46 protein-coding genes and 1 pseudogene (2 of these 47 running past the window's edge) are annotated in these 57,671 nt (G+C 72.5%); 17 read left to right on the top strand and 30 right to left on the bottom strand.

What is annotated here, in order from left to right; all coding sequences use genetic code 11:
- The 9 genes from ACFW3D_RS05270 to ACFW3D_RS05310 form a co-directional block, all read right to left on the bottom strand.
- Window positions 1-919: the 5' portion of a sugar ABC transporter permease gene (locus ACFW3D_RS05270; protein WP_500501475.1), read on the bottom strand. The gene continues 380 nt to the left of window position 1, outside the view; the window shows 919 of its 1,299 coding nt (coding positions 1-919); it begins with the start codon at window positions 917-919; its stop codon lies off the left edge, out of view.
- Window positions 916-1,704 (bottom strand): ATP-binding cassette domain-containing protein, encoded by a 789-nt coding sequence (locus ACFW3D_RS05275; RefSeq protein ID WP_500501686.1) that lies wholly within the window; start codon window positions 1,702-1,704, stop codon window positions 916-918. Before ACFW3D_RS05275 ends, ACFW3D_RS05270 begins: the two co-directional genes overlap by 4 nt.
- A 187-nt stretch (window positions 1,705-1,891) precedes the next feature.
- Window positions 1,892-2,995 carry a sugar ABC transporter substrate-binding protein gene (locus ACFW3D_RS05280; RefSeq protein ID WP_500501476.1) on the bottom strand — a complete coding sequence of 368 codons (1,104 nt, stop codon included), beginning with the start codon at window positions 2,993-2,995 and terminating at the stop codon, window positions 1,892-1,894.
- A gap of 146 nt (window positions 2,996-3,141) precedes the next feature.
- Complete coding sequence (locus tag ACFW3D_RS05285) at window positions 3,142-4,338, bottom strand: ROK family transcriptional regulator (protein ID WP_500501479.1); 1,197 nt, start codon at window positions 4,336-4,338, stop codon at window positions 3,142-3,144.
- Window positions 4,339-4,564: 226 nt separating this feature from the next.
- Window positions 4,565-5,500 (bottom strand): carbohydrate ABC transporter permease, encoded by a 936-nt coding sequence (locus ACFW3D_RS05290; protein ID WP_500501482.1) that lies wholly within the window; start codon window positions 5,498-5,500, stop codon window positions 4,565-4,567.
- Between the two features lie 16 nt (window positions 5,501-5,516).
- The gene (locus ACFW3D_RS05295; protein WP_500501484.1) at window positions 5,517-6,449 is read right to left on the bottom strand and encodes a carbohydrate ABC transporter permease; all 933 of its coding nucleotides are present in this window, start codon (window positions 6,447-6,449) and stop codon (window positions 5,517-5,519) included.
- Window positions 6,450-6,551: 102 nt separating this feature from the next.
- Window positions 6,552-7,946, bottom strand: a complete 1,395-nt coding sequence (gene ngcE / locus ACFW3D_RS05300) for an N-acetylglucosamine/diacetylchitobiose ABC transporter substrate-binding protein (RefSeq protein ID WP_500501487.1) — start codon at window positions 7,944-7,946, stop codon at window positions 6,552-6,554.
- A 267-nt stretch (window positions 7,947-8,213) separates the two neighbouring features.
- Window positions 8,214-10,928 carry an aconitate hydratase AcnA gene (acnA, locus tag ACFW3D_RS05305; protein ID WP_500501489.1) on the bottom strand — a complete coding sequence of 905 codons (2,715 nt, stop codon included), beginning with the start codon at window positions 10,926-10,928 and terminating at the stop codon, window positions 8,214-8,216.
- Window positions 10,929-11,243: 315 nt separating this feature from the next.
- A complete protein-coding gene (locus tag ACFW3D_RS05310; protein ID WP_500501491.1) occupies window positions 11,244-12,071 on the bottom strand; it encodes an isocitrate lyase/PEP mutase family protein in 828 nt (275 codons plus the stop codon).
- A gap of 134 nt (window positions 12,072-12,205) precedes the next feature.
- Between ACFW3D_RS05310 and ACFW3D_RS05315 the strand changes: the two genes are divergently transcribed.
- The 8 genes from ACFW3D_RS05315 to ACFW3D_RS05350 all read left to right on the top strand — a co-directional run bounded on the left by ACFW3D_RS05315 (window position 12,206) and on the right by ACFW3D_RS05350 (window position 23,472).
- Window positions 12,206-13,696 carry an AlkA N-terminal domain-containing protein gene (locus ACFW3D_RS05315; protein ID WP_500501494.1) on the top strand — a complete coding sequence of 497 codons (1,491 nt, stop codon included), beginning with the start codon at window positions 12,206-12,208 and terminating at the stop codon, window positions 13,694-13,696.
- A gap of 9 nt (window positions 13,697-13,705) precedes the next feature.
- Entirely contained in the window at window positions 13,706-14,206 is a 501-nt protein-coding gene (locus ACFW3D_RS05320) for a methylated-DNA--[protein]-cysteine S-methyltransferase (protein ID WP_500501497.1), read from the top strand.
- A gap of 14 nt (window positions 14,207-14,220) precedes the next feature.
- Window positions 14,221-15,750 (top strand): helix-turn-helix domain-containing protein, encoded by a 1,530-nt coding sequence (locus tag ACFW3D_RS05325; protein WP_500501499.1) that lies wholly within the window; start codon window positions 14,221-14,223, stop codon window positions 15,748-15,750.
- 123 nt (window positions 15,751-15,873) lie between these two features.
- Window positions 15,874-16,896: a hypothetical protein gene (locus ACFW3D_RS05330; protein WP_500501501.1), complete on the top strand. Its 1,023-nt coding sequence runs from the start codon at window positions 15,874-15,876 to the stop codon at window positions 16,894-16,896.
- Between the two features lie 71 nt (window positions 16,897-16,967).
- Entirely contained in the window at window positions 16,968-18,812 is a 1,845-nt protein-coding gene (locus tag ACFW3D_RS05335; RefSeq protein WP_500501503.1) for an HSP90 family protein, read from the top strand.
- Window positions 18,812-21,730, top strand: coding sequence for a hypothetical protein (locus ACFW3D_RS05340; protein ID WP_500501505.1), 2,919 nt, complete (start codon window positions 18,812-18,814; stop codon window positions 21,728-21,730). Before ACFW3D_RS05335 ends, ACFW3D_RS05340 begins: the two co-directional genes overlap by 1 nt.
- Window positions 21,731-21,874: 144 nt before the next feature.
- Window positions 21,875-22,228, top strand: coding sequence for a YciI family protein (locus tag ACFW3D_RS05345; RefSeq protein WP_500501506.1), 354 nt, complete (start codon window positions 21,875-21,877; stop codon window positions 22,226-22,228).
- An 8-nt stretch (window positions 22,229-22,236) separates the two neighbouring features.
- Window positions 22,237-23,472: an RNA polymerase sigma factor gene (locus tag ACFW3D_RS05350; RefSeq protein WP_500501509.1), complete on the top strand. Its 1,236-nt coding sequence runs from the start codon at window positions 22,237-22,239 to the stop codon at window positions 23,470-23,472.
- Window positions 23,473-24,163: 691 nt separating this feature from the next.
- Here ACFW3D_RS05350 and ACFW3D_RS05355 read toward each other — a convergent pair.
- Entirely contained in the window at window positions 24,164-24,562 is a 399-nt protein-coding gene (locus ACFW3D_RS05355; protein ID WP_500501511.1) for a RidA family protein, read from the bottom strand.
- Window positions 24,559-25,665 (bottom strand): acyl-CoA dehydrogenase family protein, encoded by a 1,107-nt coding sequence (locus tag ACFW3D_RS05360; RefSeq protein ID WP_500501513.1) that lies wholly within the window; start codon window positions 25,663-25,665, stop codon window positions 24,559-24,561. The genes ACFW3D_RS05355 and ACFW3D_RS05360 overlap by 4 nt, the downstream gene beginning before the upstream one ends.
- Window positions 25,666-25,760: 95 nt before the next feature.
- Between ACFW3D_RS05360 and ACFW3D_RS05365 the strand changes: the two genes are divergently transcribed.
- The 4 genes and pseudogenes from ACFW3D_RS05365 to ACFW3D_RS05380 all read left to right on the top strand — a co-directional run bounded on the left by ACFW3D_RS05365 (window position 25,761) and on the right by ACFW3D_RS05380 (window position 28,810).
- Window positions 25,761-27,365, top strand: coding sequence for an AMP-binding protein (locus tag ACFW3D_RS05365; RefSeq protein ID WP_500501515.1), 1,605 nt, complete (start codon window positions 25,761-25,763; stop codon window positions 27,363-27,365).
- A gap of 4 nt (window positions 27,366-27,369) precedes the next feature.
- A complete protein-coding gene (locus ACFW3D_RS05370; protein ID WP_500501518.1) occupies window positions 27,370-28,194 on the top strand; it encodes a PaaX family transcriptional regulator in 825 nt (274 codons plus the stop codon).
- A gap of 63 nt (window positions 28,195-28,257) precedes the next feature.
- A pseudogene (locus ACFW3D_RS05375) lies at window positions 28,258-28,566 on the top strand (Uma2 family endonuclease); the annotation flags it as partial.
- 100 nt (window positions 28,567-28,666) lie between these two features.
- Window positions 28,667-28,810: a hypothetical protein gene (locus tag ACFW3D_RS05380; protein ID WP_500501702.1), complete on the top strand. Its 144-nt coding sequence runs from the start codon at window positions 28,667-28,669 to the stop codon at window positions 28,808-28,810.
- A 12-nt stretch (window positions 28,811-28,822) separates the two neighbouring features.
- On the opposite strand, the gene ACFW3D_RS05385 is transcribed toward ACFW3D_RS05380, so the two are convergent.
- From ACFW3D_RS05385 to ACFW3D_RS05435, 11 genes are all read right to left on the bottom strand, one after another.
- Complete coding sequence (locus ACFW3D_RS05385; RefSeq protein WP_500501520.1) at window positions 28,823-31,090, bottom strand: bifunctional salicylyl-CoA 5-hydroxylase/oxidoreductase; 2,268 nt, start codon at window positions 31,088-31,090, stop codon at window positions 28,823-28,825.
- A gap of 2 nt (window positions 31,091-31,092) precedes the next feature.
- Complete coding sequence (locus ACFW3D_RS05390; protein ID WP_500501522.1) at window positions 31,093-31,920, bottom strand: enoyl-CoA hydratase family protein; 828 nt, start codon at window positions 31,918-31,920, stop codon at window positions 31,093-31,095.
- 98 nt (window positions 31,921-32,018) lie between these two features.
- Window positions 32,019-33,023 carry an ornithine carbamoyltransferase gene (argF, locus tag ACFW3D_RS05395; RefSeq protein ID WP_500501524.1) on the bottom strand — a complete coding sequence of 335 codons (1,005 nt, stop codon included), beginning with the start codon at window positions 33,021-33,023 and terminating at the stop codon, window positions 32,019-32,021.
- 124 nt (window positions 33,024-33,147) lie between these two features.
- On the bottom strand, window positions 33,148-34,371 hold the full coding sequence (locus tag ACFW3D_RS05400; protein ID WP_500501526.1) for an arginine deiminase: 1,224 nt from the start codon (window positions 34,369-34,371) through the stop codon (window positions 33,148-33,150).
- Window positions 34,372-34,446: 75 nt separating this feature from the next.
- Window positions 34,447-36,993 carry a polynucleotide kinase-phosphatase gene (locus ACFW3D_RS05405; protein WP_500501529.1) on the bottom strand — a complete coding sequence of 849 codons (2,547 nt, stop codon included), beginning with the start codon at window positions 36,991-36,993 and terminating at the stop codon, window positions 34,447-34,449.
- Window positions 36,990-38,504 (bottom strand): 3' terminal RNA ribose 2'-O-methyltransferase Hen1, encoded by a 1,515-nt coding sequence (locus ACFW3D_RS05410; RefSeq protein ID WP_500501531.1) that lies wholly within the window; start codon window positions 38,502-38,504, stop codon window positions 36,990-36,992. The genes ACFW3D_RS05405 and ACFW3D_RS05410 overlap by 4 nt, the downstream gene beginning before the upstream one ends.
- Window positions 38,495-39,457 (bottom strand): homocysteine S-methyltransferase, encoded by a 963-nt coding sequence (gene mmuM / locus ACFW3D_RS05415; RefSeq protein ID WP_500501535.1) that lies wholly within the window; start codon window positions 39,455-39,457, stop codon window positions 38,495-38,497. Before mmuM ends, ACFW3D_RS05410 begins: the two co-directional genes overlap by 10 nt.
- Before the next feature lie 30 nt (window positions 39,458-39,487).
- Entirely contained in the window at window positions 39,488-40,411 is a 924-nt protein-coding gene (locus ACFW3D_RS05420; protein ID WP_500501538.1) for an LLM class F420-dependent oxidoreductase, read from the bottom strand.
- A 118-nt stretch (window positions 40,412-40,529) separates the two neighbouring features.
- A complete protein-coding gene (locus ACFW3D_RS05425) occupies window positions 40,530-40,985 on the bottom strand; it encodes a DUF6099 family protein (RefSeq protein WP_500501690.1) in 456 nt (151 codons plus the stop codon).
- 138 nt (window positions 40,986-41,123) lie between these two features.
- Complete coding sequence (locus ACFW3D_RS05430; protein WP_500501541.1) at window positions 41,124-41,456, bottom strand: nucleotide pyrophosphohydrolase; 333 nt, start codon at window positions 41,454-41,456, stop codon at window positions 41,124-41,126.
- A gap of 10 nt (window positions 41,457-41,466) precedes the next feature.
- A complete protein-coding gene (locus tag ACFW3D_RS05435; protein WP_500501545.1) occupies window positions 41,467-42,735 on the bottom strand; it encodes an AAA family ATPase in 1,269 nt (422 codons plus the stop codon).
- A 102-nt stretch (window positions 42,736-42,837) separates the two neighbouring features.
- Here ACFW3D_RS05435 and ACFW3D_RS05440 point away from each other — a divergent pair, with 102 nt between their 5' ends.
- Window positions 42,838-43,380 carry a DUF1697 domain-containing protein gene (locus tag ACFW3D_RS05440; protein WP_500501549.1) on the top strand — a complete coding sequence of 181 codons (543 nt, stop codon included), beginning with the start codon at window positions 42,838-42,840 and terminating at the stop codon, window positions 43,378-43,380.
- Between the two features lie 39 nt (window positions 43,381-43,419).
- Here the strand turns inward: ACFW3D_RS05440 and ACFW3D_RS05445 are convergent, their stop codons facing one another.
- Window positions 43,420-44,415 carry an extracellular catalytic domain type 1 short-chain-length polyhydroxyalkanoate depolymerase gene (locus tag ACFW3D_RS05445; RefSeq protein ID WP_500501551.1) on the bottom strand — a complete coding sequence of 332 codons (996 nt, stop codon included), beginning with the start codon at window positions 44,413-44,415 and terminating at the stop codon, window positions 43,420-43,422.
- Window positions 44,416-44,639: 224 nt separating this feature from the next.
- Window positions 44,640-45,653, bottom strand: coding sequence for an alcohol dehydrogenase (locus ACFW3D_RS05450; RefSeq protein WP_500501554.1), 1,014 nt, complete (start codon window positions 45,651-45,653; stop codon window positions 44,640-44,642).
- A gap of 146 nt (window positions 45,654-45,799) precedes the next feature.
- On the opposite strand from ACFW3D_RS05450, the gene ACFW3D_RS05455 reads away from it, so the two are divergent.
- Window positions 45,800-46,192 (top strand): PPOX class F420-dependent oxidoreductase, encoded by a 393-nt coding sequence (locus ACFW3D_RS05455; RefSeq protein WP_500501557.1) that lies wholly within the window; start codon window positions 45,800-45,802, stop codon window positions 46,190-46,192.
- Between the two features lie 46 nt (window positions 46,193-46,238).
- On the opposite strand, the gene ACFW3D_RS05460 is transcribed toward ACFW3D_RS05455, so the two are convergent.
- From ACFW3D_RS05460 to ACFW3D_RS05470, 3 genes are all read right to left on the bottom strand, one after another.
- The gene (locus ACFW3D_RS05460) at window positions 46,239-47,912 is read right to left on the bottom strand and encodes an acyl-CoA dehydrogenase family protein (RefSeq protein WP_500501561.1); all 1,674 of its coding nucleotides are present in this window, start codon (window positions 47,910-47,912) and stop codon (window positions 46,239-46,241) included.
- A gap of 24 nt (window positions 47,913-47,936) precedes the next feature.
- Window positions 47,937-48,551, bottom strand: a complete 615-nt coding sequence (locus tag ACFW3D_RS05465) for a TetR family transcriptional regulator (RefSeq protein ID WP_500501564.1) — start codon at window positions 48,549-48,551, stop codon at window positions 47,937-47,939.
- A gap of 288 nt (window positions 48,552-48,839) precedes the next feature.
- Window positions 48,840-50,333 (bottom strand): IMP dehydrogenase, encoded by a 1,494-nt coding sequence (locus ACFW3D_RS05470; protein WP_500501567.1) that lies wholly within the window; start codon window positions 50,331-50,333, stop codon window positions 48,840-48,842.
- A gap of 375 nt (window positions 50,334-50,708) precedes the next feature.
- Between ACFW3D_RS05470 and ACFW3D_RS05475 the strand changes: the two genes are divergently transcribed.
- Window positions 50,709-51,935 (top strand): DUF4241 domain-containing protein, encoded by a 1,227-nt coding sequence (locus ACFW3D_RS05475; RefSeq protein WP_500501570.1) that lies wholly within the window; start codon window positions 50,709-50,711, stop codon window positions 51,933-51,935.
- Window positions 51,936-51,969: 34 nt separating this feature from the next.
- Here the strand turns inward: ACFW3D_RS05475 and ACFW3D_RS05480 are convergent, their stop codons facing one another.
- Window positions 51,970-53,322, bottom strand: a complete 1,353-nt coding sequence (locus tag ACFW3D_RS05480; protein WP_500501573.1) for a class I SAM-dependent RNA methyltransferase — start codon at window positions 53,320-53,322, stop codon at window positions 51,970-51,972.
- Between the two features lie 88 nt (window positions 53,323-53,410).
- Entirely contained in the window at window positions 53,411-55,462 is a 2,052-nt protein-coding gene (locus ACFW3D_RS05485) for an APC family permease (protein ID WP_500501576.1), read from the bottom strand.
- Between the two features lie 138 nt (window positions 55,463-55,600).
- On the opposite strand from ACFW3D_RS05485, the gene ACFW3D_RS05490 reads away from it, so the two are divergent.
- Window positions 55,601-56,269 carry a potassium channel family protein gene (locus ACFW3D_RS05490; protein ID WP_326572008.1) on the top strand — a complete coding sequence of 223 codons (669 nt, stop codon included), beginning with the start codon at window positions 55,601-55,603 and terminating at the stop codon, window positions 56,267-56,269.
- Complete coding sequence (locus ACFW3D_RS05495) at window positions 56,266-56,943, top strand: potassium channel family protein (protein WP_500501580.1); 678 nt, start codon at window positions 56,266-56,268, stop codon at window positions 56,941-56,943. Before ACFW3D_RS05490 ends, ACFW3D_RS05495 begins: the two co-directional genes overlap by 4 nt.
- Before the next feature lie 193 nt (window positions 56,944-57,136).
- On the opposite strand, the gene ACFW3D_RS05500 is transcribed toward ACFW3D_RS05495, so the two are convergent.
- Window positions 57,137-57,671: the 3' portion of a DUF3159 domain-containing protein gene (locus tag ACFW3D_RS05500; protein WP_500501583.1), read on the bottom strand. Its footprint extends 224 nt past the window's final position; 535 of the gene's 759 nt are visible here — the last part of the coding sequence; its start codon lies beyond the right edge, outside the window; its stop codon occupies window positions 57,137-57,139.

Below are 57,671 nucleotides of genomic sequence, written 5' to 3' on the forward strand. Positions count from 1 at the left end.
TGCCGCCGCCGACCGCGAAGATCTTGCGTCCGTAGGAGGTGCGGCGGAGCACGAAGTCGGTGATGACCAGGGCCGCCAGGAAGATGACCAGCGCGTTGGGAACACCGCTCGCCTGGTTCAGCACGTAGGCGACGACGAAGGAGACCACCGCGAGGGCGCCGACACGGAGCGCGATCTCGCTGGTGGGCCGGAAGGGGACGCCGGCGGCACGACGGCGGCGCTGCTCGATGAGCGAACCGGCGAGCATGGCCACCGTGCCCAGGCCCGCCAGCAGGTAGGCGCCGGCGATGTCCTGGTCGAGGAAGAAGGACTGCTGACCCAGGATGTGCAGCGGGCCCGTGTCCTGGATGGAGAGGCTTCCGCTGTCGCCGAGCAGCTGCAGCATCAGGCCGTTCCAGCCGAGGAAGCCGGCGAGGGTGACGACGAACGCGGGGACGCCGATCTTGGCGAAGAACCAGCCGTGCAGGGCACCGATGACGATGCCGGTCAGGATCGTCAGGATCAGGGCGAGCCACGGGTTCATCCCGTGGGTGGTCGCCAGGATCGCGAAGAGCGAGGACGCCAGACCGCTGACCGAACCCACCGACAGGTCGATCTCGCCGAGCAGCAGCACGAAGACCAGGCCGATGGCGAGCATGCCGGTGGCCGCCAGGAAGAAGCCGATGTTGGCCAGGTTGCCGGCGGTAAGGAAGTTGCTGGACTGGGTCTGGAAGACGGTCCAGATGATGATCAGGCCGATGATGACCGGCAGCGAGCCGAGCTCACCGCCGCGCACCTTGCGCTTGAACTCCGTGATGTAGCCCTTGAAGCCCTCTTCACGGACGAGCAGGCGGGGGTCGACCACGGGCACCGCAGCCGAGGACGCGTCCTCGACCGCTGCCACCGCGTCCTGCTTTACGGTCTTCGACGTGTCGCTCACTTTGCATCCTCCGTGCGCCGCGCCTGACGGCGGGTCACGGCGTTGTCCGTGGCGCCCGTGATCGCGGAGATGATTTCTTCCTGGGACGTGCTCTTGACGTCGAACACACCGTTGTTGCGTCCGAGCCGCAGTACCGCCACCTTGTCCGCGACGGCCTTGACGTCCACCATGTTGTGGCTGATGAGGATGACGGCGAGGCCGCGCTGGCGCAGGCGCTCCACCAGGTCGAGCACCTGGGCCGTCTGCTCCACGCCGAGGGCGGCGGTGGGCTCGTCGAGGATGACCAGCTTGGGGTCGCCGATCAGGGCGCGGGCGATCGCGACGACCTGCCGCTGACCACCCGACAGGCTCGCGATCGGGATGCGGACGCTGGGGATGCGGATCGACAGGGTGCTCAGCAGCTCCCTGGACCGCGCCTCCATGGTGACCTCGTCGATCACGCTGGCGCGCTTGATCTCACGGCCGAGGTAGAGGTTGGCGACGACGTCGAGGTTGTCGCAGAGCGCGAGGTCCTGGTAGACCGTCGCGATTCCGAAGCCCTGGGCGTCGTGCGGCTTGTTGATGCTGACCGGATTGCCCTCCCACTCGATGACGCCTTCATCGATGGGGTGGACACCCGCGATCGTCTTGACCAGGGTCGACTTACCTGCGCCGTTGTCGCCGACGAGCGCGACGACCTCACCGGCGTGGACCTCCAGGTCGACATCGGTGAGTGCCTGGACCGCACCGAATCGCTTGGAGACTCCGCGCAACGCCAGCACGGGCGTAGCGGACACGTGAACCATCTCCTTCGCCGCCTGACCGGCGGGGATGCCGCGCTTGGAGGGGCGCGGAGTTTTGTGCAAACTGCACAGCTTTACATGAACGGGAGCGGACTGTCTGTCCGGCGCCCGCCCCGTCAGCGGGGTCTGTTGGACGGGGCGGGCACCGGACAGGTTCGCGTGGCGGCCTCCTCGGGGAGTGCCTGCCGTGTTACTGGATGCCGGCGGCCTTGCAGGCCTTGGCGAACTCGGCCGTGCAGATCTCCTCGACCGTGTACAGCTTGTCGGCGATGACCGTGTCCTTGACGTTGGCCTTGGTCACCGAGACCGGGGTCAGCAGCTGGGACGGGACCTTGTCACCGGAGCCGCTGGTCAGCGAGGTGGTGGCCAGGGAGGCGATGTCCTTGCCCTCGATCAGGTTCACCGCGAGCTGGGCGGCGGCGTCGGCCTCGGGCTTGAACGCCTTGTAGACGGTGCTCGACTGGGTGCCCGCGATGATCCGCTGGATGCCCGCGAGTTCGGCGTCCTGACCGGTCAGCGGGATGCCGCTGATGCCGGCGCCCTTGAGGGCGGTGGCGATGCCGCCGGCCATGCCGTCGTTGGCGGCGTAGACGCCCGCGATGTTCTTGGCCTTGAGCTGCGTGATGGCCGCCGTCATCTTCTGGTTGGCGACGGTGTCCTTCCACAGACCGCTCTGCTCGTAGGCGATCTTGACCTTGCCGTCGAGCACCTTGTGGGCACCCGCCTTGAACATCGCGGCGTTCGGGTCGGCGTCGTCACCGTTGATCATGACGACGTTCGCCGACGGCTTGGCCTTGGCGCCGAGCGAGTCGAGCAGCGCCTGGCCCTGCAGCTCGCCGACCTTCTCGTTGTCGAAGGAGACGTACGCGGAGACCGGGCCCTGGGCGAGGCGGTCGTAGGCGATGACCTTGATGCCCTTGTCGACGGCGGCCTGGACGGAGGTCTTGATGGCAGCGGCGTCCTGGGCGCTGATCACGATCACCTTGACACCCTTGGTGATCATGGTGGAGACCTGCTGGGCCTGCTTGCCGGAGTCACCCGCGGCGTTCGCGTACTGTACGTCGCAGTCGGCGCACAGCTCCTTGACCTTGGCCTCGAACAGCGGCTTGTCGAACTTGTCGTAGCGCGCGGTGACGCTGTCGGGGAGCAGCAGACCGATGGTCTTGCTCTTGCTGCCGGCGCTGCTGCTGCCGCCGTCCGCCTTGTCGTCGCCGGCCTTGCCGCACGCAGCAACGGAAAGGGCCATGGAGACGGCCGCGGTGCCGATCACGACGCGACGCATCATTGCGTTCATGTGGGGTTGCCTCCCTGACAGGGCCGCAAGAGACTGCGGCCGAGGTGAGCGTGAGTCAACTCGGCTACAGCCTTGACGTCAAGAAGTAAATACTTAACGAGATGGCAACGGTGCGTTTCGTTATCTAGATGAACGCAGAGTGATCTCTACGGCACAGCAATCGCTGCCGGAACATTAGCATCCAAAAGGGATGAATCGCCCACCTCGCTGAGGGCCAGCGCCAGCGCTCCCAGCACCTCCGCGCGGGCCCCCAGGCCCCCGGAGACGACCGAGAGGCGGCGGGCGGCGCTGGGGATCGCGTACCGCGCCACCGACTCCCTGATCGGCGCCAGGACCAGCTCACCGGCCTCCGCGAGGTCACCGCCGAGCACCACCCGGCTCGGGTTCAGGAGATTGGCGAGGCTGGCGACGCCCATGCCGATGTGCCGGCCGACGTCCGCGATGACCCGGCGGCAGCCCGGGTCGCCCTCGCGGCCCAGTTGCACCATGCGTGCCAGGGTGAGGTCGGGGCCGTGGCTGCCGCGCAGCAGATCCAGCACGTAGCGGGCGGCGGTGAAGGTCTCCAGGCAGCCGCGGTTGCCGCAGCGGCAGACCGGGCCGGACTCGTCCAGCGTGATGTGGCCGATCTCCCCCGCGGTGCCGCCGGGGCCGCGGTAGATGCGGCCGTCGATCACCAGCCCGGCGCCCACGCCGCTGGCCACCTTGATGTACGCCAGGTCCTTCACGCCGCGGCCGCCGCCCCAGACCAGCTCGCCGAGGGCCCCGAGGTTGGCGTCGTTGTCCACCTGGACCGGCATGCGCAGCCGCTCGGCGAGCTCCTGGCGCGGGTTGATGCCGCCCCACCCCGGCAGGATGGCGGTGGACCCCAGCGCGCCGCTCTCGACGTCGATCGGGCCCGGGACGCCGAGGCCGACGCCGATCACCTTGTCCGCGTCGATGCCGCTGGACTCGATCAGCCGCGCGACCAGTTGCTCGGCCCGGTCGAAGCCCTCGGAGGCCGAGGCGTCCACGTCGATCGGCTCGGACTGCTCGGCGAGCACCTGGTGGGCCAGGTTGCCGACCGCGACCCGCAGGTGGGAGTGCCCGAAGTCGACGCCCACGACGACGCCGGCGTCGCCGGACAGCGCCACCGCGCGGGCCCGCCGCCCTCCCGAGGAGGTGGGGGTGACCTGTACCGTCCCGTTGTCGCGCAGTTCGCGGACGATGTTGGAGACCGTCGCGGCGGACAGCCCCGTCGTACGGGCGATCTCCGCCTGCGTCAGCGAACCCGCAAGGCGTACGGCCCGGACCACCCGCTCGAGGTTGGCCCGGTGCAGCGACGACTGGGATCCCGGAGTCTCCACGACCATTCCACTCCTGCCGAACCGGACGGGAGCCACGCCGATGAGACCCCGTCGTCTACAACATGTGAACTCTAAGCAAGCCTTTAGGCTCGCTTCCCGTCAAGGGGCAGAACCAGACCGCTGACGTAATGCCCGAAAAATCCAGAAGCGGCCCCGCATACGGCGGGACCGCTTCCGCTCCGCCGTCCGGACGACCGGACGGCGGCCACGTGGAGTGATCGTCCGGTTACTTCAGGGTGCCGGCCGTCAGACCCGCCTGCACCTGCCGCTGGAAGGAGAGGTAGACGACGAGCACCGGCAGCATCGCGATCGTCATGCCCGCGAAGAGCGCCGGGTAGTCACCGGAGTACCCCTGCTGCTGTGCCAGGTTCACCAGGCCCTGGGCCAGCATCGAACGGTCCGGGTCGCTGCTGGACTGCTGCTGCATGAGGGTCATCGGCAGGATGTACTGGTTCCACTGGCCCAGCACGTTGAAGATGCCCACGCTGATCAGGCCCGGCTTCGCCATCGGCAGCATCACCTGGAAGAAGGCCCGGGAATGGGAGCAGCCGTCGATCATGGCCGCCTCGTGCACCGCCGTGGGCAGGGTCCTGAAGAAGGAATGCATGAAGAAGACGGTGAAGGGCAGCGAATAGGCGACGTAGACCAGGATCAGGCCCTGGTACGTGTTGAGCATGCCCAGGTTGCTGACCATGAAGAACAGCGGCACCAGGGCGAGGTACACCGGGAACATCGCCCCGCCGACGAACAGGTAGAAGATGATCCGGTTGCCGGGGAACTCGTAGCGCGCCAGCACGTACGCGGTCATCGAGCCCAGCAGCATGGTCAGCGGCACCGAGAACACCATCACGATCACGGTGTTGACGAAGAAATCGCCGATGCCCTTCTCCCAGGCCCGGGAGAACGCGTCGAAGGACCACTGCGAGGGCCAGGACCAGGCGCTCGCGCCGATCTCCGAATTGTTCTTGAAGGAGCCGAGGACGATCCACGCCAGTGGCAGGAGGATCATCACGCCCCACAGGACGAGGAAGCCGTGCGAGAAGACGTTGAGCTTCGCACCGCCGTCGGCGAAACGCTCCCGGTCCGTCTTCTTGCTGCCGATGATGGTGGGCTGCCCCTTGAAGACCGGTACCGGAGTGGGCTGCTTGATGGGAGTGGCCATGGGATGCGCTCCCCGCTCAGAACTCGATGCGATCGCGGCGGGAGACCCGCAGCGCGATGGCGGAAAGGATCAGGGTGAGGAAGAGGATGACGACGCCCATGGCACAGGCGTAGCCGCTCTTTCCGAAGGTGAGGAAGTTGCGCATCAGGTAGGTCGCCATGACCTCACCGTGGTAGTCGGGACCGCCGCCGAAATTCGTTCCCGGCGTGAGGACCGAGGCCAGCACGAAGAAGTCCATCGCGGCGATCGCGAGGTACACCCAGGCCGTCTGCACGCTGTCCCACAGCAGGGGGAGCGTCACCTTGAAGAAGGTCTGCAGGCGGCCGGCACCGTCCAGCAGCGCGGCCTCGTAGATGTCCTTGGGAATGGACTGCATGGCCGCCGAGAACAGCACCAGGTAGAAACCGACACCGGCCCAGATCTGCACCCCGAGCAGGCACCACATCACCAGGTTGGGGCTGTTCAGCCATTCGATCGGGGCGCTCGGGTCCTCGAGGTGCAGTTTGATCAGGATGCCGTTCAGCAGGCCGCTGCCGTCGCTGCGGTAGACCGCCTGGAAGAGCACGACGAGAATGGCGACCGAAAGCACCTGCGGGAAGAAGAAGACCACCTTGTAGAAGGCGGATCCGCGCACTCCCCGGACGCCCGTGGTGCCGCCGCGGCCGCCCACGTTGAGCATGAAGGCGAAGAAGAGCGCCAGCAGGATCGTGATCACCGGCAGGAAGACCAGCAGCAGCAGATTGTGCTTGAGCGCCTGCAGGAAGACGTGATCCCCGAAGAGCTTCGTGTAGTTCTCCAGGCCGACGAAGTTCATCTCCTGGGACTGCCCGGACCAGTCCGTCAGGGAATACCCGAACGTCTGGAGGTACGGCCAGATCACGAAGACGACGTAGAGCACGACCGGAATGAAGAGGAATCCCGCGATGAACGGGTACTTGCGGTAACGCATGGCGCTGCTCCTGCCATCGGGTAGACCGTCGCACCGGGGCCCCGAACGCCCCCCGGACCATCAGGGGGCACCGGGGCCCCGGTGCGCAAGGGCCGGTCGGAACTAAGAGCCCTTCTTGGCCTTCTCGGCCGCCGCCTTGACCCGCTTCAGCCAGTCGGCGGGCTTGATGCGCTTGGCCATCAGCTCGGCACTGGCGTTCTGCACGTCCGTGTCGAAGGCGCTCTGCGTGTTGATGTAGTTGTAGTTGAAGACGTTGCTGCCGGCCGCGGTGAGCGCGGTGACGGTGGACTTGGTGCCCGGGCGCAGCTGGACGTCGGAGCCGACGCCGTCCTTGAGCACGGTCAGCGAGTTGGCCGTCTGGGCGAACTTGCTCGAGGCTTCCTTGGTGAGCATCATCCGCAGGAACTCCAGGCCGCCGGCCTGGTTCTTGGCCTTCTTCGGGACGATGAAGGGCTCACCGGCACCGGCCCGGATCGCCTCGTAGGGCAGCTTGTCGCCGTCCAGCGAGGGGATCGGCATGAAGGTCATCTCGAAGTCCGAGGGCGTGGCCTTCAGCTGCTCGTTCTCCAGCCACGAACCGCAGGGGATGAAGGCGGCCTTGCCCTCGTTCCAGGCGGTCTGCGACTCGATGTGGGTCATGCCGTTGGTGCCGGGGAGCAGGTAGCCCTTGTCGGCGATCTGGTAGACGGCCTCGACGGCCGCCTTGGCGGCGGGCTCGTCCCAGACGGTCGCGTCCAGCTCGTCGATCCGCTTCACCAGGTCCGGACCGCCGTGCTTGGCGATGAGGTCCATGACCACGATGTTGATGTAGTACGGGTACTTGCCCTGGTGGCAGAAGGGCGCGATGCCGGACTTCTTGATCTCCTCGCACAGCGACATGAAGTCGGCCCAGGTCTTCGGCGCGGTCCAGCCCTTCTCCTTGAAGAGCTTGCCGGAGTACCACAGGCCCCAGACGGTGTAGATGTACGAGAGCTGGTACATCTTGCCGTCGTCGAAGCTGCCGATCTCGACGGTGCCGGGCTGCAGGACGTCCCTGATCTTCTTGCTCGGGTCGTCGATGTAGGGCGCGTCGAGGAGCGGGGTGAGGTCGGTGAGCTGGCCGCTCTTGTAGAGCACGTCCAGCTTGATCTGCTGGGCGCCGGAGTCGTCGACGACGTCCGGCGGGTTGCCGGCGTTGAAGCGGGGCTGGAGCTTGCCGGTGATCTCCTGGGTGCCGAGGTGACTGACCTTCGACCCGGTGAACTTCTTCTTGTAGATCTTCTCGAACTCGATGGCGTACGCGTCGCCGTAGCCGCCCTTGAAGATCACGACGTCCAGAGGGGCGTCGTTGGCCACGCCGAACGGGTTGTCCTTGGACTTCTCGCCCTTCGCCGTGCCCTTGTCGTTGCCGCCGCCGCTGGACGCACAGGCACTCAGCAGACCCGCGGCGGGAGCGGCCAACAGGCCCACCGCTGCCGCCCGCTTGATCAGATCACGCCGGTTGACGTCGGATCTCATGCTCAAGTCCTCACCTTCTCCAGGACCCATGCGGTGCGGAGTTGAATCTGTGCACGGGCCACGCACCCGTTGTTCCCCCCGCGCAAGCCCGCGTTCAGCGGGCCTCCTGGACGCCGACAGGTATAGTCCACTTCCCGCGAGGTGGGCAAGGTCATGCGCGCTTTTGACGGACAGCTTTCCCTAGTTGAGACCTGCCGGTAACGCGAAAGGGCCCGCACCCCCGGCAGGGGTGCGGGCCCGTTCCGTCGTGCCCGGCGGCCGTGATCCCTACTTACGGATCAGGGAGCGCAGGACGTACTGCATGATGCCGCCGTTGCGGTAGTAGTCCGCCTCACCGGGGGTGTCGATGCGGACCACGGCGTCGAACTCCACGCCGCTGTCGGTCGTCACCTTGACGGTGCGCGGGGTGGTGCCGTCGTTGAGCTCGGTGACGCCGGAGAACGAGAAGGTCTCCTCACCGGTCAGGCCCAGCGAGTCCGCCGAGGCGCCCTCGGGGAACTGCAGCGGCAGCACGCCCATGCCGATCAGGTTGGAGCGGTGGATGCGCTCGTATGACTCGGCGATGACGGCCTTGACGCCCAGCAGCGCGGTGCCCTTCGCGGCCCAGTCGCGGGAGGAGCCGGAGCCGTACTCCTTGCCCGCCAGGACGACCAGCGGGGTGCCGGCGGCCTGGTAGTTCTGCGACGCGTCGTAGATGAAGGAGACCGGGCCGCCCTCCTGCGTGAAGTCGCGGGTGAAGCCGCCCTCGGTGCCCGGCGCGATCTGGTTGCGCAGGCGGATGTTGGCGAAGGTGCCGCGGATCATGACCTCGTGGTTGCCGCGGCGGGAGCCGTAGGAGTTGAAGTCGCGGCGCTCCACACCGTGCTCGGTGAGGTACTGGCCGGCCGGGGTGTCGGCCTTGATCGCACCGGCCGGGGAGATGTGGTCGGTGGTGACCGAGTCGCCCAGCTTCGCCAGCACGCGGGCACCGGCGATGTCGGTGACCGGGGCCGGCTCCATGGCCATGCCCTCGAAGTACGGGGGCTTGCGGACGTAGGTCGACTGCGGGTCCCACTCGAAGGTGTTGCCGGTCGGGATCGGCAGCGACTGCCACTGGGCGTCGCCGGCGAAGACGTCCTGGTAGGAGGTGCTGAACATGTCCTGGCCGATCGCGGAGGCGACGACCTCGTTGACCTCCTGCTCGGAGGGCCAGATGTCCTGCAGGAAGACCGGCTTGCCGTCGGTGTCGGTGCCGATGGCGTCCTTGGTGACGTCCACCTTCATCGAGCCGGCGATGGCGTACGCGACGACCAGCGGCGGGGACGCCAGGTAGTTCATCTTGACGTCCGGGTTGATCCGGCCCTCGAAGTTGCGGTTGCCCGACAGCACCGAGGTGACGGCCAGGTCGTGCTCGTTGACGGCCTTGGAGACCTCGTCCGGCAGCGGGCCGGAGTTGCCGATGCAGGTGGTGCAGCCGTAGCCGACGAGGTTGAAGCCCATCTTGTCGAGGTACGGGGTGAGGCCGGCCCGGTCGTAGTAGTCCATGACGACCTTGGAGCCCGGGGCCAGGGTGGTCTTCACCCACGGCTTGCGGGTCAGGCCCTTCTCGACCGCCTTCTTGGCCACCAGGGCGGCGGCGACCATGACGTACGGGTTCGAGGTGTTGGTGCAGGAGGTGATCGCGGCGACGGTGACGGCGCCGTGGTCGATCTCGTAGGTCGAGCCGTCGGGGGCGGTGACCACGGTCGGGCGGGTCGGGATGCCGTTGCTGGCGGCCGGGGCGTCGGAGGCCGGGAAGGACTCCTTGCCCGCCTCGTCGGCGTCGTCCACGTAGTTGCGGACGTCGCTCGCGAACTGCTCGGCGGCGTTGGCGAGGACGATGCGGTCCTGCGGACGCTTGGGGCCGGCGATGGAGGGTACGACCGTGGAGAGGTCGAGCTCCAGCTTCTCGGAGAAGTCCGGCTCGGCGGCCGGGTCCAGCCAGAGGCCCTGCTCCTTGGCGTACGCCTCGACGAGCGCGAGCTGCTGCTCCGAACGGCCGGTCAGCTTCAGGTAGTTAATGGTCTCGGCATCGATCGGGAAGATCGCCGCGGTGGAACCGAACTCCGGCGACATGTTGCCGATGGTGGCGCGGTTGGCGAGCGAGGTGGCGGAGACGCCCTCGCCGTAGAACTCGACGAACTTGCCGACGACACCGTGCTTGCGCAGCATCTCGGTGATGGTCAGCACCAGGTCGGTCGCGGTCGTGCCGGTGGGGAGCTCGCCGGTCAGCTTGAAGCCGACGACGCGCGGGATCAGCATGGAGACCGGCTGGCCGAGCATCGCGGCCTCGGCCTCGATGCCGCCGACGCCCCAGCCGAGGACGCCGAGGCCGTTGACCATGGTGGTGTGCGAGTCGGTGCCGACGAGGGTGTCGGGGTACGCCTGGCCGTTCCGGACCATCACCGTGCGGGCCAGGTGCTCGATGTTCACCTGGTGGACGATGCCGGTGCCCGGCGGGACGACCTTGAACTCGTCGAACGCGGTCTGGCCCCAGCGCAGGAACTGGTAGCGCTCCTTGTTGCGGCCGTACTCCAGCTCCACGTTCTGCGCGAAGGAGTCCGGGGTGCCGAACTTGTCGGCGATGACGGAGTGGTCGATGACCAGCTCGGCCGGGGCCAGCGGGTTGATGCGGGACGGGTCGCCGCCCAGCTCCTTGACGGCCTCGCGCATGGTGGCGAGGTCGACCACGCACGGCACACCGGTGAAGTCCTGCATGATCACGCGGGCCGGCGTGAACTGGATCTCCTGGCTCGGCTGGGCCTGGGAGTCCCAGCCGCCGAGCGCGCGGATGTGGTCGGCGGTGATGTTCGCGCCGTCCTCGGTGCGGAGCAGGTTCTCCAGCAGCACCTTCAGGCTGTAAGGGAGGCGCGCGGCGCCCTCGACCTTGTCCAGCCGGAAGATCTCGTACGACTCGTCGCCCACCTGCAGGGTGCTGCGGGCGTCGAAGCTGTTCGCCGACACGACAGTCTCCTTCGTAACTTTGCGCGTACCACCGCAATGCTGCCGCTTCGGCCCCTGGCCGATCCGCTAAGGTAAGGCTAAGTAAGGTGAGCCTTACTTCTGGCGGCAGCGGTGCGCCTCGGCAGATATCTCGATGTCGAGATAACTCTAATACATCACCGCTGCCGGGTCATGCGCTGGGCCGCCTGTGTGCGGCATAACGCCCCTTCCCGCGCCCGGGCGCGCCGCAGTGCCGCCCGGGCTTCGTCCACGAGGGCGTGAGGTTCGGCCCGGTCACCGAGCGTCACGCCGACGCGGGCCGCGAGAACCCCGTCCTCACGCCTCCGGGAGCATCAGGGAATTGAGCTCGCCCCAGGGGATGCCGCCCGCGACCGCGGCGTACGTGCCGGTGGCGAGCAGTTCGCGGGCGGCGCGGTCGACGAGGGCGTAGGCGGCCTCGGCGACCGCGCTGCCGAGGCTGACCCGCGCGGCGCCCGCGGAGGCCAGTACGGACACCGGCGGCGCTCCGGGGCCGGCGAGGATGCCGACGGGGGCGTCGATGCCCCGGGCCAGCGCGCCGACGACGGCCGGGTCGGTCACGCCGGGCACGAAGACGCCGTCGGCACCCGCAGCGAGGTAGCCGGCGGCGCGCTCCAGGGTCTCCCCCAGGTCGCCGGCGCCCCGCAGGTAGGTGTCGGTGCGGGCGTGGACGAACAGCGGCACCCCCGCCTCGTCGGCGGCGCGGCGGGCGGCGGCGATGCGGGCGGCCTGGTCGTCCGCGTCGCGCAGCGGGGCCGGGCCGCCGTCGTGGGAGTCCTCGATGTTGATGCCGACCGCGCCCGCGGCGAGCACCGCCCGCACCGTCTCCGCGACGCCCTCGGGGTCGGCCGCGTAGCCGCCCTCGACGTCGGCGCTGACGGGGACGGAGACGGCCGCGGCGACCCGCGCGGTCAGCTCCAGGGCGAGGCCGCGGTCGACGTGGTCGCCGTCCGCGGTGCCCAGGGTCCAGGAGACGCCGGAACTGGTGGTGGCGACGGCGGCGGCCCCGGCGCGCTCGGCGACGCGGGCACTGGCGGCGTCCCAGGCATTGGCCAGCAGCAGCGGGCGCCCGGGGACGTGGAGGGAGCGGAAGAGTTCGGCCTTGGCCTTGAGTTCGCTGATCACGGAGCGCAGTCCATCACCGGCCGGGGGACGGGGTCCGGCGGATTTCCGACACGTACGTCCCGGGCCGCCGCCCCGTACGTCCATGTCGGTTTCTCGCTAGCCCCGGCCCGTGCGGGCCACGGATGCTGGGGGATGTGCATGAGGACTTCGAGCGCTGTGTGCGCGCCGTGCAGTCGAAGGACTCCCGTTTCGACGGGTGGTTCTTCACCGCGGTGCTGACCACCCGCATCTACTGCCGGCCCGGCTGCCCCGCGGTGCCGCCGAAGCCGCAGAACATGACCTTCTACCCGAGCGCGGCCGCCGCCCAGCAGGCCGGCTTCCGCGCGTGCAAGCGCTGCCGTCCCGACGCCGCCCCCGGTTCCCCGCGGTGGAACGAGCGGGTGGACCTGGTGGCCCGCGCCATGCGTCTGATCGCCGACGGGGTCGTCGACCGGGACGGCGTGCCGGGGCTCGCGAGGCGTCTCGGCTACAGCACACGGCAGGTCGAACGCCAGCTGCGGGCCGAGCTCGGGGCCGGGCCGCTCGCCCTGGCCCGTGCGCAGCGGGCGCAGACCGCCCGCCTGCTGATCGAGACCTCGGCGCTGCCCATGGGCGACGTCGCCTTCGCCGCCGGTTTCAGCAGCATCCGCACCTTCAACGACACCGTGCGCGAGGTCTTCGCGCTCACCCCGAGCGAGCTGCGGACGAGGGCGGCCCGAGGAAGGCACTCCGTCCCCGCCGCCGACGTGTCGGGCTCGCTGACGCTGCGGCTGCCCTTCCGGGCGCCGCTGTGCCCCGGCAACCTCTTCGGGCACCTGGCCGCGACCGCCGTGCCGGGCGTGGAGGAGTGGCGGGAGGGTGCGTACCGCCGCACACTGCGGCTGCCCCACGGCCACGGGATCGTGGCCCTGCGGCCCGAGCCCGACCACGTCGCCTGCCGGCTCTCGCTCACCGACTGGCGGGACCTGTCGCACGCGATCAGCCGCTGCCGGTGGCTGCTCGACCTGGACGCCGACCCGGTCGCCGTCGACGGGCTGCTCCGGGAGGACCCGCTGCTCGCGCCGTACGTGGACAAGAACCCCGGGCGCCGGGTGCCGCGCACGGTGGACGGGCCCGAGTTCGCGGTGCGCGTGGTGCTCGGGCAGCAGGTGTCGACCGCCGCGGCGCGCACGCTGGCCGGCCGGCTGGTGACGGCGCACGGCGATCCCGTCGCCGACCCCGGGGGCGGGCTGACCCACCTGTTCCCCTCGCCGTGGGCGCTCACGAGCCTGGACCCGGGGTCCCTGGCGATGCCCCGCACCCGGCGGGCCACCCTGGCCGCCCTGGTCGCCGCGCTCACCGAAGGGGGCCTGGACCTGGACGTCGGCAGCGACTGGGAGAAGGCGCGGCGGCAGCTCGCGGCGCTCCCGGGTCTCGGTCCGTGGTCGGTCGAGGTGCTCGCGATGCGGGCGCTCGGCGACCCGGACGCCTTCCCGGCCACCGATTTGGGCGTACGGCTGGCCGCGGAAAAACTCGGCCTCCCGACGACCCCCGCGGCCCTTGTCCGGCGTGCCGCCGCCTGGCGGCCGTGGCGCGCGTACGCCGTGCAGCACCTGTGGGCCACCGGCGACCACCCCGTCAACGTCCTGCCCGCCGACCCGGCCTGAGGAGCACTCATGTCCCTTCGCACACACGCCCTGATCGACAGCCCGGTCGGGCCGCTCACGCTGGTCGCGACGGACGGCGTCCTGTCCGGTCTCTACATGACCGCGCAGCGTCACCGGCCGCCCGAGGAGTCCTTCGGCGCGCGCCGCGACCCGGCCGGGTCGCCGTTCGCGGGGGCCGCGGAACAGCTGAGCTCCTACTTCACGGGCGGGTTGACCGCCTTCGACCTGCCGCTGGACCTGCACGGCACCCCCTTCCAGCAGCGCGTCTGGGCGGGACTGCGAGCCATCCCGTACGGCACGGTGGTGACGTACGGTCAGCTGGCGGAGGAGCTCGGCAGCCCCGGGGCCTCGCGCGCCGTCGGGCTCGCCAACGGACGGAACCCGGTCGGCATCATCGTGCCCTGCCACCGCGTGGTCGGGGCTTCCGGCGGCCTCACCGGATACGGGGGCGGGCTGGAGCGCAAGCGGTACCTCCTGGACCTGGAGCTCGGGTTGACATCTCATATGTGAGATAGTCTCTCCCCATGGGAGACGACTACCTCGCACGCATCGGCAAGCTCATCCGTGACGCCCGCCAGCACCGGGGCTGGACCCAGTCACAGCTGGCGGAGGCTCTCGGGACCAGCCAGAGTGCGGTGAACCGTATTGAACGCGGGAACCAGAACATCAGCCTTGAGATGATCGCCCGAATCGGTGAAGCGCTCGACAGCGAGATCGTCTCCCTCGGCTACGCGGGTCCCATGCACCTGCGCGTCGTCGGCGGCCGCCGGCTGTCGGGCTCCATCGACGTCAAGACCAGCAAGAACGCGTGCGTGGCGCTGCTGTGCGCCACGTTGCTGAACTCCGGGCGGACCACCCTGCGCCGTGTCGCGCGGATCGAGGAGGTCTACCGCATCCTGGAGGTGCTGAACAGCATCGGCGTGCGCACCCGCTGGATCAACGACGGCAACGACCTGGAGATCGTCCCGCCCGCGCGGCTGGAGCTGGACGCCATGGACACCGACGCCGCACGCCGCACCCGCAGCGTGATCATGTTCCTCGGCCCGCTGATGCACCGCACCGACCACTTCCGCATCCCGTACGCGGGCGGCTGCGACCTCGGCACCCGTACCGTCCAGCCGCACATGACCGCCCTGCGGCACTTCGGGCTGGACGTGACCGCCACCAGCGGGATGTACCACGCCCGGGTCACGCCCTCGGTGGCCCCGCGGCGGCCCATCGTGCTGACCGAGCGCGGCGACACCGTGACCGAGAACGCGCTCCTGGCGGCCGCCCGGCACGACGGGGTGACCGTCATCCGCAACGCCAGCTCCAACTACATGGTCCAGGACCTGTGCTTCTTCCTGGAGGAGCTGGGGGTGCGGGTGGACGGCATCGGCACCACCACGCTGACCGTGCACGGCGTCACGGACATCGACCGGGACGTGGACTACGCGCCCTCCGAGGACCCGGTGGAGGCCATGAGCCTGCTGGCGGCGGCCGTGGTCACCGAGTCCGAGCTGACCATCCGCCGGGTGCCGGTGGAGTTCCTGGAGATCGAGCTGGCGGTCCTGGAGGAGATGGGGCTGGACCACGAGCGCTCGGCCGAGTACCCCGCCGACAACGGCCGCACCCGGCTGATCGACCTCACCGTGCGCCCCTCCAAGCTGCGCTCACCCATCGACAAGATCCACCCCATGCCCTTCCCGGGCCTCAACATCGACAACGTGCCCTTCTTCGCGGCCATCGCCGCCACCGCCCAGGGCTCGACCCTCATCCACGACTGGGTCTACGACAACCGCGCCATCTACCTCACCGAGCTGACCCGGCTCGGCGCCAACGTCAAGCTGCTCGACCCGCACCGGGTGCTGGTCGAGGGCCCGACCCGCTGGCGCACCGCCGAGATGATGTGCCCGCCGGCCCTGCGGCCCGCGGTGGTGACCCTGCTGGCGATGCTCGCCGCAGAGGGCACCTCGGTGCTGCGGAACGTGTACGTCATCAACCGCGGCTACGAGGAACTGGCCGAGCGGCTCAACTCCATCGGGGCGCAGATCGAGACGTTCCGCGACATCTGACCCGTCCCGCCCCTCCTGACCGGCAAACCGGCTACTCCCCCGCAAGGTGGCCGTGATAGTCATGCTCCGGGCCGTGGATCATGGCCCATGGGGGAGGAACGGCCAGGCCAGGAGGGGGTCTTCATGGTGGCGGTCCGAGGTGGTACCGCGGGCGGGACGGTGGACGGCAACGCGCGGCGCAGTTCTGCGTTCTCACTGAGGCGATGGGCGCCACGCCCGTCGCCCCGGCTCGACCCGGCGCGGGGCAACCCCGTGCTCGCGGGCCTGCGCGCGGCCGCCACCGCGGCGGACTGGCCCGCGATCCGGGAGCGGCTGTCGGCGGTGACCGACGACCGCGAGCGCAGCTGGCTGGTGGCGAACGTCGTGGACGTCGACGGCTGGGAGCGCTGGATGCCGGCCGTCGTTGCGGCCGAACCCGACTCCGGGCTCGCCCGGCTGGTGGCGGGCGCCCGACAGGTGACCTGGGCCTGGGAGGCCCGGACGGGACTGCGCGCCCAGCACGTCTCGCGTGAGCAGTTCCAGGTGTTCCACGAGCGCCTCGAGGTGGCCGAGGACCTGCTGTACCGGGCCGCGGAGCTCGAACTCTCATGGGCGTCCCCCTGGTACTTCCTGCAGATGAGCGGACGGGGGCTGCAGGTCGGCCCGGACCTCGCGCGGCTGCGCTTCGAGGCCACCGTACGGCGCTCCCCGCTGCACCTGGGGGCGCACCAGCAGCAGTTGCAGCAGGTGTGCCGCAAGTGGGGCGGTTCGCACGAGGAGATGCACGCCTTCGCCCGGGAGGCCATGCTCGCCGCCCCCGAGGGCAGCGACATGGGCGTGCTCGTCGCGGTCGCGCACCTCGAGCACTGGGGCGACCTGGACCACGGCGACGACACGGCGTACATGCTCCGCCTGCAGGTCGAGAAGGAGCTGTACGAGGCCGCGGACCGCTCCTACCGCAACCCGGCGTACCAGGGTTCGCCCGACCCGGTCGGGACGCTCAACACCTTCGCCATGGCCTTCGCGCTGGCCGGCGAGAAGAAGGCGGCGGCCGAGGCCTTCGCCGCCACCGGCGGGCTCGTCACCGAGTTCCCGTGGCAGTACCTCAACGGCAACGACCCGGTGGCGGCCTACCGCACCCTGCGGTCCCGCTCCGGGCGCCCCTGACCGTCCCCGGCCGGTCCCAGGCCGCCCCACGCCCCGTTCCCCGTCCGCGCACCGCCCGGAAGGTCCCTTCGGTGTCCCAGTCCCCGTCAGCGCACACGTTCCAGGTCGACCTGCGCGGCCTGGTCGACCTGCTCTCCCACCACCTCTACTCCAGCCCCCGCGTCTACCTGCGGGAGCTGCTGCAGAACGCCGTCGACGCGATCACCGCCCGGCAGGCGGTCCAGCCGGGCGCACCGGCCAGGATCACCGTGCGGACCGGTGCCACGCTCAGCGTCACCGACACGGGTGTCGGGCTGAGCGAGGCCGACGTGCACGCCTTCCTCGCGACCATCGGGCGCAGCTCCAAGCGCGCCGCCGACGGGGAGATCGAGGCCGCCCGCGGCGACTTCATCGGCCAGTTCGGCATCGGGCTGCTGGCCTGCTTCGTGGTGGCCGACGAGATCACGGTCGTCAGCCGCACGGCGACCTCGCCCGGCGCCCCGGCCGTCGAATGGCGCGGCCGCTCCGACGGCAGCTACACCATCCGCACCCTCCCCGCCGACGCGCTGCCCGAGCCGGGCACGCGCGTCACGCTGACCCCGCGCGCCGACGCCGGCGAGTGGACGGAGCCCGAGCGGGTGACCTCGCTGGCCCGGCACTACGGCAGCCTGCTGCGACACGAGGTCACCGTCGTCGACCCGCGCGGCGAGAGCACGACCGTCAACGAGACCCCGCCGTGGGAGCGCCGCCACGGCTCCCCACTGGCCCGCGCCGAAGCGCTCGCCGAGCACTGCCGCACGACGTTCGGCTTCACCCCGCTGGACACCATCGACCTCGACCTGCCCGTCGCCGGGCTGCGCGGTGTGGCCCATGTGCTGCCGACCGCCGTCAACCCGTCGGAGCGTGCCGGGCACCGGGTGCACCTGAAGGGCATGCTGCTCTCGGACCGGGCCGCCGAACTCCTGCCGGAGTGGGCCTTCTTCGTCCGCTGCGTCGTGGACGTCACCAGCCTGCGCCCGACGGCCTCCCGCGAGGCGCTGTACGAGGACGAGACGCTGGCCGCCGTCCGCGACGCGCTCGGCGCCCGCATCCGCGACTGGCTGACCGGGCTCGCCGCCAGCGACCCGGTGCTGCTGCAGCGCTTCATCGACAGCCACCACCTCGCCGTCAAGGCACTGGCCCGCTACGACGACGGGCTGCTGCGGATGCTGCTGCCGTGGCTGCCCTTCGAGACCACGGACGGCAACGTCACGCTGGAGGAGTTCGCCCGCGCCCACCCCACGGTGCTGGTCACCCGCAACGTCGACGAGTTCCGGCAGGTCGCCCCGATCGCGGCGGCGGCCGGGCTCGGCGTCGTCAACGGCGGCTACGCCTACGACCGGGACCTGGTGCACCGGCTGCCCGAGATCCGTCCCGGCACCACGGTCACCGACCTGGACCCGGCCACGGTGACCGCGCACCTCGACCCCGTCGACTCGGCCGCCGAACTCGCCGCCGCCTCCTTCCTCGCGGTCGCCCGCGAGGTCGTCGGCCAGTACGACTGCGACGTCGTGCTCCGCGCCTTCCAGCCGGTCACCGCGCCCGCGCTGCTCCTGGACAACCGCGAGGCACGCCACGAGCGCGCCCGGGCCGGCCTCGCGGAGAGCAGCGACGGGCTGTGGGCGGACATCCTCGGCTCCCTGCGCACGGAGGCCCCGCGCGCCCAGCTCGTCCTCAACCACCTCAACCCGCTGGTGCGCCGGGCCGCCACCGTCACCGAGCGGGGGCTGGCCCTCACCACGGCCGAGGCCCTGTACGGGCAGGCGCTGCTGCTCACCCGGCGGCCGCTGAAGTCCTCGGAGAGCGCGCTGCTCAACCGTGCCTTCATCGGCCTGCTCACCCACGCCATGCACGACCAGGACACCCCCGCGTCCGGTCCGGACGCCAAGGAGCACTGATGCTGGACACCCCCGAGGCCGTGTTCGAGGCGCTCCGCGAGAACAACGAGCGTCCCTACGGAACGCCCCGCACCGTGACCGCCGAGGAACTGGTCGAGGCGGCCGAGCAGTTCGAGGAGAAGGACGTCCTCGTGACGGCGCTGCTCGAGCTCATGTCGGCGTACGAGTACGCCGCCGAGCACCGAAAGTCCCCGGTGGTCTTCGCCCGGATCCTGAAGCTGTGGGAGGAGGTGCCGGGCTCCTTCAGCGAGTGGGAGGCCCGCCAGGTGCTGTGGCGCCACAAGTGGGTGACGACCTCGCTGCTCCAGGTGCCCGACGTTCCGCTGGCGACGGTCCACGGGTGGGTCGGCCAGATGGGCGAGCGCTACCGCGCCGCCGGTGAGGGCGGTCAGCCGGTGGCGGCGATGCGGCACCGCATCGCCGCCCACACCGGTGCGGACCGCGAGACGGCCTGGGACCTGTGGGTCACCCGGCGCCGGGAGCGGCTCAGCGACTGCCTGGCCTGCGAGACCCGGCACCAGGGGCTGCACCATCTCGCGGCGGGCGACGACGAACAGGCCCTGCGGACCTGGGAGCCGGTCCTCGGCGGCGTCCAGAGCTGCGAGGAGGAGCCCTGGGTCACGCAGGCCCACGCCCTGCTGCCGCTGCTGCGCCTGGGCCGCCCCGACGAGGCCCGCTCGTACCACCTGACCGGCTACCGGCACGCCCGGGGCCGCATCGGCATGGCCGAGGAGACCGGCCTGCACGTGGAGTTCTGCGCGCTGTCCGGCAACGAGGGCCGGGCGCTGGAGATCCTCGCCGAGAACCGCGCCCTCTTCGACACCGCCGGAGCGCCGCTGTCGCTGCTCGGCTTCCTCACCGGCGTCGAGGTCCTCACCCGGCGCCTGGTCGAGCAGGGGTACGACACGACCCCCGTGGCCGGGCCGCTGGGGCGCACCTGGACGGCGCGGGAGCTGCTGGACCACGTCCGCGAGCAGGGCGGCAGCCTGGCCGAGGCGTTCGACCGGCGCAACGGCACGGGCACCGTCGGCGAGCGCCGCCGGGCCCGGCTCGACCGGCGCCCGCCGCTCGCCGAGCCGCTGCCGCTCGGTCTGCGGACCGCCGCCGTGCCGTCCCCGCAGGACGGGCCCCCGGTGACGGCCCCGGTCGTGGCCCTGTCCGCGCGGGAGGTGCCGGAGGACTTCGCCGAACTGGTGGAGAAGGTACGCGAGATGGGCGACGCGGGCCGTCCCGGCGACGAGGAGCTGTGGGGCCGGATCGCTGAGCGCGTCGGGACCGGTGGCCATGTCCACGACCCCCGGCTGGGCCCGGAGGAGCGGCTGCGGGGCGAACTCGCCGAGCACCGGGCTTTCACGGCCATGGAGGACGAGGACCAGGCGGCGGTCAGGGCCGCGCTCACCGAGGCACGGGAGCTGTTCGCCGCGGCCGGCATGCCCGAGCGCGTGCTGACCACCCGCGCGCGGCTGGCCTCGGTGGGCGTGGAGCCCGGCCCGGAGGCCGAGGAGGGCCGGGCGGAGCTGGACGCCGTGCTGTCCGAGGCCCGGGCGCTGGCGGACGGGGACACCGCCACCGCCGAGGTCCGGCGGGCCTACTTCGTCGTGCTGCAGTGCCGGGCCTTCCTCGCGCACACCGAGGCGATGGCCGCACTGCCCGACGTCCCGGCGGAGCTGCGCGAGCGCTTCGAGGCCGCCGTGGCCGAGGCCGTGGCGGAGTCGGAGCGGCTCGGCGCCCCGGAGCGCACCGTCAACACCCGGGTGTACGCCGCGGACTTCGCGGCGCGCTCCGGCGACCTGGAGCGCGCCGAGCAGGAGCTGCGGAGCGTGCTGCGGGTCGCGGAGGCGGCCGGTACGCCCTGGCGCGCCACACGGCCCCGCGGGTTGCTCGGCCAGGTGCTGCTGCAGCAGCACCGCCCCGAGGAGGCCATGGAGCAGTTCCGCGGCGCGCTGGCCTCGGCCGCCGCCCACGGCGACACCGCGTTCCCGGTGGCGCGCACCCACGCTCTGCTCGGCCACGCCGCCGACCACGCGGGCGACCCGGGCGCCGCCGTGCGCCATCTGTCCGACGCCGCGGCACGGCTGGACCGCGAGGGCGACACCACGGGCGCCGCCGAACTGCGGGTGGAACTGGCGGACGTGCTCGCCCGCGCCGACCGGCAGGCGGACGCCGTCGCCGTGCTGGAGTCGCTGGTCTCCGACGAGGCCGCGGCCGCCATGGACGAACGCGCCCTCGCCCAGGCCCGGCTGCTGCTGGCGCGGGGCCTGCGGGAGCTGGAGGAGCACCGTGCGAGCGCCGAGCAGTTCCTGCTGCTGGCCGACGCCGTCGAACCGTGGGAGGAGCAGTTCACCCACACGCTCGTCGCCTCGGAGGCCGCCGTCGCGCTGATGGCGGCCGGCCGCGAGGACGCGGCGCGCTCCGCCTACGACCGCGCGGTCGCCTCGCACGCCAAGGGGCCGAACCCGCACGCGGTCACGGAGATGATGCGGGACTTCGCCGGGTACGCCGTCTCGGCGCAGGGCGCCGAGGGCCTGGAGGACGCCCTCGACCACTTGCGACGGGCCGACGAGGTGCTGGCGGCCGTGCCCGGGGACGACGAGGACGTCGCCCTCTGGTACGAGACCGGCGCCACGCACTACCAGCGCGGCCGGGCCTACGCCGGCGCCGAGCGCTTCCCCGAGGCGCTCGCCGAGCTGGAGCGGGCTATCGCCGCCCACGAGGAGGGCGGGCCGCGCGGCGAGGCGCCGCGCGCCGAGGCCGTCCGGGTCGCCGCCCTCGTCGAGGCGAACGGACTGCAGCGGCCGGACGCGGCCCTGTCACGGCTCCGGGCCGCGATCACCCGCTGCCGGGAGGCGGGACTCGACCAGGCGGCCGCGGTCCTCTCCCGGGTCGGTGAGGAGGTGTCGTCGCGCCGCCGGGGCTGACACCCGTGGTACGAACGTGCCGACCGCCCTCGGCGCCCCTTCCCCCGGAACCGGGGGGCGCGGGGTGTCGATCCGGGCGGTCGCCGTTCGTGTAGAGGGTGGAACGCCGGCGAAGGGCCGGCCCGGACCGCGAGGACGGCCGACATGAAGCACTACCTGCTCAGCGTGTACCAGCCCGAGGGGACCCCGCCGCCGCCCGAGTTCCTCGCCCGGATCCTGGCGGACCTCGACGTCCTCAACCAGGAGATGAAGGAGGCCGGGGCCTGGGTCTTCGGCGCGGGCCTGAACGCCCCGGACACGGCCACCGTGCTGCGGCCGCGGGGCGAGGAGGTGCTCGTCACGGACGGGCCGTTCGCGGAGAGCAAGGAGTACCTCGGCGGCTTCACGATCGTGAAGGCGGCCGACCTCGACGCCGCGCTGGAGTGGGGCCGCAGGCTGGCCCGGGTGACCACGCTCCCCATCGAGGTCCGGCCCTTCGCGCACGAGGTCGAGGACTGACGGCCGGCGTGCCGGAGCCGGGCGCGCCGGACGTCGAGCGGATCTTCCGTGAGGAGTACGGGCGTGCGGTCGCCGTCCTGGTCCGCCGGTTCGGCGACATCGACGTCGCCGAGGAGGCGGTCCAGGAGGCCTTCACCACGGCGGTGCAGCGGTGGCCGCGGACCGGGCTGCCGCCGAGCCCCGCGGGCTGGATCGTCACCACCGCCCGCAACCGGGCGATCGACCGGCTGCGCCGCGAGGCGTCCCGCGAGGACCGGCAGGCCCGGGCCGCCCTCCTGCAGGACGCCCGCGACGTCCACGAACCCCGTGAGGAGGGACCCGTGCGGGACGAACGGCTCCGTCTGCTCTTCACCTGCTGCCACCCCGCGCTCGCCCCGGCCGCGCGCGTGGCGCTGACGCTCAGGCTGCTGGGCGGGCTCACCACCGCCGAGATCGCCCGGGCCTTCCTCGTCCCGGAGAGCACCATGGCCCAGCGGCTGGTCAGGGCGAAGGGCAAGATCCGCGACGCCCGCATCCCGTACCGGGTCCCGGACGAGGCCGACCTGCCGGAACGGCTCGGCGCGGTGCTCGCCGTGGTGTACCTGGTCTTCAACGAGGGGTACCTGCCGGGTTCCGGCGACCGGCTGGTCCGCGAGGACCTGTGCGCCGAGGCGATCCGCCTGGGGCGGCTGCTGGCCGGGCTCATGCCGGACGAGCCGGAGGTGCTGGGGCTGCTCGCCCTGATGCTGCTGATCCAGGCGCGCCGGCCGGCCCGCACCGGCGCGGACGGCGTCGCGGTACCGCTGGCCGAGCAGGACCGCACCCTGTGGGACCGGGGCCTGGTCGCGGAGGGCCAGGCGCTGGTCCGCCGCTGTCTGCGACGGGGCCGCCCCGGGCCGTACCAGATCCAGGCGGCGATCAGCGCCGTGCACAGCGACGCCCCGGTCGCCGCCGCGACGGACTGGCGGCAGATCCTGGCCCTCTACGACCAGTTGACGGCACTGGCTCCGGGGCCCGTGGTCGCCCTCAACCGCGCCGTCGCCCTCGCCGAGGTCGAAGGGCCCGCCGCGGCGCTCGCCGCCGTCGAAGGCCTCCCGCTGGACGGCTACCCCGCCTTCCACGCCGTCCGCGCCGACCTGCTGCGCCGCCTGGGCCGCACGGCCGAGGCCGCGCAGGCGTACGGCACCGCGGCCGCCCGTACCGAGAACGAGGCCGAACGGGACTTCCTGCGGCGCAGGCGCGAGGCGCTCGACGGCCCGAAGTGACGGTCACGCGGGGACCTCCGGGACCGAGCGAACGCCCCCAGGGAGCGGCGTCCACCTCCCCCGCGACGGCGTGTGGCCCGGGCCTTCCGGCACCTCGCGGCACCCCGGCACCTTGCGGCACCGGCGATGCCGCGCACGGGCCCGGACACGGGCCGAAGCCCGGCCACCGGCACACCCGCACGGGAGCCACGCGGGCACGGCGTGCCCGCGATCCCTGCCCGGGCCCCATGGCGTGCCGGCCGCGGCCGCCGGGGCGGCCCGGGCCGCGCGACGCAGTGGCTGCGGCTCCCCCGGCGCGCCCGGTGTCGCTCTGGAATCGCGCACCGCCACGGCCGGCGCTCGTCACCCACCGGCGGCGCCGCGGCCGCAAGCTGCACCTCACCCGCCGCCAGTACGGAACGGCTCCGGCCTGCGGCACAGCACCCTGACCGTCCGGGCCGTCCTCCTGGGCAACCGCCAGGCGGACACGCGCGACACGGCGCGGCAACCGCCGTCGCGACGGCCCGGGCCCCGCGACGCAGCGGCTGCGGCTGCGGCTCCCCGCGTGCGGGGTGCAGGATCCGAGCCACGCCACGGCAGCGCGGCCGCCCACTGCCCTCGGCGATGCCGGCCGCCGGGGCCGGACAACCGCAGGCGGCCGCCGCCGACGTACGCAGCCCGGCCCCTACCCGGGGCACCTCCTGACCCCGGGTCAGGTGAGCACGGCGAGACCGTCGAGTTCGACCATGGCCTCCTCGTCCCACAGGCGGGTGATGCCGATGACCGCCATCGCGGGGTAGTCGCGGCCGGCCAGGGCGCGCCAGATGCGGCCGAGTTCGGGCGCGTGGTCGCGGTAGGCGGCGACGTCGGTGGTGTGGACGGTGATCCGGGCGAGGTCGGCGGGGGTGCCGCCGGCGGCCTGGAGGGCGGTGAGCAGGTTGATCAGCGCGTGCTCGAACTGGGCGGGGAGCGTGTCCCCGACGACCTTGCCCCCGGAGTCCAGCGCGGTCTGGCCGGCCAGGAGGACGAGGGTGCGGCCGGTGGCGGTGACGGCGTGGCTGAACCCGGTGGGCGGGGAGAGCTCGGGCGGGTTGATCCGGTTGAGGGTCATGCGAAGAGCTCCTTGGCGATGATCGACCGCTGGACTTCTGTGGCGCCTTCGTAGATACGCGGTGCGCGGACCTCGCGGTAGAGGTGCTCGAGGAGGTGGCCGCGCTCCAGGGCGCGGGCTCCGTGGATCTGGACGGCGGCGTCGACGGCGTACTGGGCGGTCTCGGTGGCGAAGAGCTTGGCCATGGCGGAGCTGCGGGCGGTCCCGGCGGCGCCGGAGTCGTAGGCCTCGGCGGCGGCGTAGACGAGCAGACGGGCGGCCTCGGTGCGGGTGGCCATCTCGGCGAGGGTGTGCGAGACGGCCTGGAGCTCCTTAAGGGGCGCGCCGAAGGCCGTGCGGGAGGCGGCGTGGGCGGTGGCCGCGTCGAGTGCGGCCTGCGCCATGCCGACCGCGAAGGCGCCGACGCTGGGCCGGAAACGGTTGAGCGTGGTCATGGCGACCCGGAAGCCCCGGTCGACCTCGCCGATCACGTCCCGCTCGCCGACCGGTACGGCGTCGAGGCACAGCCGCCCGATGGGGTGCGGGGAGAGCATGTCGAGGTGTTCGCCGCCGAGGCCGGGACGGTCGGCGGGGACGGCGAAGGCGGTGACGCCGCGGGCCCCGGCGCCGGGGGTGGTCCGGGCGAAGACCGTGTAGACATCGGCCTCGGGGGCGTTGGAGATCCAGCACTTCTCGCCGGTGAGCCGCCAGCCGCCGCCTGGCGCGGGGTCCGCGGCAAGTTCGAGGGCGGCGGCGTCGGAGCCGGCGCCGGGCTCGGTGAGCGCGAAGGCCGCGACGGCCTCGCCGGAGACCACGCGCGGGATCCAGCGGGCGGCCAGTTCCGGGGACTCCAGCAGGGGGTGGGCACCCAGGCCCTGCAGGGCGAGTGCGGTCTCGGCCTCGGTGCACTCGCGGGCCAGGGACTCCCGCAGCAGGCACAGCTCCAGGGCGGTGCCGGGGAAGAGCCGTGCCAGCAGGCCGAGTTCACCGAGGGCGGCGAGCAGCGGGCGGTTGACCCGCCCGGGTTCGCCGGCCCCGGCCAGCGGCCGGAGCCGTTCTGCGGCCCAATCACGGACCTGTGCACACCACTTGAGCTGTTCCGGGTCGAGCGCGAACGATGCCACTCGGCACCTCCCGTATCGCGTACCGTTGACTGCCGTCACAAACACGTTACGCTGAATCCGTCCGCAACCAGGGGCCAACGAGGGGCGAACCCGCCATGGACCTGCTGCCGTCAGCACACGTGGACACTTTCCCGCGGGATCACCTCCCGCCGCGTGACCAGTGGCCCGTCCTGACCCAAGACCTCCCCGAGCTGGCCTATCCGGGCCGGCTCAACTGCGGTGCCGAACTCCTCGTCACCGGGGCGCCGGAGGCACCCTGCCTGCGGATGCCGGGCGGTGAGGTCTGGTCGTACGCGGACCTGCGCGCCGCCTCCGACCGCATCGCGCACGTGCTGACCGAGGACCTCGGGGTGGTGCCCGGCAACCGCGTGCTGCTGCGCGGCCCCACCACACCGTGGCTGGTGGCGTGCTGGTTCGCCGTCATGAAGGCGGGCGCGGTCGCGGTGACCGTGCTCGCGGCGCACCGCCCGCACGAGCTGGCGACGATCTGCGAGATCGCCTCCGTGCGGCACGCGCTGTGCGACATCCGCGCGCTCGACGACCTCGCCAAGTGCGAGGCGCCCGGGCTGCGCATCGCCACGTACGGCGGCGAGGCGCCGGACGACCTGCTGCGGCTCGCGGCCGGCCGGCCGGACTCCTTCGCCGCGGTGGAGACCTCGTCCGACGACGTCGCGCTGATCGCCTTCACCTCCGGCACGACCGGTCGGCCCAAGGGGTGCATGCACTTCCACCGGGACGTGCTGGCGATCGCCGACACCTTCTCCGCGCACGTACTGCGACCCACCTCCGCGGACGTGTTCGCCGGCAGCCCGCCGCTGGGCTTCACCTTCGGGCTGGGCGGCCTGGTCGTGTTCCCGCTGCGCGCGGGGGCGTCGGCGCTGCTGCTGGAGCAGGCCGGCCCCGAGCAGCTGGCCCGGGCCGTCGCGGAGCACAAGGTGACCGTGCTGTTCACCGCGCCCACCGCCTACCGGGCGATACTCGCCTCGCACGGCTCCCGTGACCTGTCCTCGCTGCGGCGCTGCGTGTCGGCGGGCGAGAACCTGCCCGAGGCGACCTGGCACGCCTGGTACGAGTCGACGGGCCTGCAGATCATCAACGGCATAGGGGCCACGGAACTGCTGCACATCTTCATCTCCGCGGCCGACGACGTCATCCGGCCGGGCACCACGGGCCTGCCGGTACCGGGCTACCGGGCCCGGGTCGTCGACCCCCTGACGCTGTCCCCCGTGCCGGACGGCGAACCGGGGCTGCTCGCGGTGCGCGGCCCCACGGGCTGCCGCTACCTGGCCGACGAACGGCAGCGGGAGTACGTGCGGGGCGGCTGGAACATCACCGGCGACACCTACGTGCGCGAGGCGGACGGCTACTTCCGCTACGTGGCCCGCGCCGACGACATGATCATCTCGTCCGGGTACAACATCGCGGGCCCGGAGGTCGAGGAGGCACTGCTGCGCCACCCCGACGTACGGGAGGCGGCGGTCATCGGCGTACCGGACGACCAGCGCGGCCAGATCGTCCGGGCCTTCGTCGTGCTGCGGGACGGCCCGCCGCGCGACGAGCACACGGTCGAGGCGCTGCGCGCCTTCACCCGGGAGGAGATCGCGAGCTACAAGTGCCCGCGCGAGATCGTCTTCCTCGACGCCCTGCCCCGCACGCCCACCGGGAAGCTGCAGCGCTTCCGGCTGCGCGACCTACAGTGATCGCGTGACCGAGCACACCCCCAGTTCACTGATCCTGACCTTCTTCGGCGCCTACGGCCGGGCAGACGGCTGGGACGGGCGGATACCCGTCGCCGGGCTGATCCGGCTGATGGGCGCCGTCGGCGTGGACCCGCAGGCGGTGCGCTCGGCGGTCTCCCGGCTCAAGCGCCGCGGCCTGCTGGAACCGGACCGGGTCGGCGGCGCCGCGGGCTACGCCCTGTCGGAGGACGCCCGGCAGCTGCTCGCCGACGGCGACCGGCGCATCTACGGTCACCCGGCCGGCGGAGCGGAGGTCGGGGAATGGGTCCTCGCGGTCTTCTCCGTCCCGGAGAGCGAGCGCCACAAGCGGCACCTGCTCCGCTCCCGCCTGGCCCGCCTGGGCTTCGGAACCGCCGCCCCGGGCGTGTGGATCGCGCCCGCCCGCCTCCGCGAGGAGGCCCTGCACACCTTGCGCCGGCTCGGCCTGGACACCTACGTCGACCTCTTCACCGGCACCCACCTCGGCTTCGAGCCGACGGCCGCGGCCGTGCGCCGCTGGTGGGACCTCGACGCCGTCGCCCAGCGCCACCACGCCTTCCTCGACGCCCACGAGCCCGTGCTGCGCGGCTGGGCCGCCCGCCGTACGACCCCGCCGCAGGAGGCCTTCGCGGACTACCTGCGCGCCCTCGACTCCTGGCGCCGTCTCCCCTACGCCGACCCGGGCCTGCCGCCCGCCCTCCTCCCGCCCGACTGGCCCGGCGGCCGCGCCGCGGCGGTCTTCGAGGGCCTGCACGCGCGGCTGCGCGACGCGGGCGCGGAGTTCGCGCGGTCCGCAGACCCCGCGGCGTGACGGGCCTCCCCGGTGATCGTTGGCGTAGTCACACGCCCGCACGGCGATTCAGGAGGGACGCGCATGTCGGTTCGCCCCGGGCAGGCCCGCTCGACGGCGGGCGACGCGGCCGTACTGGCCGCGTTCCTCGAACTCGTCGTGCCGGAGGGCTACCGCGCCGAATCGATCGAAGGAGAGATCGTCGTCGCCCCGCCACCCGACGGCGACCATCAGGACGCGGTGGCCCGGCTCGCTTGTGCGGTCGCCGCGGAGTCGGCCGCCGATCTCTACGTCGCGTTCACCAAGGGCCTGATCAGTCCGCTCGGGCGATTCGTCCCCGACGCCGCCGTCGTCCCTACGGGGCACTTCAGGGGACAGCCGCCCTGGGCCGACCCGGCGGGAGTGCTGATGGCGGTCCGGGTGACGGCGGCGCGCCCGGCGAGGGACCGCGGCCCGCGGCGACGCGGCCGCCGGCATCCCCTTCTGCCTGCTGGTGGACCGCACCGAAGGCACCGTGACCCTCTACAGCGAGTCGGATGCCGAGGACTACCGTCAGGACGTCCGGGTGCTGTTCGGCAAGGAGCTCGACCTCCCCGAGCCGTTCGCGTTCACGCTCGACACCTCCGCCTTCCGCTGAGGCGGCCGCCCTTCACACGTCCAGCGTGAGCCGGGGCCGGGGGGCGTCCGTGCGGCCCGTGGGCGGGCGGCGGCTGCCGGCCTGGTACGGGAGGGGCCAGGGGGCGCCGGGGCCGGAGTAGCCCTGTTCGGCGGCGGCGTGGAGCGTCCAGTTGGGGTCGTAGAGGTGGGGGCGGGCGAGCGCGCACAGGTCGGCACGGCCGGCGAGGATCAGAGAGTTGACGTCGTCCCAGGAGGAGATGGCACCCACCGCGATGACGGGCAGGCCAAGTTCGTTGCGGATCCGGTCGGCGTAGGGGGTCTGGTAGGAGCGGCCGTAGTCGGGCGCCTCGTCGGGGACGACCTGGCCGGTGGAGACGTCGATGGCGTCGGCGCCGTGGGCGGCGAAGGCCCGGGCGATCTCGACCGCCTCGTCGGCCGTCGTACCTCCCTCGGCCCAGTCGGTGGCGGAGATGCGGACGGTCATCGGGCGGTCCTCGGGCCAGACCTCGCGGACGGCGTCGAAGACCTCCAGCGGGAACCGCAGCCGTCCGGCCAGGTCGCGGCCGTAGGCGTCGGTGCGCCGGTTGGTGAGCGGGGACAGGAAGGACGACAGCAGGTAGCCGTGGGCGCAGTGCAGCTCCAGCAGGTCGAACCCGGCGCGGGCGCCGCGGGCGGCGGAGGCGGCGAACTGCTCGCGGATCGCGGCGTGCCCGGCGGAGTCCAGGGCGTGCGGGACCTGGCTGACGTGGGGGTGGTACGGCAGCGGGGAGGGCGCCGAGAGCGGCCAGTTTCCCTCGGGGAGCGGCTGGTCGATGCCCTCCCACATCAGCCGGGTGGAGCCCTTGCGGCCGCTGTGGCCGAGCTGGAGGCCGATCGCGGAGCCGGGGCGGGCGTGCACGAAGTCGGTGACGCGGCGCCAGGCGGCCTCCTGCCCGTCGTTCCACAGGCCCGCGCAGCCGGGGGTGATCCGGCCCTCGGGGCTGACGCAGACCATCTCGGTCATGACCAGGCCGGCGCCGCCGAGGGCGCGGGCGCCGAGGTGGACGAGGTGGAAGTCGCCGGGGGTGCCGTCGGTGGCGGAGTACATGTCCATCGGAGAGACCACGACCCGGTTGCGCAGGGTCAGCCCGCGCAGGGTGAAGGGGGTGAACATGGGCGGTGTGTCCGGCCCGGTGCCGAACTCCCGCTCCACGGAGGCGGTGAAGTCCGCGTCGCGCAGCCGCAGGTTGTCGTGGGTGACCCGGCGGCTGCGGGTGAGCAGGTTGAAGGCGAACTGCCGGGGCGGCTGGGCGGCGTACTGCTCCAGGTGCTCGAACCACTCCAGGCTGGCCCGCGCCGCGCGCTGCGTGCTGGCGACCACCGGCTTGCGCTCGGCCTCGTAGGCGGCGAGCGCCTCCGGGACGCCGGGCTGCTCGTGCAGGCAGGCGGCGAGGGCGAGGGCGTCCTCCATGGCGAGCTTGGTGCCGGAGCCGATGGAGAAGTGCGCGGTGTGGGCGGCGTCGCCGAGCAGCACGATGTTCCCGTGCCGCCAGCTTTCGTTGACGACGGTGGTGAAGGCGATCCAGCGGGAGCGGTTGCCGCGCAGGCTGTGGCCGTGCAGGGCGTCGGCGAAGATCTTCTCGCAGCGGGCGATCGACTCGGCCTCGTCCAGCCGGTCCAGCCCGGCGCGCCGCCAGACGTCCTCGTGCATCTCGACGATGAAGGTGCTGACGCCGGGCCGGTACGGATAGCCGTGGGCCTGCATCACGCCGTGCTCGGTCTCGGCGATCTCGAAGCGGAAGGCGTCCAGGGCGAGGTCGGTGGCGAGCCAGATGTAGCGGCAGCGGTGCCCGGTGAGGGTGGGCCGGAAGACGGCGGCGTGGGCGCCGCGGGTGGCGCTGCCCGCGCCGTCTGCGGCGACGACGAGGTCGTGGTCGCGGGCCAGCCGTTCGGCGGCCGGGGCGAGTTCGCGGGTGCGGACGGTCACGCCGAGGTCGCGGCAGCGGTCGTGGAGGATCGCCAGCAGCGTGCGCCGGTCCACCGCCGCGAAGCCGTGGCCGCCGGAGGTGACGGCACGACCGCGGTGGTGCACGTCGATGTCGTCCCAGCGGGTGAACTCCCGTTCCAGGGCCCGGAAGACGACGGGGTCGGCGTGCTCGATGCCGCCGAGCGTCTCGTCGGAGAGCACCACACCGAAGCCGAAGGTGTCCTCGGGCGCGCCGCGCTCCCAGACGGTGATGTCGCGTTCCGGGTCGAGGCGTTTGAGCAGCGCGGCGGCGTAGAGCCCGCCGGGGCCGCCGCCGATGATGGCCACCCGCACGGCTACCGGCCCTTCCAGTTGGGGCTGCGCTTCCCGGTGAACGCCGCGTGGAACTCGGCGTAGTCCTCGCTGGTCATCAGGAGGGCCTGGGTCGCGGCGTCCATCTCCACGGCGGCGCCGAGCGGCATGTCGAGCTCCGCGGTGAGCAGGGCCTTGGTCTGCGCGTACGCCAGCGCTGGGCCGGTGGCCAGGCGTTTGGCGAGGGCGGCGGCGCTCGCGTCCGCCTGGCCGTCGTCGACGAGTTCGCTGACCAGGCCGATGCGGTCGGCCTCGGCGGCGCCCAGGGTGTCGCCGAGCATCAGCAACCGGGTGGCGTGGCCGAGGCCCACCATGCGCGGCAGCAGGTAGGCGGCGCCCATGTCGGCGCCCGCGAGGCCGACCTTGGTGAAGAGGAAGGCGAAGCGGGCGGAGCGCTCGACGATCCGGAAGTCGGAGGCGAGGGCGATGACGGAGCCGGCTCCCGCCGCGACGCCGTGGACGGCCGTGACGACGGGGAAGGGGGCCTCGCGGATGGCGCGGACGACCTGTCCGGTCATGCGGGTGAAGTCCAGGAGCTGTCCGGCGCCCATGGCGAGGGTGGCGCCGATGATCTCGTCGACGTCCCCGCCGGAGCAGAAGCCGCGGCCGGCCCCGGCGAGCACCAGCACCCGGGTGTCGCCGTGGTGCGGCAGCTCGGTGAGCAGGTCGCGCAGGTCGGCGTAGGCGCCGAAGGTGAGCGCGTTGAGCTTGTCGGGGCGGTCGAGGGTGACGGTGACGACGCCGTCCGCGCGCTCGACCCGCAGGTGCCGCCATTCCTCGGTACGGCCTGCGGAGCCTCGGTAGGGGCTCATGGGCACGTCCTCCTTCACGGGGGAGGCAGGCTTGCCAACACCGCGAAGTTATCACTCCTTCGTGACCGCCGTCACGAGTGCGCGATAAGCGCGGCGCCTCACACGCCTCCCAGCGTGGCGACGAGGACGGCCTTGATGGTGTGCATCCGGTTCTCGGCCTGGTCGAAGACGATGGAACGCGCCGACTCGAAGACCTCGTCGGTGACCTCCAGCGAGGTCAGCCCGTGCCGTTCGTGGATCTCCCGGGCGAGGGTGGTACCGAGGTCGTGGAAGGCGGGCAGGCAGTGCATGAACTTCGCCTCGGGACGGCCGGTGGCCCGCAGCACGTCCGAGGTCACGGCGTACGGCTTCAGCAGCGCGATGCGCTCGTCCCAGACCTCGGCGGGCTCGCCCATCGACACCCAGACGTCGGTGTGGACGAACTCCGCGCCGGCGACGCCCTCGGTGACGTCCTCGGTCAGGGTCACGCGGGCGCCGGTGACCTCCGCCAGGCGCCGGGCCTCGGCGACGACGGAGTCGTCCGGCCACAGCCGCTCCGGGGCGACGATGCGTACGTCCATGCCGAGCAGGGCCCCGGTGACCAGGAGCGAGTTGCCCATGTTGGAGCGGGCGTCGCCGAGGTAGGCGTAGGCGGTCTCCTCCAGCGATGAGCGGGAGTGCTCGGCCATGGTGAGCACGTCGGCGAGCATCTGGGTGGGGTGCCACTGGTCGGTGAGGCCGTTCCACACGGGCACCCCTGCGTGGGCGGCCAGCTCCTCGACGACCTCCTGGCCAGTGCCGCGGTACTCGATGCCGTCGTACATCCGGCCGAGCACACGGGCGGTGTCCTTCACCGACTCCTTGTGGCCGAGCTGGGAGCCGGCCGGGTCCAGGTAGGTCGTGGAGGCGCCCTGGTCGGCCGCGGCGACCTCGAAGGCGCAGCGGGTGCGGGTGGAGGTCTTGGCGAAGATCAGGGCGATGTTCCGGCCCGCGAGCCGCCGGACCTCGGCCCCCGCCTTCTTGGCCGCCTTCAGCTCGGCGGCCAGCTCCACCAGCCCGCGGAACTCCTCGGGGGCGAAGTCCAGCTCCTTGAGGAAGTGGCGGCCCGTGAGGTCGATGGCCATGGGGGCTCCTAGGTCGGGGTCGGCCGGGTGCCGAACATGAGTGCGCCGGGACCGTGGAAGTCTATACGAATAAACGCATCCTTATACAGCCCGGCGGCCACGGCCACGGCCAGGACCGCCCCCGTCAGACCGGGTCCCGCTCGATGGGGCAGCTCATGCAGCGCGGGCCGCCGCGGCCGCGCCCCAGCTCGCTCCCGGGGATCTCTATGACCTCGATGCCGCGCTTGCGCAGGAAGGTGTTGGTGGTGACGTTGCGCTCGTACGCCAGGACGACGCCCGGCTCCAGGGCGAGCACGTTGCACCCGTCGTCCCACTGCTCGCGCTCGGCGGAGTGCACGTCCTGGGTCGCGGTGAGCACCCGGATGTCGTCGAGGCCCAGGGCCGCCGCGATGGCCCGGTGCATGTGCTCCGGCGGGTGGTCGGTGACCTTGAGGTCGCGCTCCCCGGCGCCCGGCTCGATGGTGTACGAGCGCAGCATCCCCAGGCCCGCGTACTTGGTGAAGGTGTCCCCGTCGACCATGGTCATCACGGTGTCCAGGTGCATGAAGGCACGGCGCTTGGGCATGTCCAGGGCCACGATCGTGGTGGCCGACCCCGCGTTGAACAGGCGCTGGGCCAGCATCTCCACGGCCTGCGGGGTGGTGCGCTCGCTCATGCCGATCAGGACGGCGCCGTTGCCGATCACCAGGACGTCGCCGCCCTCGATGGTGGACGGGTAGGCCGCCTGGCCCTCGGACCACACGTGGAAGGAGCCGCCCGCGAAGAGCGGGTGGTGGCGGTAGATCGCCTCGTAGTTGATCGTCTCGTGCCAGCGGGCCGGCCAGCGCATCGCGTTGATGCTGACCCCGTCGTACACCCAGGCCGAGGTGTCCCGGGTGAAGATGTGGTTGGGCAGCGGGTCGAGCAGGAATCCGTCCAGGTCCATCACGTGGAAGCGGACCGAGGTCGGCTCGGCGAAACGGGCCAGGAACTCCCGCTTGGTCATGCCGCCGACCAGGGCCTCGGCCAGCTCGGCCGCGGACAGCTCGTCGAAGGCGGCGCGCAGGTGGTCGGTGACCACCGGGCCGTACTCCTTCTCGTCGAAGACCCGGTCCAGCACCGTGCGCCGGGCCTCGGGCAGGGCCAGCGTCTCCCGCAGCAGGTCACCGAAGAGGTGCACGGCCACGCCCCGGTCGCGCAGCACGTCGGCGAAGCCGTCGTGCTCGGCGCGGGCCCGGCGCACCCACAGGACGTCGTCGAAGAGCAGGGCGTCCTTGTTCGACGGCGTGAGCCTTTTCAGCTCCAGGTCGGGGCGGTGGAGGATGACGCGGTGCAGCCGCCCTGCCTCGGAGTCCACATGGAATGCCATGGAGCTAGACATTCCCACTTGGCAGGGGTTTACCGCCAGGGAGGGGCGGGCACCCGGGTGCCCGCCCCTCACCCGTCACAGCCGGGGGTCCACCGGCTCGGACTCCAGGGCCAGGACGGCGAAGACCGCCTCGTGCACACGCCACAGCGGCTCGCCCGCGGCCAGCCGGTCCAGCGCCTCCAGGCCCAGCGCGTACTCGCGCAACGCGAGGGAACGCTTGTGGCCCAGGGCCCGGGAGCGGAGCCTGACCAGCTGGTCGGGCCCGGTGTACTCCGGACCGTAGATGATCCGCAGGTACTCCCGGCCGCGGCACTTGATGCCGGGCTGGACCAGGCGGTTGCCGTCCTCGGTGCGTGCCAGGGCCTGGAGCGGCTTGACGACCATGCCCTCGCCGCCGGCCTCGGTCAGCTCCAGCCACCACCGCGTGCCGGCGGCCACCGACTCCTCGTCGCGGGTGTCGACGAGCAGCCTGCGGGTCTCCTGCAGCAGCCCCGTCGGGTCGTTCGCGACCAGGCGGTCGATGAGGGCCAGCTGTTCGTCGTGCGGGAGCGCGGCGAGGCTGCGGCCCTGGGCGGCCAGGACCTGGAAGGGCGCGAGACGCACCCCGTCCAGGCCCTCGGTCGTCCAGCAGTAGCGCCGGTACGCCTCGGTGAAGGCGGCGGCGTCCGCGGACCGCCCGCGCTGCCGCTCCAGCAGCCCCGCCACGTCGGTGCCCCGCGCGACGGCGGACTCCAGGGCGGCGAGCGCGCCGGGGAAGACCGCGCCGGAGGCCGCGCCCACGGCGGCGTACTGCTTGCGCAGCAGGCCGGAGGCCTTCAGCGACCAGGGCATCAGCTCGGCGTCGAGCAGCAGCCAGTCCGTGCCGAGCTCGTCCCACAGCCCGGCGGCGGTGACGGAGGCCCGCAGCCGCTCCAGGACCTGTTCGGTGACGGCCGGGTCGTCGAAGAACGGACGGCCCGTGCGGGTGTGCAGGGATCCCGTCACGCCGCCGGTCACGCCGAAGTGCTCAGCGGCCGCCTCCGCGTCGCGGCACACCAGCGCCACGGCGCGGGAGCCCATGTGCTTCTCCTCGCAGAGCACCTGGCCGATGCCGTCCGCCCGGTAGGCGGCGAACGCCTCGTGCGGGTGCTCCAGGTAGCCCTCCAGCTGCGAGGTCGCGCACGGCGACATCGTCGGCGGCAGGTACATCAGCAGCCGCGGGTCCACCGCGAACCGGCTCATGACCTCCAGCGCGGCGGCCGCGTTCTCCTCGCGGACGGCGACCCGGCCGTGGTGCACGGTCTCCACCACACGGCGGCCGCTGACATCGGCGAGGTCGAGCGGCCGCCCGTCCTGGCCGCCGGGGGCCTCGCTCGCCAGCGGCTTGGCCGGCTCATACCAGACCCGCTCCGCGGGGACATCGACGATCTCGCGCTCGGGCCACCGCAGGGCCGTCATCCGGCCGCCGAAGACGGCGCCGGTGTCGAGGCAGATCGTGTTGTTGATCCACGAGGTGCTCGGCACGGGCGTGTGGCCGTAGACGACGGCGGCGCGGCCGCGGTAGTCCTCCGCCCACGGGTAGCGCACGGGCAGGCCGAACTCGTCGGTCTCGCCGGTGGTGTCGCCGTACAGGGCGTGCGAGCGGACCCGGCCGGAGGTACGGCCGTGGTACTTCTCGGGCAGGCCGGCGTGGCAGACGACCAGCTTGCCGCCGTCGAGCACGTAGTGGCTGACGAGTCCGCCGATGAACTCGCGCACCTGCTCCCGGAAGGCGGGGTCCTTCTCGTCCTCCTTCTCCAGTTGCTCGATGGTCTCGGCGAGGCCGTGGGTGTGCTGGACCTTCTTGCCGCCGAGCCAGCGGCCCAGCTTGTTCTCGTGGTTGCCGGGCACGCACAGGGCGTCGCCTGCGGCGACCATGCCCATGACGCGGCGCAGCACGCCGGGGCTGTCGGGGCCGCGGTCGACGAGGTCTCCGACGAAGACGGCGGTGCGGCCCTCGGGGTGCACGCCGTCGACGTAGCCCAGCTTGCCGAGCAGGGTCTCCAGCTCGGAGCTGCAGCCGTGGACGTCGCCGATGATGTCGAACGGGCCGGTGAGCTCGCGCTTGTCGTTGTAGCGGCGCTCCAGCACGACCTCGGCCGCCTCGACCTCCTCGGTGCCGCGCAGGATGTGCACCTTGCGGAAGCCCTCGCGCTCCAGCTGCCGCAGGGAGCGGCGCAGCTCGCGCTGCTGGCGCTGCACGACGTGCCGGGGCAGGTGCGCGCGGTCGGGACGGGAGGCGTTCCGCTCGATGCAGACCTGCTCGGGGACGTCGAGGACGATCGCGATGGGCAGCACGTCGTGCTCGCGGGCGAGCCGGACGAGCTGGCGGCGGCTCTCCTGCTGCACGCTGGTGGCGTCGATGACGGTGAGCCGGCCGGCGGCGAGCCGCTTGCCGGCGATGTAGTGCAGCACGTCGAAGGCGTCGCCGGTGGCGGCCTGGTCGTTCTCGTCGTCGCTGACGAGTCCGCGGCAGAAGTCCGAGGAGATCACCTCGGTGGGCTTGAAGTGGCGCCGGGCGAACGTCGACTTGCCGGAGCCGGTGGTGCCGACCAGGACCACGAGGGACAGGTCGGTCACCGGGAGGGTGCGCTTGCCGGTCATGCGGACGTGACCTCCTTCGCAGTCGTGGTGGTGGTCGTGGTGGCGGTCGTGGTCTGGGTGATCGTGGCGGTCGTGGTGGTCAGGGTGAAGACGGCCATCTGGGTGGGCGGGCCGACCTCGGGGTCGTCGGGACCCACGGGGACGAAGCGGACGCCGTAGCCGTGGCGGCCGGCGACCTGTTCGGCCCACGCGCGGAACTCCTCGCGGGTCCACTCGAAGCGGTGGTCCGCGTGCCGGACGTGCCCGGCGGGCAGCGTCTCCCAGCGCACGTTGTACTCGACGTTCGGCGTGGTCACGAGCACCGTCGCGGGGCGTGCCGAGCCGAAGACGGCGTACTCCAGGGCGGGCAGCCGGGGCAGGTCGAGGTGTTCGACGACCTCGCTGAGCACGGCGGCGTCGTAGCCCTTGAGCCGGGCGTCGGTGTAGGTCAGGGAGCCCTGCACCAGCCGGACGCGGGAGGACTGCCGCTCGCCCATGCGGTCCAGCCGCAGCCGCCTCGCCGCCTCGCCCAGGGCCCGGGACGACACGTCGACGCCGAGGACCTCGGTGAAGCGGACGTCCTTCAGCAGCGCGCCGACCAGCTGGCCCTGGCCACAGCCGAGGTCGAGGACACGGCCCGCCCCGGCGTCGCGCAGCTCCGCCAGGATCGCCTCGCGGCGCTGCACCGCCAGTGGCAGCGGCTTCTCCTCGGTGTCCACCTCCTCGTCCACGGCGTTGTCCAGCTCCTCGGCCTCGCTGTCGTCCGCCTCGGCGAGCCGGGCCAGCTCCAGCCGCTCCATGGCCTGCCGGGTCAGCGACCAGCGGCGGGACAGGTAGCGGCTGGTGATCAGCCGCTGCTCCGGGTGGGCGGCGAGCCATCCGTCGCCCATGCGCAGCAGCTTGTCGACCTCGTCGGGCGACACCCAGTAGTGCTTGGCGTCGTCCAGGACCGGCAACAGTACGTACAGGTGCCGCAGGGCCGCGGACAGCCGCAGCTCGCCCTCGAGGGCCAGCCGCACGTAGCGCGACTCGCCCCACGCGGGGAACATCTCGTCCAGTGCGACCGGTTCGGCCTCGACGGTCCAGCCCAGCGGCTCGAAAAGCCGGCGCACGAGAGCGGCGCCGCCGCGCGCGGGCACGGCGGGGATCTCGATCCGCAGTGACAGGGGCTGCGCGGCCCGCTCGGGGCGGGCGTCGCAGACGCCTCTCAGGGCGCTGACGAACACCGTGCGGAGGGCGACCGCCAGCAGCGACGAGGCGGCGTACGGCCGGTCGTTGACGTACTGGCCGAGCGCGGAGTCGGGGGCCCCGCCCCGGCCCTTGCCCTTGCCTCGCCGGACCAGCGCCACCGGATCGACCTCCAGCAGCAGCGCGGCGGTGCACCGTTGCTCGGACGCCACGGGGTAGAAGACGTGGGCGTCGCCGTAGGAGGTCGAGAAGACCTGGGCCTTGTCGGGATGCTTGTGCAGCAGGAAGCCGAGGTCCGTGGCGGGCAAGCCGCCGCTGCCGGTGGTCGTTATCGTCAGGAACACCGCCTGAGTATCGCCTGCCCGCCGTGGCCCCGAACAGCGGTTTTCCCCGGCTGGGGGGCGAGGACGGAGGCGAGGGCGGATATCTGCGCGGGCCCGACCCGGCAGCATCCCCCGATGAGCCGGGCACCGGCCCGCTGCCAGGCGGACGCCAGGTCCGGGTCGAAGGCCGGAGCGCCGCTCCAGGTGCGGCCCCGTTCGTCCCAGGCCTCGCCGCTGTTGGGGTAGACGACCACGGGCAGGTCCACGGTCGCCGCCGCCGTCTCGACCGCCCGGGCGGCGTCCGCCGGGTCGCAGCAGTTGACGCCGACGGCGATCACCTCGTCGGTGTCCGCGGCGATCCGGAAGGCCTCCTCCAGGGGCTGCCCGGCCCGGGTCGCCCCGTCCGCGACGGTGTAGCTCAGCCAGACCGGCACCCCGAGGCCTTCGACGGCCCTCAGCAGCGCCTCCGCCTCATCGGTGTCCGGCACGGTCTCCAGCGCCAGGACGTCCGGGCCCGCCTCGGCCAGCGTCTCGATCCTGGGCCGGTGGAAGCGCTCCAGCTCCGCGACGGCCAGCCCGTAGCGGCCCCGGTACTCGCTGCCGTCCGCGAGCATCGCGCCGTACGGTCCCACGGAGGCCGCCACCCACACGTCCTCGCGGTCACGGGCGGCGGCACGAGCGAGGGCGACGCTGCGCCGCAGCAGGGCGGTCGTCCCCTCCCGCCCGATGCCGCGCGCTGCGAACCCCTCGTAGGTGGCCTGGTAACTGGAGGTGATGAGCACCCGCGCGCCCGCCCGCACGTAGGCGGTGTGCGCCGCCTCGATCTGCTCCGGCTCGTCGGCGAGCAGCCGGGCGGACCAGAGGGCGTCGTCGAGGTCGCAGCCCTGGTCGGCGAGCTGGTTGGACAGCCCGCCGTCGAGGACGACGGTGCCCTCGGCGAGGGCCTGCGCCAGGGGCCGGGCGGGTGCGGGCATCGCGGGTGCTCCTTGCGTGGTGTGCCGGGCTCAGCCGAGCTGCGACTGGACCTCGGAGGCGATCAGTTCCAGGTGCCCGAGGTCGCTCAGGTCCAGGATCTGCAGGTAGAAGCGGGTGGCGCCGAGCTCGGCGTAGCGGCCGATCTTGTCGACGACCTCGGCGGGGGAACCGGCGAGGCCGTTGGCCTTGAGCTCGTCGACCTCACGGCCGATGACCGCGGCCCTGCGGGCGACCTCGGCGTCGTCCTTGCCGACGCACACGACGAGGGCGTTGGAGTAGACGATCTCGTCCTTGCCCCGGCCTTGCTCCTCGGCGGCCTCCCGCACCCGGGCGAACTGTGAGGCGGTGTCCTCCAGGGAGCCGAAGGGCAGGTTGAACTCGTCCGCGTAGCGGGCCGCGAGCCGCGGGGTGCGCCTGGCACCGTGGCCGCCGATGAGGACCGGGAGCTTCGCCTGGGCCGGCTTGGGCAGGGCGGGCGAGTTCTCCACCGTGTAGTGCGTGCCCTTGAAGTCGAAGGTCTCGCCGACCGGGGTCTCCCAGAGGCCGGTGACGATGGCGAGCTGCTCCTCCAGCCTGGCGAACTTCTCCTTCGGGAACGGGATGCCGTACGCGGCGTGCTCGTCCGCGTACCACCCGGCGCCCAGGCCCAGCTCGACCCGGCCGCCCGACATCTGGTCCACCTGCGCGACCTGGATGGCGAGCACACCCGGCAGCCGGAAGGTGGCGGCCGTCATCAGCGTGCCGAGCCGGATCCGCTTGGTCTCGCGGGCGAGGCCGGCCAGGGTGATCCACGCGTCGGACGGCCCCGGCATGCCGTCGACGTCGCCCATCTTGAGGTAGTGGTCGGAGCGGAAGAAGGCCTCAAAGCCGAGCTCCTCGGTCGCCTTGGCGACGGAGAGCAGGGTGTCGTACGAGGCCCCTTGCTGGGGCTCGGTGAAGATTCGAAGATCCATGGCTCCATCCTGCACCTCTTCGCCCGGATTCGATCGGCAACCTGTCGCGTGTGGCACCCTCCCGGACAGGGGACGACAGCAATCCGCCAACTCCGCTTCCGCAGAGCGGACTTGGTGCTCATGCGCCCTCCCGCTGCCGTGCCTCGACCGCGCGCAGGAGCACTCCCACCCGGTCCTTGGACTCGTCGGCGGCATCGACCGCCTCGATGCACTGCCAGTACTCCGTCTCGCTCTCGGCGGTGCAGGCCACCGAGACCAGGGCCATGCCCAGCTCCGACAGCAGTTCGCGCAGCTCGCGCAAGGTCCCGGCCGGTTCGCGCACTTCGGTGAGCATGGCCGCGCGCAACGGCCCGGAGGTCACACCCGGCGGTCCCGTGGCGCCGCACGCCCGGCCGCCCGCCTCGCAGACGGAGAAGCCGGCGGTGCGCAGCTCGGGCGCCCCGTGGAGCGCGAGGTGGCTGCCGATGGCCTCCGTCAGTGCCTGCACCTGCCAGGCCTCCGCCATCAGCTCACGCTCGGTCCCGCCGCCGCGCAGCGCCTCCCGCGTGGCCCTGATCAGCCGTACCGCGTCCATCACGACGCACCCCCGCTCCGTTTCCACCCCGCCGTCCGTTCCTCACTCAGCGTGACGGATCGTGACGAGAGGCGGAAGTGGCCGGTTTCTGCCTGTGGACAACGCGGTCACCCGTCCGTGTGAGCGGCGCGCCGTGCGTCAGTCCCCGGCCCCCGGCAGAGGGAAGCGCAGCTCGTTGCGGTCGATCTTGGCGGACAGGGCCTCCAGCACGTCCACGCCGAGCACCTCGCAGAACTGCAGCAGGTACGCGAGCACGTCCGCCACCTCGTCCCGCACCCGGTGCGCGCTGTCGGGGTCCTCCATCACCCCCGCCGCCTGTTCGGGGGTGAGCCACTGGAAGATCTCCAGGAGCTCGGAGGCCTCGACGCTCAGGGCCGCGGCCAGGTTCTTGGGTGTGTGGTACGGCTCCCAGCGCCGGGCGGCCGCGAAAGCGGCCAGCCTGCGCTGCAGCGCGTGCAGATCCTCGGTCACACCCGCAGGTCTACCCCATCGCCGCCGCGTGCTGCGGCGGGGCCTGCCCGGCCGGCGGGGTCCCGGCGGCAGGCGCATGCGGGCCCGTCCCCTGCACCGGCACGCGTTCCCGGTCCGCCGCCGCGCCCCCGAGGCGCAGCAGGGTCGTCCCCTCCGCCCCCTCGGCCACGGAGGGGTCGTGCACCGTGCCGAGCAGCCTGATGTGACCGCGTTCGGCGACCTGCGCGGCCAGCGCCAGCAACTGCCGCGACTGTGCCCGGTCCAGACCGACGTCCAGGCCGTCCGCCAGCACGGTGAGGACCTGCACGGCGTCGGGCACCTCTCCGCTGGTGTCCACCTCCAGCACGCCCGGCCCGGTCAGCAGCACCAGCGCCAGCGCGAGGAAGCGCAACTCCCCGTCGCCGAGCCGGTCCACCGGCACCAGCCCCAGCGGTCCCCGGTCGACGGCCGCCACCACGGACTCCGCGTACGCCCCCGTCCCCGGCTCACCGGCGGGGATCACCGTCAGCCCTTCTACGGGCGGGCTGCACACCGCCCGCAGCGCGCCGACCAGCGCCGCGTGCCGTGTACGGCACTCGCCCTGGGTGCGGCGCAGCACCGCCGAGAGGTTGTCGCAGCCGCCGCGGAGCAGGCCGTCCGCCACCCGCGCGGGCTCGCGCATCGTGTGCGGCCGGGGGTCGACGGGGAACACCCCGCGCAGCGCGAGCACCGTCTGCTCGGCGGCGGCGAGCACCAGCCGCTGCCCCTCGGTCGTGCCCGCGACGCGCAGCGGCAGCAGGGAGGTGGCCAGCCGGTCGTCCGGCAGCGGGGCCCGGGTCACCGGGACCAGTCCCGCCGTGTGCCAGGCCGCCTGCACCGTACGCCGCCCCGGGTCGCGCAGCGCGGTGGCGAGCAGGGTCTCCCCGGCGCCGGTCAACCGCTCACCGACGATGCGCAGTTCGGGTTCGGTCTGCACGGCGACGTCGAGCGCGACGGGGCCGACGGAGCCGTCCACCGTGCAGCCGATGCGGAAGCCGCGCCGGCCCTCGGCGTCCGGTCTGGCGGCGTGGGGCACGCACGCCGCCACTCCCCCGCGCACGCCGTCGAACGCCATGGCCAGTTCCTCGCCGGCGGCGAGCCGGCCGAGCAGGCCGAGCCCCTCCAGGACGCTGGACTTGCCGGTTCCGCTTCCCCCCGCCAGCACGGTGAGCGGCCCGAGCGGGAAGCTCGCGCCGCGGTGCGACTTGAAGGCGGAGAGCCGCAGTTCGGTGACGACCGGGCGGTCACGCTTCGTGCTCATGGAGGCGAACGTATCGGCGGCATCCGGTGCCGAACCGTTCCGCCGGGCCGGCGGTCCTCCGAAAGTGGGTAAGCCCGGCGAGGCGGCGGTTAATGTGGCGGGGTGACCGGATACGTGGCGCTCCTGCGCGGGATCAACGTCGGGCCGACGACCAGGCTCCCGATGCAGGACCTGCACCGGCTGCTGGAGGAGATCGGCGGCGCGTCCGTGCGCACCCATCTGCAGAGCGGCAACGCCCTGTTCGAGCACGAGCAGGCCGATCCGGGGAAGCTCGCGGAAGCGCTGGAGGCGGCCGTCGCCGCGGCGTTCGACGGGCGGAAGGTGCCGTGCGTCGTCCGCGAGGCCGCCGGGCTGGCCGGGGTCGTCGAGCGCAACCCGTTCGACATGACGGGCGTCGACCCGGCGCGCTTCCTGGTCACCTTCCTTTCGGGGCCGGTCGAGCCGGACCGGCTCGCGGACCTCGACCCGGCCGGCTTCGCGCCCGACGAGTTCCGCCCGGGGGAGCGCGAGATCTACGTGCACTGCCCGAACGGGGTGCAGAAGACCCGCCTCTCCCACGCGCTGTGGGAGAAGCGCCTCGGCCTGACGGCCACGGCCCGCAACTGGAACACCGTGACCCGCCTCGTGGCGATGGCCGCGGAGTGACGGGGCGGGGCCGGCGTGCGCCCCGTCACCCCTCCCGGTTCAGCCCAGGCCCCAGCCCGTCCCGAGCCGGTAGGCCGCACAGAGGTTGACGTCGAGCATGTAGGCGGCGGCCGTGCCGCACTGCGCCGCCCCGCTGCCCGGGTCGACGGGCTGGCCGTGGCCCATGCCCGTGATGCTGTACGTCTCGACGGCCGCGGCGCCGGAGGCGTCCCGGTACGTCCGGTGGGGGAAGCCCGCGACGATGTCGGAGGCGTCGGCGGTCTGGTCGGTGCCGTGCACGTCCGTCCACTGCCGCACGAGGTCGTCCATGTTGACGGGCTTGACCGTGTAGTCGGCGGTGCCCTGGAAGACGCTCAGCCGCGGCCACGGGCCCGTGTACCCGGGGAATGCGGCGCGGACCCGGCCGCCCCACTGGCCGGGCGTCTGCGTCGCGCCAACGTACATGCACACGTACGGCGAGCCCGCCGCCTGCGCGCAGCCGTACGGCAGCCCGGCGACCACGCCGCCCGCGGCATACACGTCGGGGTAGGCCGCCATCATCACCGCGGTCATCGCGCCGCCCGCGGAGAGCCCGGTCACGTACACCCGTGACGGATCGGCACCGGTGTCGGTGACCTGGCGGGCGGTCATCTGCCGGATGGAGAGGGCCTCGCCCTGGCCGCGCGCGATGTCACCGCTCTGGAACCAGTTGAAGCACTGGCTGAGGTTGTTGGCCGAGGTCTGCCCGGGCAGCACCACGGAGAAGCCCCAGCGGTCGGCCAGGGCGGTCCAGCCGCTCTGGGTGCCGTACCCCTGGGCGTTCTGGGTGCAGCCGTGGAGGGCGACGACGACCGGCCGGCCCTGCGGCAGCCCGGCGGGGACGTAGCGGTACATCCGCAGCGCGCCCGGGTTGCTGCCGAAGCCGGTCACCTCCTCGATCGTCCCGGCGGCGTGGGCGGGCCGGACGGGGACGAGCGCGGCGAGGAGCGCCACGAGGACGGCGAGCAGGGCGGCGCGCGGGCGGCCCCGTTGGAGTGCGGCTCTGAGTAAGGTCATGCGCCGGACGGTAGGAGCGCCGCGGCGCCCGCGACATGGCCCGGGGCACCACAACGCGGACGCCGCGCGTGGTGCCCCGGAACCTTCGGGCGCACCGGTGCCCGGGCATTGCCGGGGGTTCGCCGCAGCCCTCCCGGTAGTGGCCGAAGGCGTACCCCAGGACGCCCTCGCCGCCGGTCGGGGAGGGCAACCGGATTACCCCCGGCCGGCGGCACCCTGGCGGCTCAGGGGACGAGGACCATGCGGAAGCGCGCGGCGCCCGACATCATGCGGGCGAACGCCTCGTTGACCTCCTCCAGCGGCACCGTCTCGGTCATCGGGCGGATCCCGGCGAGCGCGCTGAACTCCATCGTGTGCTCGACGTCGCGCGAGGTGCCGGACGGATGGCCGACGACCGAACGGGACGACAGGATCAGCTGGGCCGGCGTGATCGGCAGCGGCTCGGAGTCGATGCCGATGACGATCAGCTGCCCGCCGGGCTGCAGCCCCTCGACTCCGGCCGCCATGGCCTGCGAGTTGGAGGCCGTGGCGAGCACGACGGTGGCCCCGCCGAGGGCCTGCAGTTCCTTGGCCGGGTCGCCGGCGGAGCTGTCGACGTAGTGGTGGGCGCCGAGCTGCATGGCCAGTGCCCGCTTCTCCTCGCCGCGCGCGACGGCGACCGTCTCGAACCCGAACTTGGCCGCGTACTGCACCGCCAGGTGCCCGAGGCCGCCGACGCCGACCACCGCGACGAGGTCGCCGGGCCTGGCGGAGCTCCTCTTGAAGGCGTTGTACGTGGTGACGCCGGCGCAGCCGAGCGGGGCGGCGTCGACCGCGGTCAGGCCGTCGGGGATCCGGGCCAGCGCGTTGACCGGGGCGACCATGTGGGTGGCGTAGCCGCCCTCGTACGCCCAGCCGGGCACCTGGAGGTTCCGGCAGTTGATGAAGTGGCCCTCGCGGCAGGGCGGGCAGTGCCCGCAGTGACCGCCGAACCAGCCGACCTCCACACGGTCGCCCACCGTCCAGTACCGCACGCCCTCACCGAGGGCGTCGATGCGCCCGGCGACCTCGTGGCCGGTGACCAGGGGGAACGTGACGTGCGGGACGGCGTTGTGCACAAAGCCGGCGTCGCTGTGACAGACGCCCGAGGCCTCCACCGCGATCCGGACATGGCCGGGGCCGGGCTCCGGCAGCTCGCGCTCGACGATTTCGAATGGTCGGCCCGGTTCGGAGACCTGGGCCACCCGCATGGAGTTCATTGCCCGTCCGCTGTGTGAGGGGTTGCGGCGCGTAGCGCCCTTCCCACCCATCGTGACCCCGGGGCGTCGTTTTCTCGCGCCGAGCGCCGGTCGCCGGGGCCGCGCGGCGAGGGCGTAGGCTGCGCCCAGCCGACCGAGGGACGATCATGAAACTACCCGCCGACCTGCTCGACCTCCTGCACCGCCCGAGCCTGTGCTTCCTTGCGACCACCATGCCGGACGGCTCGCCGCAACTGACCCAGACGTGGGTCGACACCGACGGCGAGCACGTGCTCGTCAACAGCGTGCGCAGCCATGTGAAGACCCGGAACATCGCGCGGGACCCGCGGGTGGCGGTCGCCGTCTCCGATCCGGACGACCCGTCCCGCTACTTCCAGGTCCGCGGTCGCGTGCGCGAGGTGACCACGGAGGGCGCGGAGGACCACATCGAGAAGCTCTCGCACAAGTACACCGGCGGGCCGTACCCCTGGTACGGCGGCCGTGACCAGGTGCGCGTGCTGTTCGTGATCGAGGCCGAGAGCATCAGCGGCACGGCGTGACCCGGGCGGGGCCACGACCGCCGCGGGCGGCCGCGGCCCCCGGCGCTCACCCCGTGGCGCCGGGTACGCGCTCGATGACCGCGGCCAGGTCCGTCCCCGCGGGGAGGGTGCCGAAGGCCAGGCCCCGGTCGCCGGCCAGGCGGGAGGCGCAGAAGGCGTCCGCCACCGCGGCCGGTGCGTACCGGACGAGCAGCGCGCCCTGCAGCACCAGCGCCAGGCGCTCCACGAGACGGCGGGCGCGCAGCGGGGCGTCCTCGGTGAGCACCAGCTCGCCGCGTACCCGGCGCCAGGCCTCGTCGAGGCGGGCGTCACCGCCCGCGGCGGCCTCGACCTCGGCGCGGAAGGCGTCCAGGGAGTCGGGTTCCCGGGTGAGGGCGCGCAGCACGTCCAGGGCGTTGACGTTGCCGGAGCCCTCCCAGATGCCGTTCAGCGGCGCCTCGCGGTAGAGCCGGGGCATGCCGGACGCCTCGTCGTAGCCGTTGCCTCCCAGGCACTCCAGGGCCTCGGCCACCACTGCGGGCTGCCGCTTGCAGACCCAGTACTTGCCGACGGCCGTGGCCAGCCGCAGGAACGCCCGCTCCTGCGCGTCCCCGCTCCGGGCCCGGTCGACGGCGCCGGCGACGCGCAGCGCCAGGGTGGTGGCGGCCTCGGACTCCAGCCCGAGGTCGGCGATGACGTTGCGCATCAGGGGCTGGTCGATCAGCCGGGCGCCGAACACCGCGCGGTGCCGGACGTGGTGGGCGGCCTGGGCGAGCGCGGCGCGGGTGCCTGAGGCGGAGCCGAGGATGCAGTCCAGCCGGGTCATGGTGACCATCTCGATGATGGTCCGTACGCCCTGGCCCTCGGGACCGACCAGCCAGGCCACGGTGTCGTCGAACTCCGGCTCGCTGCTGGCGTTGCTGCGGTTGCCGAGCTTGTCCTTCAGCCGCTGGATGCGGAAGGTGTTGCGGCTGCCGTCCGGCAGCACCCTGGGCACCAGGAAGCAGGACAGCCCCGCGGGGGCCTGGGCCAGCACGAGGAACAGGTCGTTCATGGGCGCGCTGGTGAACCACTTGTGCCCGCGCAGCCGCCAGGTGCCGTCCGGCCGTTCGGTGGCGGTGGTGGTGTTGGCCCGCACATCGGTGCCGCCCTGCTTCTCGGTCATCCCCATGCCGGCGAGGAGCCCGCGCTTGCCGGCGGGGGCACGCAGTCCGGGGTCGTAGACGCGGCTGGTGAGCAGCGGCTCGTACACAGCGGCCAGGTCCGGCGCGGCACGCAGCGCCGGGACGACGGCATAGGTCATGGACACCGGGCAGCCGTGGCCGGCCTCGGCGGTGCTCCACACCATGAAGCCGGCCGCGCGGGCCACGTGGGCGCCGGGCCGGTCGTCGGCCCAGGGCGCTCCGGCCAGGCCCTCGGCGAGGGCGACCTCCATGAGCGCGTGGTACGAGGGGTGGAAGTCCACCTCGTCGACGCGGTTGCCGTACCGGTCGTGGGTGCGCAGCACCGGCTCGTACCGGTTGGCCTCCTCCGCCCAGCGCTGCACCTGCTCCGATCCGGCGAGCCGGCCCAGGCGGTGCAGGTCGTCGACGTACCACCCGGCCCCCTCGCGGCGCACGCCCTCCAGCAGCACGACGTCCTCGGCGACGTCGTGGCCGACCAGCGGCGGGGCCTGGTTGGTCACCTCGTGCGTACGCGCGGCGGGGTTGCTGCGCGGCGCGGCATCTGCGATCGCGGTCATGGCAGGGCCCTTCGTGGTCGGGAGTCAGACGGCGGGCACGGCGCCCGCGCAGCGCAGGGACATCGCCACCAGTTCGGTGACGAGGTGGTCGGCGGCTCCCTCGGCGGGGGCGGACAGCGGGTCCACCAGGACCTCGCCGATGGCCCCGGTCAGGGCCGCCGCGGTGACCTCGGAATCCTGGGCGGGCAGCAGTCCGGCGGCGATCCCCTCGCGGATCACCTCGGCGAACACGGCGCGGTAGCGGCGCCGGAAGTCCAGCCGCTCCGCGCCCACGGCCGGTTCGGCCGGTGCCGCGAGCAGGGCGTGGGCCAGCCCCCGGTTCTCCATGGCGCGGCGGGCGAAGACGGTGACGCCGAGGGCCAGCCGCTGCACGGGGTCGCCACCGCCCTCGCGCAGCACCTCCCCGAGCACCTCGACCTCACGGCCCGAAGCCCGGCGGAACACCTCGACCGCGAGCGCGCCCTTGGAGGGGAAGTGCTGGTACACCGTGCCCACGGACATCCCGGCCGCGGCCGCCACCGCGGTGACGGACGCGTTCGCCCAGCCCACTTCGGCGACGACGGCCGTGGCCCGCGCCACCAGGTGTTCCCTGGCGGCGGCGAGGCGGTCCTGCACCGCGGGCGTCTTCCGGTAGGCCATGACAACAAGTGAAGCACCGTTCAGACCTTCATGCCAGCCCCGCGCCCCCGTCCCGAGGCGGCACGGGGAGGCGGTGGCGGAGCGGCGGTGCGAGGCGCCGGACGTCCTCAGCGGTGCGGCAACGGTGCTCTGGGACGACGGGAGTGCGCCGAGCCGGTCACGGTGCCGCTCGGCCGCCGCCCGCCCTCCCGGGTTCCGCTCCCCACGCCCGGAAGGTGACGCGACGTCCGTTTCACGTACCGTACGGGGAGCGGAACTCCGGCCGGGCCGCGGCCGACCCCGGTCGGATCACTCTCCGGGGTCGATGGCGGGGCGGCGGAGCTGCACCTCGGCGCCGGTCTGCTTGAAGGACTCCGCGGACACCGCGACGAGCACCGCGTCGCGGTGGAAGTCCCGGAGGTTGGTCGACCCGCAGCTGATCATGGTCGAGGTGAGCTTGGCGCGGGTGCGCTCCACGTTGTCGTACAGGCTGCCGGCATAGGGGACATAGCCGTCGACGCCCTCTTCGAAGGCCATCCGGCCGCGCTGGCCGTACCGGGCCGCGTTCTGCGCGCGCAGCGAGCCCTCGCCCCAGTACTCCTTGTACCACTGGCCGCCGATCTGGAGCTTCCGCGACGGACTCTCGTCGAGCCGGGCGAAGTAGCGGCCGAGCATGATGAAGTCCGCGCCCATCGCCAGCGCCATCGCCATGTGCGAGTCGCTCAGCAGGCCCCCGTCGCAGCACAGCGGTACGTACACCCCGGTCTCCTGGGCATAGGCGTCGCGCGCCCCGACCACGTCGAGCAGCGCGGAGGCCTGCCCGCGGCCGATGCCCTTCTGCTCCCGGGTGGTGCAGATCGCGCCGCCGCCGATCCCGACCTTCACGAACGCCGCGCCCGCGTCGGCGAGGTAACGGAAGGCCCGGCCGTCGACGACGTTGCCCGCACCGACGAAAACGGCCTCGCCGTACGCCTCCCGGGCGAATTCGAGGGTCTTCGCCTGATACACGGAATAGCCGTCCGAGGAGTCCAGGCACAGCACGTCCGCACCGGCCTCCACCAGGGCGGGAACACGGTCCTTGAAGTCACGGGAATTGATGCCCGCGCCCACCCGCAGACGCTTCTCGCCGTCCACGCTCGCGCGGTGGTACGTCTTGTGGGCCTGGTAGTCCCTCTTGAGCACCAGGGAGACCACCCGGCCCCCCTCGACCACCGGAAGGACGTCCAGGTGGTGCTGCCAGATCAGCTCGTTCGCCTCGGACAGCGAAACCGAGGCCGGCGCGGTGACCAGTCCGTTCCGGCCCCGCATCCGGCTGTCGGCGGGCTCGGCGGCTCCGTGCCGTTCCAGGTGGAAGTCGTCGAGGCTGATGATCCCCAGGAACTCGCCGTCCGCCTCCCCGTTCCCCGTCACCACGGCCACGCCCTGCTCGGTGTCGGCCAGCAGCCGGGCGACCTCCCCGAGCGGCGTCCGCGGCGCGACGGTGACGTCACCGGTCCGGAAGCCGGCCTTGTGCCGCTTCACCGCGAGGACGTCCGCGGCCTGGTCCTCGATCTGCTGGTTCTGGTGGATGAACGACAGCCCGCCGACCTGCGCCAGCGCCACCGCCAGCGCCGGTGACGACACCGCCTGCATGATGGCGCTCACCATGGGGGTGGCGACCCGGATGCCCGGCTCCTCACCGACCCGGTGACGCACCAGCGGCGCCCCGAGGTCCACTTGGTCCGGCGTGCAGTCTTCCGTGGTCAGGCCCGGAAGGAGCAGGTACTCGCTGAGCGTGCGGGAAATCTCGGGGAGGATCTTCACGTCGTCTCCAGGAGAGGAGCCTGCGCACCGGTCGACGGCGGACCGGCAAGGCTCGTGCGGGCAGTGCGGATCGACGCCGGCCGGTGGCGCACTGTCGGAAGGACGCACTCTGGAGATCCCGAGAGCGGGCGCACCCGGCGGGGCAGTGCTCGCACGCGCGGCCGAACCGGCGGCGAGGGCACGCGGACCCGATCCGCACGGTGCTGCACAGGCGCTGACTTCCATCACGCCATGCGTGATCGTATCGCGCCGCCGGGGCCCACAACGCGCTCGGCAAGGCCGTTGTCACAGGCGGGGTTTACGCTCTCCGAAAAGTGATCGACACGTGTGCGGTTCGCCCTTGGGCCGCTGAAACCGGTCGGAGGCGGCGGGGCCGTGGACGAGGACGTGGTGACGGTTTCCTACGCCGTGGGTTGGGACGCGGGCGCCCACCGTGCGTTCGGACCGCTGACGCGTGCGGAGGCGGAGGAACGGGACGCGACCGGGGACGCCTATGTGGTGCTGCACCGGGTCCCGGGTCGCGCGGTCCCCGCGGAGGTGCACCTCGTCGCCTGGCGTGACCTCTTCGTCGGGCAGTGGGTCTACGACGAGCTGGGACGGCGGACCCACGAGATCGACCTCCGGCTGCTGGAGGACGAACGCCTCTTCCTGCGGCGGTACGCGGAACGGCGGTACGCCTCACCGGAACAGCCGGACCTGGCGCCCGACGCGTGGCGGCTCACGGTGGAACTCCTCCCCGGTCGCAGAGGCACGCAGGTGCTGGAGGAACGCGGCCGGAACGGCGGTTCGTCCCACACCCTGGCCGATGTGCCGGAGGAGCGGCGGTGGCATGACCGAGGCGGTTACGGCGTTCGGGCCTCCGACGCGTCCCTGCTGCCGGAGGAGCCCGGGCCCGGCCACACGGCAGCCCGGGACGCGGCGCGCGACGACGGCGAAGAGCCCGCGTCGTTGTGGCGTCCACCGGAGCCCATGCGCATGGAGCTGCCCGTCAAGGACCTTTTCCGGCCCGGGAATCCCTTCCCCGTGGAGCCCTGGAACGGGATGGAGACGGCCGAACCGCGGCGCATCGCCATGGTGCGGATCCCGACCGGGCGTCTGGTCGTCTCCGACCCTCTCGCGAGGGACCCCCGTGAACTCGCCGAGCGCATACCCCCCGGCGAATACGCGCTGGAGACCGCCGTCGTCGTCGGTGAGGGCGAGTACGAGGGGGAGCGGTTCCCGGTCACCGAAGAGCCCGCGGTGCGCCTTCGGATCCGGGACGAGCCCGCCGTCGCCTGGGAGTTGGCCCTGAGCGAGGGTGAGGACCCCCGTCTGCTCCTCGACGGCCACGCCTACGGCTTCGGCACCGACACGGCGGCCGGCGGCTTCGCGGACGCCGCGGCCTGGGAGACGCTGTCCGCGAAGGTCAGGCGCTACTACGAGGAGCAGGGCGACGTCTCGTGCGAGCCCATCGGCGAGGGCTACCTACGTGCCGTCGACGAGGCGACCGGAAGCGACCTGGTGTCGTTCTGCACCGGGGGCGACGGGACGTGGCCGGTGTGGCTGGGCCGCGACGCCGCCGGTGCGCTCGTCTCCGTCGTGGTGGTCACGTCGTACGTCTGATGTCCTGCGCCGGCAACTCCTGCCCGACTCCGGGTCAGGCACCCTTCGCGGCCGGCTCAAGGATCGCCACACACTCCACGTGGTGCGTCATCGGGAAGAGGTCGAACGCACGCATCCGCCGCGGGGTGTACCCGGCCGCGGCGAAGTAGCCGAGGTCGCGGGCGAGCGCGGCGGGGTCGCAGGCGACGTAGGCGATGCGGCGGGGGCCGAGGGAGGCGACGTGCTCCACGGTGGCGCGGCCGGCGCCGGTGCGGGGCGGGTCCAGGACGACCAGGTCGGCCTCGGTGATCCCGGTGCGGGGCAGTACGGACTCGACCTTGCCCTGCTCGATGCGGACGCGGTCGAGGTCGCCCAGGTTGTGCCGGGCGTCCTCCACGGCGCGCTTGCCGGACTCGATGCCGAGGACGGCGCCGGTCTCGCCGACCCGCTCGGCCAGCGCGCCCGCGAACAGGCCCACGCCGCAGTAGAGGTCGAGCGCGGTCTCGCCCTTGCGCGGCATCAGGCCCTGCATGACGGCCTCGACGAGGAGCCCGGCGGCCATGGGGTGCACCTGCCAGAAGCCGCCGGAGCCGACCCGCCAGGTGCGGTCGATCGCGCGCTCGCGCACAAAGCCGCGGCCGTGCACGCGGTGGATGCCGCCCTGCTCGTCGACGCGCAGGACGGAGACGGGACGGTCCAGCTCGACAATGGGGAGCCGGGCGCCGGGGCGGGGGGTGAGGATCACCTGACGGTCCGATGAGCCGGTGGCGGCGATGGCCTCGACGGAGGCGATCCCGGACCAGTCGCGGGACTCGACGCCCAGCTCGGAGACCCCGGGGGCCGCGATCAGGCAGCGGTCGACGCGCTCCACCTCGTGGGAGCGGTGGCGGCGCAGGCCCGCGTGGCCCTCGGCGTCGACGGCGTACTGGACGCGGGTGCGCCAGGCCGGGACCTCGCCCTTGGCGACCTTGTCACCGGGGGCGGGCTCGACGGTGCCGTCCCAGCCGGCCTCTTCGGGGGTGAGGTGGGCGAGCCGCTGCAGCTGCTCGGTGATCACCTGCACCTTGAGCCGCCGCTGCGCGCCGGGGGCGGCGTGCTGCCAGTCGCAGCCGCCGCACTTGCCGGGGCCGGAGAACGGGCAGGGTGCCTCGACACGGTCCGGGGAGGCCTGCAGGACCTCGACGGCGTCGGCGCGCAGGAAGCGCGAGTCCGGGCCGCCCTCGGTGATCTGCGCGACGACCCGCTCGCCGGGCAGCGCGTGCCGGACGAAGATCACTTGCGGCCGGTCGTGGCCCGGCAGGACCGTCCGCGCGATGCAGTGGCCGCCGTGCGCGACCGGGCCAACCTCGACCTCGTAGCGCTCGCCGACGAGGGCGTCGGCCCCGGGGGCCTTCGTACGGTGCTGCATGGCGGGACGGGCTCCTGGATCACGAGGGGACACGGGGACGGCGAAGAACGAGCAGCTGACAAGTCTACGGCCCGTCGCCGCCCCCGGTTCACGCCCGGCCGCTGGGCTCCCGGCGCCGCTTGGCCGGACCCACCTCGCCGCGCCGCACGGAGCCCGGCGCGTTCCACTCGGCGCCCTTGCGGGCCCGCAGCTTGGCACGCTCCGAGGACTCCAGCTGCCAGGGCACGGAGGTGACCATGACGCCGGGGGTGAACAGCAGCCGGCCCTTGAGCCGCAGCGCGCTCTGGTTGTGCAGCAGATGCTCGTACCAGTGCCCGACCACGTACTCCGGGATGAAGATCGAGACGACGTCGCGCGGGCTGCTGCGGCGCAGGCTCTTGACGTAGTCGATGATCGGCCGGGTGATCTCGCGGTACGGCGAGTCCAGCACCTTCAGCGGCACCTCGATGCCGCGCCGGTGCCACTCGGCCTGCAGGGCCTTGGTGTCGGCCGGGTCCACGTTGATGCTGAGCGCCTCCAGTGTGTCCGACCGGAAGAGCTTGGCGTACGACAGGGCCCGCAGCGTGGGCTTGTGCACCTTGGAGACCAGGACGATGGAGTGCACGCGGGAGGGCTTGACCTCCTCCTCGCTGCGCTCCTCGGCGGCCGCGAGCTCGCTGGAGACCCGGTCGTAGTGGCGCCGGATGGCCGTCATCATGCCGTAGAAGAGCACCATGCCCAGGACGGCGACCCAGGCGCCGTGCGTGAACTTGGTGAGCAGCACGACGACGAGGACGAGCCCGGTGAAGAAGGCGCCGAAGGTGTTGATCGCCCGGGAACGGATCATGTGGCGGCGCACGGCCGGGTCGGTCTCGGTGGCCAGGTGCCGGTTCCAGTGCCGGACCATGCCGATCTGGCTGAGGGTGAAGGAGACGAAGACGCCGACGATGTAGAGCTGGATCAGCCGGGTCGAGTCGGCCCCGTAGATGTAGACCAGCACGCAGGCGAAGGCGGCGAGCAGGACGATGCCGTTGCTGAAGGCGAGCCGGTCGCCGCGGGTGTGCAGCTGGCGAGGCAGGTAGCGGTCCTGGGCGAGGATCGAGCCGAGCACCGGGAAGCCGTTGTACGCGGTGTTGGCGGCCAGGAACAGGACGAGCGCGGTGGCGCCGGCCAGGAAGACGAAGGGGATCGACCCGTCGCCGAACACGGCGGAGGCGACCTGGGCGATCACCGGGTCCTGGGTGTAGCCGGGGCCGACCGGCTTGCCGTCGACGAGCAGGTCGGCGGCCGGGTTCTCGGCCATGCGCACATTGGTGTTGATGGCGAGCGCGATGATGCCGCAGAACATGGTGACGGCCAGGACGCCCATCAGCGTCAGGGTCGTGGCGGCGTTCTTCGACTTCGGCTTGCGGAAGGCGGGCACGCCGTTGCTGATCGCCTCGACGCCGGTGAGCGCGGCACAGCCGGAGGAGAAGGCCCGCAGCAGCAGGAAGACCAGCGCGAAATTCGCGAGGTTGCCGTGCTCGGCCTTGATCGTGAAGCCGGAGGTGGGGGCGTGCATCTCGTGGCCGGTCGCGATCCGGAAGATGCCCCAGGCCAGCATGCAGAAGACGCCGAAGACGAAGGCGTAGGTGGGGATGGCGAAGATCGTGCCCGACTCGCGCACGCCGCGCAGGTTCATCAGCATGAGCAGGACGATCATGCCGATGGCGCCCAGCACCTTGTGCTCGACGAAGAACGGCACGGCCGAGCCCAGGTTCTCCACGCCGGAGGCGACCGACACGGCCACGGTGAGGACGTAGTCCACCAGCAGCGCGCTGGCCACGGTGAGCCCGGCCCGGGGCCCCAGGTTGGTCGTCGCGACCTCGTAGTCGCCGCCGCCGGAGGGGTAGGCGTGCACGTTCTGCCGGTACGAGGCGACGACGGTGAACATCAGCACGACGACCGCGACCGCGATCCAGGGGCTGAAGTGGTAGGCCGACACTCCCGCGATCGACAGGACCAGGAGCACCTCTCCGGGCGCGTACGCCACGGAGGACAGCGGGTCGGAGGCGAAGACGGGGAGCGCCAGCCTCTTGGGGAGGAGCGTCTCTCCGAGCCTGTCGCTGCGGAGCGCCCGCCCGATCAGGATCCGTTTCGGAAGGTCGGTCAGTTTGGACACCCCGCGATGTTAGAGGATCGTCAAGATTTCCGATCCGCCGCCCACCTATCAAGGGGTTACGTGCGTGTGTAGCTTTGGGCGCGGTCTGAGACCCTGAGAGGGATCGGCCCGGAATTGTTGGCAGCCGGAAGGACGGTCGTGCACGTCGTGATTATGGGGTGTGGGCGAGTGGGTTCCACTCTCGCGCACTCCCTTGAGCAGCAAGGTCATACAGTGGCCGTGGTCGACCAGGACCCGACGGCGTTCCGCCGCCTGGGCTCCGGGTTCAGCGGGCGCCGCGTGACCGGGGTCGGATTCGACCAGGACACGCTGCGCGAGGCCGGCATCGAGGAGGCGGGCGCTTTCGCGGCCGTCAGCAGTGGTGACAATTCCAACATCATCGCGGCCCGGGTGGCCCGTGAGATGTTCGGTATCGAGAACGTCGCCGCGCGCATCTACGACCCGCGGCGTGCGGAGGTGTACCAGCGTCTGGGCATCCCCACCGTCGCCACCGTCCGGTGGACCGCCGACCAGATGCTGCGCCGGCTGCTGCCGTCCGGCGCCGAGCCGCTGTGGCGCGACCCGAGCGGGGGTGTGCAGCTCGCCGAGGTGCACACGGACACCGCCTGGGTGGGCCACAAGATCAGCAGGCTCCAGGAGGAGACGGGCGTGCGCGTGGCGTTCCTCACCCGGCTGGGCGAGGCGATGCTCCCCACCTCGGAGACGGTCCTGCAGGAAGGCGACCTGGTGCACGTGATGATGCGCACCGGCGAGGTCGAACAGGTCGAGGCGGCGTTCGCCAAGGGCCCCGAGGAGGCGCACCGATGAGGGTCGCCATTGCCGGGGCGGGGGCGGTCGGCCGCTCGATCGCGGGCGAGCTGCTGGAGAACGGCCACGAGGTCCTGCTGATCGACAAGAACCCGAGCTCGATCTCGGTGGAGCGGGTCCCCCAGGCGGAGTGGCTGCTGGCCGACGCCTGCGAGATCACGTCACTGGACGAGGCCGCGCTGCAGCGCTGCAACGTGGTGATCGCCGCCACCGGTGACGACAAGGTCAATCTGGTCGTCTCGCTGCTCGCCAAGACCGAGTACGGCGTCCCGCGGGTCGTCGCCCGGGTGAACAACCCGAAGAACGAGTGGCTGTTCAACGAGGCCTGGGGCGTGGACGTGGCCGTCTCCACCCCGCGCCTGATGTCGGCCCTGGTGGAGGAGGCGGTGAGCGTCGGCGACCTCGTCCGGCTGATGCGCTTCAGTCAGGGCGACGCGAACCTGGTCGAGCTGACCCTCCCGGAGGAGGCCGCGCTGGTGGGCACCCGGGTCGGGGAGGTCGCCTGGCCGGAGGACACCTCGCTGGTCACGATCATCCGCGGCCACCGTGTGCTCACCCCCTCCAAGGACGACGCGCTCGAGGCGGGCGACGAGCTGCTGTTCGTCGCGGCCCCGCACCGCGAGGAGCAGCTGGAGGACCTGCTCTCGGTGCGCAGCGGCGAGGCCGGGGCGTAGCGCTCCGCGGGATGTACGACGAGGGGGGGGGGGGGGGCCCGGGGGGGGCGGCCGCCCCCGGCGGGGGGGCCGGGGCGGCCGCGGGGGGCGGGGGGGGGTTGGGGGGGCGGGAGTGGGGGGGGGCGGGCGGGCCGGAACCCGCGGGTTCCGGCCGCCCCTCGTGCGTTCGCCGCTGCCGGCGCGCGGCGCCGGGTCAGTTGCTGGCGGCCTCCTTGGCGGCGCGCTCGGCCTTCTCGGCGCGCTCGGCCTCCTCCATCTCCGCGATCACGTCGATCGGCGGCGGCGCCTTGGCCAGGAAGATCCAGGTCAGGTAGACGCAGAGCAGGAACGGCGGGATGCCGAGGGCGACCTTGACCCAGCCGAGCTGGGTGGCGTTCCCCCAGAAGTAGAGCGGGAAGAGGATCGCCGACTTGACGAGCAGGATGATGCCCCAGGCCCAGGTGGCCTTGGTGTACGCGACGAGCCGGCCCGGGTTCCGGGTCCGCCAGGACAGGTTCTCCTTGAGGATCGGGCCGAGCAGCAGCCCGATCAGCGGGTACTTCACCAGGGCGGAGACCACGTAGGCGACCGCGAGCCCGAGGGTGTACAGCATGCCCGGCAGGTAGAAGTTCTTCGCGTCGCCGGACATCATCGCGAACACCGCGCCGAAGGCGACGCCGAAGACGCCGCTGAAGGCGTGCTTGAGGGTCTGCCGGCGCACCAGGCGGGCCAGTGCCAGCACCAGGGAG

The sequence above is a fragment of the Streptomyces sp. NPDC058864 genome (genome assembly GCF_042742985.1).
Lineage (GTDB): Bacteria > Actinomycetota > Actinomycetes > Streptomycetales > Streptomycetaceae > Actinacidiphila.

Bases quoted from the DNA above. Each gene is read 5' to 3' on its own strand.
- ACFW3D_RS05275 (WP_500501686.1), bottom strand. From the start codon at position 1,704: ATGGTTCACGTGTCCGCTACGCCCGTGCTGGCGTTGCGCGGAGTCTCC.
- ACFW3D_RS05280 (WP_500501476.1), bottom strand. From the start codon at position 2,995: ATGAACGCAATGATGCGTCGCGTCGTGATCGGCACCGCGGCCGTCTCC.
- ACFW3D_RS05290 (WP_500501482.1), bottom strand. From the start codon at position 5,500: ATGGCCACTCCCATCAAGCAGCCCACTCCGGTACCGGTCTTCAAGGGG.
- ACFW3D_RS05295 (WP_500501484.1), bottom strand. From the start codon at position 6,449: ATGCGTTACCGCAAGTACCCGTTCATCGCGGGATTCCTCTTCATTCCG.
- ngcE (WP_500501487.1), bottom strand. From the start codon at position 7,946: ATGAGATCCGACGTCAACCGGCGTGATCTGATCAAGCGGGCGGCAGCG.
- ACFW3D_RS05320 (WP_500501497.1), top strand. From the start codon at position 13,706: ATGTCCCTTCGCACACACGCCCTGATCGACAGCCCGGTCGGGCCGCTC.
- ACFW3D_RS05325 (WP_500501499.1), top strand. From the start codon at position 14,221: ATGGGAGACGACTACCTCGCACGCATCGGCAAGCTCATCCGTGACGCC.
- ACFW3D_RS05330 (WP_500501501.1), top strand. From the start codon at position 15,874: ATGGTGGCGGTCCGAGGTGGTACCGCGGGCGGGACGGTGGACGGCAAC.
- ACFW3D_RS05340 (WP_500501505.1), top strand. From the start codon at position 18,812: ATGCTGGACACCCCCGAGGCCGTGTTCGAGGCGCTCCGCGAGAACAAC.
- ACFW3D_RS05345 (WP_500501506.1), top strand. From the start codon at position 21,875: ATGAAGCACTACCTGCTCAGCGTGTACCAGCCCGAGGGGACCCCGCCG.
- ACFW3D_RS05355 (WP_500501511.1), bottom strand. From the start codon at position 24,562: ATGACCCTCAACCGGATCAACCCGCCCGAGCTCTCCCCGCCCACCGGG.
- ACFW3D_RS05365 (WP_500501515.1), top strand. From the start codon at position 25,761: ATGGACCTGCTGCCGTCAGCACACGTGGACACTTTCCCGCGGGATCAC.
- ACFW3D_RS05390 (WP_500501522.1), bottom strand. From the start codon at position 31,920: ATGAGCCCCTACCGAGGCTCCGCAGGCCGTACCGAGGAATGGCGGCAC.
- argF (WP_500501524.1), bottom strand. From the start codon at position 33,023: ATGGCCATCGACCTCACGGGCCGCCACTTCCTCAAGGAGCTGGACTTC.
- ACFW3D_RS05400 (WP_500501526.1), bottom strand. From the start codon at position 34,371: ATGGCATTCCATGTGGACTCCGAGGCAGGGCGGCTGCACCGCGTCATC.
- ACFW3D_RS05405 (WP_500501529.1), bottom strand. From the start codon at position 36,993: ATGACCGGCAAGCGCACCCTCCCGGTGACCGACCTGTCCCTCGTGGTC.
- mmuM (WP_500501535.1), bottom strand. From the start codon at position 39,457: ATGCCCGCACCCGCCCGGCCCCTGGCGCAGGCCCTCGCCGAGGGCACC.
- ACFW3D_RS05420 (WP_500501538.1), bottom strand. From the start codon at position 40,411: ATGGATCTTCGAATCTTCACCGAGCCCCAGCAAGGGGCCTCGTACGAC.
- ACFW3D_RS05425 (WP_500501690.1), bottom strand. From the start codon at position 40,985: ATGGACGCGGTACGGCTGATCAGGGCCACGCGGGAGGCGCTGCGCGGC.
- ACFW3D_RS05435 (WP_500501545.1), bottom strand. From the start codon at position 42,735: ATGAGCACGAAGCGTGACCGCCCGGTCGTCACCGAACTGCGGCTCTCC.
- ACFW3D_RS05445 (WP_500501551.1), bottom strand. From the start codon at position 44,415: ATGACCTTACTCAGAGCCGCACTCCAACGGGGCCGCCCGCGCGCCGCC.
- ACFW3D_RS05450 (WP_500501554.1), bottom strand. From the start codon at position 45,653: ATGAACTCCATGCGGGTGGCCCAGGTCTCCGAACCGGGCCGACCATTC.
- ACFW3D_RS05455 (WP_500501557.1), top strand. From the start codon at position 45,800: ATGAAACTACCCGCCGACCTGCTCGACCTCCTGCACCGCCCGAGCCTG.
- ACFW3D_RS05460 (WP_500501561.1), bottom strand. From the start codon at position 47,912: ATGACCGCGATCGCAGATGCCGCGCCGCGCAGCAACCCCGCCGCGCGT.
- ACFW3D_RS05465 (WP_500501564.1), bottom strand. From the start codon at position 48,551: ATGGCCTACCGGAAGACGCCCGCGGTGCAGGACCGCCTCGCCGCCGCC.
- ACFW3D_RS05480 (WP_500501573.1), bottom strand. From the start codon at position 53,322: ATGCAGCACCGTACGAAGGCCCCCGGGGCCGACGCCCTCGTCGGCGAG.
- ACFW3D_RS05495 (WP_500501580.1), top strand. From the start codon at position 56,266: ATGAGGGTCGCCATTGCCGGGGCGGGGGCGGTCGGCCGCTCGATCGCG.